This is a genomic window from Chryseobacterium sp., from assembly GCF_008831505.1.
Taxonomy (GTDB): domain Bacteria; phylum Bacteroidota; class Bacteroidia; order Flavobacteriales; family Weeksellaceae; genus Marnyiella.
The window spans coordinates 2,535,292-2,592,962 of the sequence record NZ_CP044507.1; the positions used below are offsets into that span (position 1 = coordinate 2,535,292).

Sequence of the window (57,671 nt, forward strand, 5' to 3'; positions counted from 1 at the left end):
CATGCAGCAGAATTACCCCCAGAAAAGTGATATTTCCTATATATTAAAACAGGCCTTTTTTTACTGGAGCAAGACCCTTGGTTACCAGATCATGTACAGTTTGATTTACCTCTCCGTACTCATTACTGTTTGGTTTCTTTTTGCAGAGCATTACGGCATTCTTAATGATTACTTAAAAACCGTCGAAATGGTAAATTCCGGATCTACCTATGCGCAGGCTCAGGAAGTGCTGGTTTCAAATCCAAATTATATCACTTTTTCATGGATTACCATCGGTACGTTCATTTTCCTGTACCCCCTTAATTTGGGCCTGCTGAAAATGTACAGAAAAACAGACCTGGGAGAGAAGATAAATGTTCACGACCTCTTTGCCGGTTATATGGGAGTTAATTTCTTCATTTACATCAGCTATTATGTATTCTGGTTCATGGTTTTCCTATACATGGCGCCCACCGTTATCCTAGCCGGCTTGTGGATTGCGTTAACAGTTTTCACTGCGCCACTGATGTTTTTTATGAACAGGAAAATTTTCGAAACCTTCCGCTATAATATACGTGTCTGGCGAAACTTCTTTCCTGCTATGCTGGTAGGTCTTCTGGTGGCGGCTGTTTTTAAATATGCAGGCATGCTTACGATAATCGGACTGCCGTTCACAATGGCTTTCCCAACGGCAATGATTTACGCCCTTTATTCGTCTCTGTTTAAAGAGCATGAAGAAGTGCAGTAAGAATGAGAAAAAAATGATATTTTAGATTTTTAAAAAAAACTATGGAAAATTTCAGCGAATTTGATTTAAAGGGAACTGCTCCCCAGCGCAATTTCAGCGACATTATCGGTCACGCATTCAATAATTATATGAAAATTATTGGGTGGAGTATTTTGGTTACATTACTGACTTTTGTAGTAAGCATCCTGATATCAAGCCTTACAGGACCGTTGGTGGGATATAACGCACTGGAATCACAGGCCGAGATGGAAGAACTGATGAAAGACGGCTCTTTTGCTGACGGCAGCATCGTTACGCGTATGTTTCAGATTCCGGGATACCTGGAAAGCATGCTTCTTTCCGGAGTCCTTGGTTTGCTTATGTACCCGGTATATGCCGGATACGTGTATGCCATGCACCGTGCGAATACAGGCCAAACGGTTTCTTTGTCTGATTTTTTCATAGGATTCCGCCAGAACGCCTTACAGTATATTGTCTATGGGCTGATAATGGGAATCGCTGTTATGATAGGTTTTATGCTGTGTGTGCTGCCGGTATTTTTTATTATCCCCTTTTTTTTCCTGGGGATTCCCTTCATCCTCTTTGAAAATGCGAGCGGCATAGATGCGCTGAAGAAAAGTTTCAGTACTGGCGGCTCCAATTACGGTACCATGCTGGCAGTAAGTTTCATCTCAATAATCATCACAATAGCAGGTATTATTTTGTGCGGTATCGGAATTCTGCTTACGGCACCATTTTTCTATGCAGCCATGTATTCTGCATACTGTGCCTACATCGGGGTTCCGCGGGAAATCCAAAACCCCTCCCATTAAGCGCGACAACTAATAAAATTTATAACAAGGGCGGCAGTAAACAACACTGCCGCCTTTTAATACCCTTCCCCAAATGCCTAACAAAAAGCATCAGATCAGTGGAGTAAAGATCAAGCAGGTTTTCCTGATCCTTATCATTACCGCGTTACTTGCACTTATAGTAAGCAATCTCACTCTCTTTATACCGTCGCTGCTGGGTGCTGTTACACTTTATATTGTGTGCAGGAGATTAAACTTCTATCTGCAGGAAGAAAAAGAATGGAAACCGGTATGGTCTTCAATGCTGATCATCCTAATCTGCGTAGTTGTATTAGTGATACCGGTATACCTTATAGGTGACATGATCATTGAAAAACTTGGTGACTCCAAAGAGTACATGAAAAAATTTAATGTGTTTCTGGATAAAATTCACGATTACGTGTATTCCAGAACCAAATTTGATATTCTGAGCCGGGACAACCTCACTAAAGTGAAAGATTATGTGGGTCGGATTTCCACTTCGGCGGTTAGCAGCACTTTCAATACGCTATCCATAGTGCTTTCCATGTTTTTCATGCTGTATTTTATGCTGGAGAAACCAAGACTTTTTGAAAGACTGGTTGCTTCGGCAGCACCATTGAAGAAAGCCAACATTAATCTGATTGCCGAAAAGTTCAGGAAACTGGTTATAGCAAATGCAGTCGGAATTCCCGTAGTAGCTCTGGGACAGGGACTTGTAGCATTAATCGGGTACTATATATTTGATGCGCCCAGTCCTATGCTCTTATTTGCACTTACTGCCGTAACGTCGATGATCCCAATCGTGGGCGGTGCCATGGTATATGTTCCTGTAGGAATATTTATGGTGGCAGAAGGTGATACCACGGGTGGAATTGGTCTACTGATCTACTGTATGATCGTTGTAGGCTTAACTGATAATGTACTGCGTTTTACGCTCCTAAAGAGACTGGAGAACATCCACCCGCTGAATACCGTATTTGGTATCATTATGGGAATGAACCTTTTCGGGTTTATGGGTCTTATTTTCGGTCCTATTTTGGTTTCTATGACTGTTCTTCTTATTCAGGTGTACCGGGATGAATTCTCCGACGAAGACACTCCTGAACTGGAACTTCCGGAACCAAAGGAAATTGAGAAAAAAATTGACTTAACCATTTAATTTTAGAAAGATGTCACAGAAATTTCAGGAATTAATCCAGTCTGAACGGCCGGTGCTTATAGACTTCTTCGCCACATGGTGCGGCCCCTGTAAGGTTCAGTCTTCTGTTCTGACCACAGTAAAGGACAATATTGGCGAGGCGGCCAGAATCATAAAAATTGATGTAGACCAATATCCCGCCATCGCCGCACAGTATGGAGTCCGGGGCGTTCCCACACTTGCGGTCTTTAAAAAAGGCGAACTTTTATGGAAAGAAAGCGGTGTTCATGATGTAAACACCCTAACCCAACTGCTTACGGGGTTTGCCTCAGACAATTAATCTTCGATTGCAAAACGGTCCCCATCATCCAGAAAACGGAAATGACTGCGAAAGTCTTGCAGTTCGGTTAGATTAAATTCTGCCGAAATAATATTGCCGTCTTTTGTACTCAGTTCCGTTCCATCGGCGAAAAAGGCATGTGAGCTTTCGGTGTAAACGAGGTCATTACCATCCTTACCGATCCGGTTCAGACCAAAAACACCGGCCAGGTTTTCGATGGCACGGGCTTTCAGGAGGTGCTGCCAAGCGGCAACCCTTTTCTCCGGCCAGTTGGCAACATATAGAGCCAGGTCATAATCACCTTTATTCCGCGAAAACACAGGGAATCTGAGGTCGTAACAAACCTGCAGCAATATGCGGAAACCATTGTAGTTCACCACTACCCGCTCCTTCCCGGCTGTGTACACTTTATCCTCGCCTGAAAAAGAAAAGAGGTGTCGTTTGTCATACTTTTCCCAGGAACCGTCGGGTTTCACAAAATACATCCTGTTGTAGAATTTCCCGCTGTCCTCCACAGAGACGCTTCCGCACACCGCTGCGTCTTTATCGCGGGCAAATTCCTGCATCCACTTTAAGGTCTCCCCGTTCCTGTCGGCGATTTCAGCCGGCTGCATGCAGAAACCTGTGGCAAACATTTCCGGCAGAAGATAAATATCGGCCACAACATCACTGAATTGCTCCGTAATTTTTGAGAAATTCTCTTCTTTATTCTTCCAGCTGATGTCCAGATTCAAACCTGATATTTTCATAAATAATTCTTTTAGGAGATGAATTCTTCAGGCAAAAAAGCCTGATGGGTAAGATAGGGAGAATTTAAGCAATATCAAAAGTTTCGTTTTGGCATGCCTTTGATAATTAGTACCTTCGCAAATTAATAAAAATTTTTAATGGAATTAACGATTCAGATCTTTCAGTTTATCCTCAGTATATCCATTCTGGTGCTCCTTCATGAACTTGGGCATTTCCTGCCCGCCAGATGGTTCCGCACCCGCGCAGAGAAATTTTTCCTGTTTTTCGATCCTTATTTTTCACTTTTCTCCATGAAGAAAATCAACGGACAGTGGAAATTCAAATTTATTTCCCAAAACCTGCCGGATACCGAAACTGTCCTTATAAACGGAGAAAGAAAGGAAGTTCCCATTAATATAGAGGCACTGCCGGACAGCGACTGGCGCAAACATCCGGAGAGCACTAAGTACGGCATCGGCTGGCTGCCATTAGGCGGTTATGTGAAAATCGCGGGTATGGTGGACGAAAGTATGGATACGGAACAGCTGAAAAAGCCGGCTGAACCTTATGAATTCCGAAGCAAGCCGGCCTGGCAGCGTCTGATTATCATGTTAGGCGGAGTTACCGTTAATTTCTTTCTGGCCTGGTTAATCTATTCCTGCCTGAGTTTCTTCAACGGTGAAACCTACCGTGACCTTAATAAATTTGAGAACGGTATCGGCGTCATGGGTTCCGGACAGAAAATGGGCTTCCGCAACGGCGATAAGATCCTTAAAGTGGACGGTAAACCGGTCGACAGATATGAAACCGCATCGCTGAATATCCTATTCAGTAATGAAGTTACTGTAGAAAGGGACGGCAAGGAACATACTTTTACTGTAGATGAAGACGGTATTGCCGAGGTGATCCGTCAGCGCGAGGCCAAACTGTATCTTACACCAAGGTTTAAGACGGTTGTAGACTCACTGCTGCCCAACAGCGCCGCCATGAAAGCAGGACTTCAGAAGGGCGACCAGATCGTTTCCGTAAATGGTAAGAAGACTGAGTATTTTGATGAAATGTCACAAGAACTCAGCAACAATAAAGGTAAACCAGTAAGTCTGGGCATTGTAAGAGCCAATACTCCTACCCAGGTAACTGCCAACGTAACAAAAGACGGGAAATTAGGTTTCGCCTTTGATGCTAATGAGCTTCAGAAAGCCGATGAGCTTGTTAAGGTAACCCGGGAATACAGTTTCTTCGAAGCGATTCCCCGTGGTTTTACCAGAACCATAGACGCACTGACGACACAGGTGAAGCAGTTCAGAATTATCTTTAATTCCAAAATTCAGGGTTATAAAAGTGTGGGCGGACCAATTGCCATCGTAAAAATGATGCCTGTAGAAACTGATGCAGATGGTAGTTTCAGTATTAACTGGCCTGCATTCTGGAGTTTTACAGCTATGTTTTCTGTATGGCTGGCTTTCCTGAACCTGATCCCTATTCCGGGTCTGGATGGCGGACATGTAATGTTTACCCTATGGGAAATCATCACTGGGAAGCCTGTACCGCAGAAAGTGCTTGAAAATGCGCAGATGATAGGCGTGATTTTCCTGCTGGGACTGATGCTGCTCATCTTCGGCAACGACATCTTCAAAATTTTTACCGGTAAAATTTAATTTTTCGCCGAAAAAATTTGCGGCAAATAAAAATAGTGCTATATTTGCACACGCTTACAGCAAAGAGCAACACTCCTCTTTAGCTCAGTTGGTTAGAGCATCTGACTGTTAATCAGAGGGTCGCTGGTTCGAGCCCAGCAAGAGGAGCAAAACCATCAGAATTTTCTGATGGTTTTTTGTTTTTTCAGCCTATTTCCTTTCCATTTCTTTAGCATAGTTATTGCAAAGAGTTCCATGATTTACACAGACTTTAAAGTGAATAACACCTACTGGCCACGGCTCCTGACAACTGCACTGCTTCTCCTTTCATTGTTTTCTGCAGCGCAGACAGATGAAAGACAGATGGACGAAATCATCCTCAAAAAAGGCAAAAAGGTTTATAAGAATAAGAAAGAAAACCCTGCCTATGCCATTATGCAGGAAGTCTGGAAGCGCAAACGCAACAATGGCCTTGATAAATTTGACACCTACTCCTTCCGCGAATACGAAAAGATCCAGTTCGATATGGCCAACCTGGACAGTGCATTTATGAACCGCCGGATCTTCAGGAAACTCGATTTTATATTTGAGTATGCCGATTCTGCAGCCAACGGCAGACTGGCGCTCCCCCTCTTCCTTAATGAATCGGTATACACCAATTTAGGCCAGAACAATCCGTCCAAAAAAAAGAAACGGCTCCTGGTGGCCCAAAAGACTTCCGGCTTCGAGGATAACCAGATCGTTACCCTCACCGCGAAGAACCTTTACAGGGAGATCGACATTTATGACAATACGATCAATTACTTCGACATCGGTTTTCAAAGTCCTGTATCACGGGACGGGTTCAGCACCTATAATTACGAGCTTATGGATACCCTGACCATAAACGGGCAGGAGGTTTACCATATCCGTTACGAACCCCGCCGCTCTGATGTTCTCGCTTTTGAAGGACAACTTTACATTTCCACAGACCACTACGCCGTGACCCAGGCTACCCTGCGTTCCACCAAAAAGATGAGTGTAAATTTCGTGAATGGGATATTCACCGAACTTGAATATGATAATCCTGACGACAGCACTTTTATCCCCAAAAAATACCGGACTGTACTTGATCTTTCAGCCTTTTCCAAAAATAAAGATGCCAAAAGCCTTACCGCCACCCGAAGTGTAGACTATACGGACTATAAATTCAATCCGGCGCTTACAAATGCGGACTTTGAAACCAAAGAAGAGGAGTTAAGCGAGGATTTTGTCCGTAAAGATGAGCAATATTGGGAGGCAGCCCGTACAGACTCTTTAAACCAACAGGAAAAAGGAATTTATGAAATGCTGGAAAAACTGGAGGAAACACCACGCTTCCGTCGCATCACAAAAACCTATGAGACCTTTGCCTCCGGATATTATAATGTGGGAAATGCTGTTGATATAGGCGATCTGTATTCTGTTTACGGCAACAATGAAGTGGAAGGCCACCGGATCCGCCTGGGCGGCCGAACATACTTCTCACAAAATGACGACTGGCGCATCCAGGGTTATGGTGCCTACGGCTTCAAAGACCGAAAGTTCAAGTACGGTGCCGAGGCCAAATATATGTTCAATAAGGTAAACAGATTCACCCTGGGTGCAGGTACCCGCAGAGATGTGATGCAGCTGGGCGTACAGCTTACTACAGACGATGGAATTATGTCCCGGAGCTTTGCCTCGTCCTCTGTATTCGGAAGGGGTGAAAATGCCTCACTAAGCTCCGTAAACCAAACGAATGTATTTGCCGCTATTGATCCCTTAAAAAACTTAACAGTAAGGCTGGACGGCACGCTGCAAAGTATAAAATCGGCCAATGAAGCAGGATTCAACCTCTACTACCATGATAATGACGGAATGCTGCGTAAAACAGTTAACGATTCCCATGTTACACTGAGCCTGATCGCCAGACCAGGCGCAAAATTCTCACAAACCGGTGTAGACCGTTATGAGCACAGCACGCTGGCACCCACCATTGTCCTGAAATACACCCGCGGGCTGGAAAACCTCTTCAATGCTGACTACGGCTATAACAAACTACAGTTCATGTTTTTTAAACCCATGCTCATCGGCAGCTGGGGAAAATCCTTTATTAACCTGGAAGCCGGAAAGAATTTCGACCCTGTTCCGCTGGCGCTGCAGAATGTGATCCCCGGAAACCAGTCCTACAGTTTGGTGGCCAATACCTTTTCGCAGCTTAATTACTATGAATTTGTAGCTGATACTTATACCACGGGACATCTGGAACACCACTTCAACGGGAAGATCCTTTCCTTTATCCCTTTAATCAAAAAACTGAAACTTCGCGAAGTCGCATTTATCCGCGGGGCGTACGGTACACTGAGCGAAGCCTCAAAGAATATTAACCTGGAAGGATATAAGTATTCAGCTCCGGACCGGAATATCTATTATGAATACGGATTTGGGATTGAAAACATCGGCTGGGGCAACCTCCGGTTCCTGCGAGTAGATTTCAACTGGCGGGGCAATTACCTGACCAGGCCCGATGTACAAAAATTCGGAATCAAGGCGGGAATCCAGTTCTTTTACTAGCAGATTTTTCTATTTCAATTCATTATCAAACACTTAACTGTTACATTTACATAATTTCATTGTAGTTTTATAAGTCTGGCACGATTTTAAGTCCTAATTCAGTCAGAAGCCTATCAGGTCTTCACACACAGAAATGACTGCAACTACATATATGAAACAGATAGTAAGGATGATTCTTCTGGGAGCTGTAACTGTGCTCACGGGAGCGGGGATTATGTTCCGCGGAACAGAGGAGAGTGGGTTTATGTACAATACAATAATGGTATCAGGAATACTGATAATGGTTTATGCCCTTTACCTGCTGTACGGTTTCAGGCGTCGCAACTCTTAGCAGTTCATATTAACAAAGAATATATTCCGGCTCATAAATGGGCTGGATTTTTTATAACCATTCAAATGATCCCGGATATTGAGCAAGATCAATATGAACAGACAAAAAAAATCCCCGACTCATTAAGAATCAGGGATTTATATTTTATGCCGGTAAAACCGGAACGCTTTACTTATGCGTTAGGCTCAACAGATACAAAAGATCTGTTGTTTTGCTTCTTTCTGAAGACAACCTTTCCGTCTACAAGTGCATGGAGAGTGTGGTCCTTACCAATACCCACGTTTTCACCCGGGTGGTGCTGAGTACCTCTCTGTCTTACAATAATGTTTCCGGCAATCGCTGCCTGTCCTCCGAAAATCTTTACACCCAGTCTCTTGGAATGCGATTCTCTACCGTTTTTGGAACTACCAACTCCTTTTTTGTGTGCCATTTTATTCTAAGGTTTTTCGGTTTAAATTATTCAGCTGTTGCGCTGTCGTTTGTTGCTTTAGCTTCTTCAGTTGCTGCAGCTTCTTTTTTTGCTTTAGGCTCAGCTTTCTTCGTCTTTTTCTCAGCTTCGAAACCAGTGATACCGGTTACGATGATTTGAGTAAGCTGTTGTCTGTGACCGTTCTTTTTAGCATAACCTTTTCTTCTTTTCTTCTTGAAGATGATTACCTTGTCCGCCTGAACGTGGTCTAAAATTTCGATATCCACTGTGATACCGCTTACAGCCGGGGCGCCTACTGTTGTTGAACCGTTTACGGTAAGAAGAACCTTATCAAAAGATACCTTGTCTCCTTTTTCACCTTTCAAACGGTTTACAAACAACTTCTGGTCTTGCTCAACTTTGTATTGAAGCCCTGCTATTTCTACAATTGCAAACATTGTTTATAAATTTATTGGTTGTTAACTATATATTTGAGTGTGCAAAAGTAATAAAATTTTCTGAATAACAAGTCCTTGCACTGCAAATTCAGCCGGTTAAAAAGATAAACTGCAGAATTATTACTCTTTCGTTACTTACTGTTCAGATCCTGAGCAATCAACCAGGCCTCGCTCCAGCAAGCCTGGAAGTTAAATCCGCCCGTCACACCGTCAATATTCAGCACTTCACCGGCCAGATAAAAGTCGGGCAGAATCCGGGAGGACATATTCTTGAAATTAATCTCTTTCAGTTCTATACCGCCGGCCGTTACGAATTCATCTTTATAGGTAGATTTGCCTGTGACCTGCATCCTGTTTACGCAAAGGTTTCCGGTTATGCTTTCCATGTCCTTGGTGCTAAGGTTAGAGATACTCTTATTCAGATCCACTTTCGAAAGCCACAGAATGCGGTGCCAGAAACGGGTGGTTACATCAAAGATCCTGGAAGCGCCCAGCGTTTTCTTCGGATTCTCCTTACGGTAGGTCTGAAGAATATTCGCAGCATCTTCGGTGTCCATACCCAGGAAATTCACTACGATTTCGGTTTTATAGCCACATTCCGCCAGCTCGCGGGCTTTCCAGGCAGAAATCTTAAGAACCGCCGGTCCGGAAAGTCCCCAGTGCGTTATGAGCAGCGGCCCGGATTCATCGGACTTAAGCGATGGGATTGTAATAATGGCATTGGGAAAGCTGGTACCCATCAGATCTTTCAGGACTTCATTTTTTATGTTGAATGTAAAAAGCGAAGGCACAGCCGGAACCAGTTTGTGCCCCAACTGCTGAATCAGCTTCAGGGATTTCGGTGCACTGCCCGGCGCATATACGATATAGTCTGCAGAAAAACTTCCATTGGTAGTGGACACCTCATATCCATGCTCATTTTGCTGAATGCTCTGCACAACAGTTTTCGTTAGAATCTCAAAACCTTTTTGGTTAACGGTCTGCAGAAGTGCATCTATGATGGACTGCGATGAATTACTTTCGGGAAATATGCGGTTGTCGGCTTCAACCTTCAAGGCAACGCCCCGCTGTTCAAACCAATCCATGGTATCACCGGGCTGGAATTTGTGAAAGACGCTGATAAGCTCTTTGTTCCCACGCGGATAAAAACCTACAAGATCTTTTGGGTCGAAGCAAGCATGAGTCACATTGCAGCGGCCGCCACCGGAGATCTTAACCTTCTGCAGCACATCTGCATTCTGTTCAAGAATCTTTACCTTAAACTTTGTTTCGTCCAGATTGGCGGCACAAAAAAAACCCGCAGCACCGCCTCCAATAATAATGACTGATTTCTTATCCATAAAGCACGGCAAAATTACGATTTTTAGAACCCACCTTTTAATCGTAAATTTACGCCCCTAAATAAACATATAAAAATGTCCGTATATCACCATAAATTTGAAGTGCGCTGGAGCGATATTGATGCCAACCGTCACCTTGCAAATTCTACTTACGTAGAGTATTGCGCCCAAACCAGAATGTCCTTTATGTCTAAAAACAAAATGGGCCTGAAGGAGCTGAACCGCTGGGGAATCGGTCCCGTAATCCTGCATGAGAGATATTCCTTCTTCCGGGAAATCCTGATGGACCAGGAGGTTTATGTAACCCTGGAAATCGACGGTTTTTCTGAAGATGGAGCCATCTATCAGTTCCTGCATAAATTCTATCTGCCGGACGGCACCCATTGCGCTACCTCGGAAGCTTTTGGTGTATGGATTGACATGATGCTGAGAAAATCCACCACGCCGCCGGATGATATCCTGGAGGTACTGACCAAGTATAAATCCGACAATCATAAAATATTCACGCGCGAGGACATTAAAGCACTGCCTTTCCGTGCGGAAAACATTGATCCTGCGCTCTTAAATTCCATCTGATTCCCTAACCGATTCACCAAACCGAGATATTATGCTAGAAGATAAAAACCCACAGTTAACGCCTATTTCGCAGTATGGGGAATTCGGCCTGATAAAGCATCTGACCGAAAACTTTAGTTTCAAAAACGAATCTACGGAGATTTCCATTGGTGATGATGCTGCGGTGATCAATCCTCAGGGGCAGAAAGTTGTTGTCACCACCGATGTGCTGGCAGAAGGAGTACATTTCAATCTGGGATACGTCCCTCTGAAGCATTTGGGCTATAAAGCGGTGGTAGTAAACATCAGCGACCTGGCTGCCATGAATGCCACGCCTACACAGATACTGGTTTCACTGGCCGTATCCAACCGTTTTCCGGTAGAGGCGCTGGAAGAGATTTATGAAGGAATCGCGCTGGCTTGTGAACGGTATAAGGTAGATCTGGTGGGCGGCGATACTACAAGTTCCACATCTGGTCTGGTAATGAGCATTACCGCGATAGGTCTGGAGCATTCTGAAAACCTGGTAGGCCGTACGGGTGCCAAAGCCGGCGATTTACTTGTCGTAACCGGTGATTTGGGCGGTGCCTATATGGGTTTACAGATATTGGAGCGCGAACATTCCGTATATCTGGCCAATCCCAATATGCAGCCTGAGATGGAAGGCTACGATTATATCCTGCAAAGGCAGCTGAAGCCGGAAGCCCGCACGGACATTAAGAATACCCTTAAGGAACTGGGCGTAGAGCCAACTTCCATGATTGATGTTTCGGACGGACTTTCGTCTGAAATCCTGCATCTTTCTGATCAAAGCAAGGTAGGTTTCAGGCTTTATGAGTCCAAAATACCGATGGATCCTCTGACAATGACCACGGCAGATGAACTCAACCTTAATCCGGTGATGTGCGCGCTGAACGGAGGTGAGGATTTTGAGCTGCTGTTTACAATTCCGGCCGCTGATTATGACAAAATTAAAAATCACCCCGACTTTACCATCATTGGCCACGTAACGACTTTGGAAGAAGGCAATTACCTCGTTGCAGCGGGAAGCAATGAACTGATCGCACTGAATGCACAGGGCTGGGATGCATTTCTAAACAGATAATTATTTAAGGTTTTTGACCTTAGCATGGATTATAAATTGCCGCTAATACATGCTGAAAGTCAGGAGGGTTTTCGCAGCGGGGATTGGTGCAGTTGCTTATTATTTGGTATAAACTGATATACCTTTAACTAAATTTAATATTTAATAAAAATTCCAACAATAATGCCTAGCGGAACCAAAAAAAGACCAGCATAGCTGTTCTTGGCATCTTCCACTTGTGGATTAGTATTATAGGCTTCTCCTATTTTTTTTGAGTTAAGATTATAAATAAAAATCCATCTTATAAATGCGCCAAATGCGCCAAAAACAAATTCCACCATATCATTCGTTTTGATCCTAATTGATTTATCCCCGCTGCGCAAAGTCTCCTGACGTTGAGCCGTTCCAAATATCTTCTTGCTCGATAGAACATGAATGATTTAATCCTTTTAATAAAAAATTAAAAAATTGCTCTGTATTTAAGGGAACCAACTATTTCAAACAGGTTTTGTAAGAGCCGGCTTTGATCAAAGATAATGATTTATGGAATGTTAAGAAATGAAATTTGCTCAAAGTCAGGAGACTTTGCGCAGCGGGTGTTTTCATAATTATTTTTGTTTGTTAATAAGATTACCCAAGGCCCACAGATGATTTTCTACAAGCTTACAGGTACGATTTTCAGACTGTCTCTGATATTAGTTGTTGTTTGTTGTATTTCATGGAATAAGCCTTTCAGCTTGGGCGGAATATCTTTGACAGTACCCGTATAGCCTATTCTTTTTGTATATCCGTTATTGAAAACAAACTCTATATCCAACAGCCGATCCTTTACAATTAAATTTTTATCGACTGATTCAAATTCAGCTTCATCTTCAAGGTTATCCAATCTTTCTCGGTTATAAATATTTTTAATATTTTCTACATTCTTATTTGGTATAATAAATTTAAATTTCTCTTTAACAGGCGCATCTTTTATTTGTCTATAATATTCTCCTGTTCCATCAGTCAAATTATAACTAATTGCAGATGCCTTTACAGTAATTTTTTCGACTTTATGCTGTTTACAAGACATTAATACCATTGTAATCAGCAAAGAAAAATGTATTGTTTTCATCTTTTTAATCCCATATTAACAAATGATCGTAAATGGTACCAGTAATATTCATAACTGTCCTTGATACCTTAATTGATTATATTGCATCCTATAATAGCTAGCACAATTGTAGTCGCCCGCTGCGCAAGTCTCCTGACTTTGCGCCGTTCCAAATATCTTCTGGCTCGAAAGAACATGAATGATTTAATCCTTTTAATAGAAAATTAAAAAATTGCTCTGTATTTAAGGGAACCACCAACTATTTCAAACAGGTTTTGTAAGAGCCGGCTTTGATCAAAGATAATGATTTATGGAATGTTAAGAAATGAAATTTGCTCAAAGTCAGGAGACTTTGCGCAGCGGGAGACTTTGAGCAGCGGGGCTGGGATGCATTTCTGAACAGGTAATTTAGATCGGCTTTCAGCCTGCGGATGATCTATGACCGATTCCTTTCTCTTCAAAATGGTCTGTTTGTCCGCTTAAAATCAATTTAATTGCCTACCTTTGAATTACGCAGCACGGTAACTCAAAGAGAGGCAAAAAATTATTTTGATCGCTCCCACAGTCTCAGGAAATGAGACTTTGCAGAACCACGATTTATGATTTTATTTTTTCTGAATTTTTTCTGAATATTGCTTAGCACCGTCAGTGAATTTCAGGAAATACAAACCTTTGGTTAATCTTTGCATATCGATAGCGTAGGTAGGATACTGCTCTTCAATTGAAGTCTCGATTCTTCTGCCACTGGCATCAAAAAGTTGAAAAGAGGATAATCTGTTTCTGGATTGTATTTTCAAGAATTTTTCTACAGGATTTGGATACAGCAAAAACGGTTTTGCTGAGGATTCTTCTACACCCAATGCAAGAATCTCAATATTCTTTGTTGCAGTCGTATTTCTCCCACATGCATTTGTAGTAAAGGAGACGGTATAGTTTCCTGTGGCCGCGTAGGAGTGCTGGGGATTTTCCAATGTAGAGGTGGTTCCGTCACCGAAATCCCAAAAATAGGTTGTAGCAGAAGGTGAAGATTCATTTTGAAACTGGACCGTTTGCGAATTTACCATACTTGTGGAAAATCTTGAATTAACATCATGTGATAAAATATAGTACGTATTCATATTGTTAAAAACAACATTATGAACTGCCGTTCTTACGATTTGCGCTTCTGCCGCACTTATATTTCCGTTATAAGTCGCCAGCAAAGGATCTTTCTTGAAAATAGTGGTGTAGAAAGTATATGCGGCAACCATAGAACCTATTTCGCTGGGATGCGACTCATCAGTTTCATACAATTCCATATTTGGATAATTGGTGCGAAGCCATCTCCAAACCTTTCCTACGGGGGAAACCAAGGCTTCATTTTCTAATGCCATATGCATATACCTTTCACTGATTTTATCATCCATGCCGGTATAGGTACACATATAGGAGCCTGGTGAACAGTTGGACGCATCGCCATTTTTTCTTCCCCATGTCATATAAAATATAGCATTGCCACAAGGATTGCTGTTTCTAATACGGGTGACTAACTGTGCGCCATAGGGAAAAAGTTCTGCCTGCACATAAGGTAATGGAAATGCCGGTATCTGGCTTTGTTCCTGCAGTACTACATAGTCCCATGTTCCCAAATCAATTGTTGAAGTGACAGCAGGATTGGTGGCATGTTGCTTTAAAGTGTTTCCTCCAGGCGTATAAGCCTCATATACAAGGTTATCACCCGTACTTACTGCAATGTTCTGTACCAACTGCGGCAAATTGTTGAAGGCTGTATAGCTGTTTCCAACAAAAAAGACTTTTTTTACAGATTGAGCCAGTGAGAATGCAGAGAAAAAGCTAATAATAAAAAGTAGTTTTATTTTCATATAGATTTTTTTGCTAATATACCAAAATCCGGCACCACTAAAAAGACTACCACTACCCGCAAAGCAACGTCTGCCGATTTTGAGATGTAACCACATCGTTCATTATTATACTTCAAAGTTATCAACCTGTATTTAGCGCAGTTGTTAAATCTCCCAACTCCCCGCTGCCCAAAACACACTAATCTTATCTGCTTTTTCAATACGGGGTACAACTATTTATCTGTAGGAGATAATAAAAAACCCGAAGCGGCAATGCTCCGGGTTCAAATCAAATCGATATGCAAAGGTTGGATATCCTTAATAGTGCGGATGACAAAGTGCTGATCAGCTAAATCGCATCCGGGTCTTATGCAGGTTAAGAAAGCAGTTTCTTCACCATTTCTGAAATACTCTTACCGTCAGATTTGCCGGCAAGGGATTTAGAGGCCATTCCCATCACTTTTCCCAAATCCTTCATGGATTCAGCACCGGTTTCGGCAATGATACTGCGGATCTCCGTCTCCAGTTCTTCAGCAGTAAGCTGTTTTGGCAAAAATTTCTCAATGACTGCTGTCTGCGCGGTTTCAACGTCAGCAAGGTCCGTACGGCCCTGCGCCGAAAACTGTTCGAAAGAGTCTTTCCGCTGCTTAATCATACGCTGGAGGATAGCAATTTCCTGCTCCTCTGAAACCTCGGCACCTTTTGCCTCCGTTTTCACGAGTAAGATCTGTGCTTTCACCGCACGAAGTGCATCCAGGGCTGTTTTGTCCTTTTCGCGCATGGCGGTCTTTATGGCTTCTGTAATGTTGTGTTCTAAACTCATCTTAATTATATATTAAGTTAAACAGAAGGGCTTAATCTACGTCCTTGTTCAGGAACCTGTTCTCGCGAACCTGCATCTGCCCGCTGCTGTTTTCAGAAAGATAGGTATTGATCCGTTGTTGTGAAGCATCTGAAGTTTCAATCGAGATATTCTTTCTTTTGAAGGCAGGAACAGTTTCGAAATCATTTTCACTTTCGGAAACCTGATAACGGGAATTAAATTCCTTCAGTTTATTCCTTCTCTCGAAAACCTTTTCCTGATTAACGGTCTTGTTAATGAAAGTAAACTCTTCCTGCACCTCAACCGTTTTGGTTTCCGGTGTTTTAGCGGCTGGAACTTCCGCTTTCTCTTCTATCTTAATTTCTTCCTTCTGCTGAACCGGTTCCGGCTTAACTTCTTCCTTAGGCGTGCTGAAATCGGCTAAGGTTTCATTAATCGGTTCGTTTACGAAAAAACTGAACTCCATTGGCTTCTCCTCACTGAACGATTTGATCTCCGGAGTTTCCTGCGCAGAGGCTGAATTATCAGCCGGGTTCGGTCTGTCTTCTGTTTCAAACCTGAAAGACTGTGCCTGAAGGTCCGCCTGATCGGCAGCATCCTCATCAATAGTAAAAAGGTCATAATCTTCCTTACTCTCAGCTTCCGAACGGTAATCTTTTGCAGGAAGTTCGTCCTTTTCAATAATTCTGAATTCGTTACGCGGCGTTGGTAAAGTTTGAGATGCCGCCTGCATATTTATGCCGGAATTTTGGTCTTCATCTTCCTGATCCAGGCGGAAGAAGCCCTGTGAAGCCAAAGCTGCCGGTGCCTCGCTGTCCTGTCTTTCATTTTTCAAACGGAATGGAGACTGCTTTGGAACCGAAACTTCGCTTACATCTTCCAGCTTGATGCTGATTTTCTCGGCAGGGCCGGTGTTTTTCTTATTGTCATTGGCAAAACCGGTGGCGATTACAAGTACTTTGATTGCTGCACCCAGTTCCTCGTCTGTACCTACACCGAAGATGATGTTGGCGGTGTTGCCGGCTTCGCTCTGGATATAATCGTTAATAAGGCCTATTTCGTCCATTGTAGCCTCATTAGCCTCTTCCACACCACTTTGGATTAACAGCAGAACATCTTTCGCACCTGTAATTTTATTGTCATTCAGCAATGGAGAGTCCAGTGCTTTACGTACAGCTTCATCAGCGCGTTTTTCGCCGGTGGCGATGCCTGTGGACATCAGTGCAGTTCCGGAGTTCTGCAGTACAGATTTGGCATCACGGAAGTCAATATTAATGGTGAATGGTGCGGTAATAACCTCAGCCATACCTTTGGCAGCGTTGGTAAGCACCTCATCCGCTTTGGAGAAGCCCTGCTTGAAGCCCAGGTTGCCAAACTGCTGTCTCAGTTTATCGTTGTTGATTACAATAAGTGAATCTACGTTGTTTCTAAGTTTTTCCAGACCCAGATCTGCCTGATCCAGACGGCGGCGGCCTTCAAAACTGAAAGGTACAGTAACGATACCTACGGTTAGGATGCCCATTTCCTTGGCAATCTTGGCGATTACCGGCGCCGCACCGGTTCCGGTACCACCACCCATACCTGCAGTGATGAAAACCATCTTGGTATTCTGTCCCAAAGCAGCTTTAATATCGTCAATGCTTTCTATAGCGGCCTTCTCACCTACGTCAGGGTCGGCTCCTGCACCCAGGCCTTCCGTAATGGTAACCCCTAACTGAACTTTATTGGAAACGGGATTATTATCCAGAGTCTGTGCATCGGTGTTGCAGATGATGAAATCTACACCGTGAATCCCTTTCTCGTACATGTGCATCAAAGCATTGTTACCGCCGCCACCTACACCGATTACTTTTATTATGGAGGAATTCCCTTTCGGCAAATCAAATGAAAACCCCTCAGTGCTATAATTTTCCATAACTGTTTGTTTTTTATATTGAAGTTAATCGAAGATAAAAGTTGCTTACTCTACTTCTTCGAAGAATTTTTTTACTTTTTCCATCAGTGACTGGCCAAAGGTCAGACTTTTTCTTTTTTTCTGAACCGTTTCCTGCTCAGCTGCGGTCTGTACTGCCGCGTCCATCATTTCTGCCACAGGTTTTTCTTCCCGCATTTCCGGCTCCGCTGCTTTTTCCTCAATAACCTCTTCCGGCATCCCGGCTTTCTTATCGCGGATCTTCAGGCTTTCCATAAGCAAGCCGATGGATGTTGCATATTCCGGTCCTTTAAGATACTGATTCTTGTCGTTGGCTACGTATTCATTGGCAAACCCAATGCGGCTGTCGAAACCGGTAATAAAATTGGCCAGCTGGCGCAGGTTCTTTAGATTGGAACCGCCTCCGGTAAGAACTATTCCCGCTATCAGTTTTTTCTTCTGTTCGAAAGCTCCATAGGCTTTCAGTTCAATATTCACCATTTCCAGGATCTCTTCTACACGCGCGCCAATGATTTCGGCCAGCGTCCGCAGGGAAATTTCCTTATCGGGGCGACCGTGCAGTCCCGGAATGGTTACATAAGTACTTTCCTTTTCCATATCGGGAAGTGAGGAGCCAAACTTCACCTTAAGCTGCTCTGCATGCTTCTCGATGATGGAACAGCCCTCCTTGATATCATCCGTTATGATGCCGCCGCCATAAGGAATGACACAGGTGTGGCGGATAATGTTATCCTTAAATATAGCGATATCTGTGGTACCGCCACCTATATCAATAATTGCAACGCCTGCTTCTTTTTCTTCCTTGGTAAGCACAGCTTCGGAGGATGCAAGCGGTTCAAGTGTAAGCGCTTCCATTTCCAGGCCGGCCTCTTTCACACATCTTGCGATGTTGCGGATGCTGCCCATTTGGCCTACTACCACATGGAAGTTAGCTTCAAGACGTTTGCCGTGCATACCTATAGGTTCGTGAATTTCGCCCTCACTGTCTACCTTGTATTCCTGCGGAAGTACGTGAATGATTTCCTCGCCGGGAAGCATCACGAGTTTCTTCACCTGTTCTTTAAGTGCGTCAATATCATCTTCACCAATAAACTTGTCGGGGTTTTCCCTCATTATATAATCGGAATGCTGCAGCGACCGGATATGTTTTCCGGCAATGCCCACAGTTACCTTTTTAATTTCCACGCCCGAGCTTGCCTGGGCTTCTGCCACAGCTGCACGTATGGAGCTGATGGTTTGTGAAATATTGTTCACAATTCCCTTATGAACACCCAAACTTTTGGCCTTTCCTACTCCCAGAACTTCAATTTTTCCGTGAGTGTTGCGCCGGCCCACGATCGCAACAATCTTTGTTGTCCCGATATCGAGTCCTACTGAATACTCTTGATTTTCCATTATTTGCCGATTTGATTTTTTTTCTACTTTACCTAATTCATTCATACTGTTCCGCTCCTTACGGACGGCAGTTGCGTTTTCTCAGCCGCTTACCTTCTGCCAGCACTGCTTGAGGTGAGCTGCGCCCTCTCCGCGGCGAGTTTCACGAGTTCCTTACTGGAGGCACTGATGATACTGTCATTCTTTCCGTAACCCGGATTAAGGGTTGTCACAATCTGGTTATCATATTTCACCGAAACGCGGCTGTACTTCTCGGGTTCCTGGAAAACCAGAAATTTCTCTACAAAGGTCCGGAAGCCTTTTACCTTCAGGTCAATATTATCCAATGTACCTATTTCCACCCTGTAGTAACCGTCACTTGTAAGCAGGTTATAATCTGCACCCTCCTTGGCGATACCTATAAAATATTTCCTGCTGAAATCATCAGTCTCTATTTTCTTAACCAGTTCGGCCACCTGCAGATATTCACTTCGCTTTACATTGCCCTGAACCAGCATTGTGGGATGAGAATAAATTCTGGATAAAGGGAATTCATTCCCTTTTCTGTCCACATAGAAGTTCTCACCGCCCCTGTTCAGGCGGAAGGCCGGCACGCGCTGCATGATATCCACATTCAAAGCACCGTTCAGGTTCAGATATACGTTGGCACTGTCCACGGAGGGGAAATTACTGATTTCCTTTTCCAGTGCCGGAATATCAATGTCGCCGATTTTCCTTGATGGATTGGCCTTGCGTATGAAATCCATTACGTTTTTCTCGTCAATGAAGTATACCTTTTCCAACCCCTTTGGATAGACCATGTTAATGGATACATTTTCCATAGGCGCATTATTGAAGCGTTTCAGGGAAAAGCTGAGCAGCAAGCCGAAAATGATTACGGTTGCCAGAATCTTCAGAAGTCTCCATTTTTTTTTCATATCCTTTTTCCCTTCGGGAATAATTCTCCTATTTAACTATTTACGTGCTCACCTTGCGACAGCCAGGCTACAATGGGGTCATATAAGGTATCTATATTTCCTGCACCAACTGTAAGCAGGATGTCAAAATCCTTTTCTTTTATCTTTTCCAAAGCCGCGTCCAGACCGGCTACTTCTTTCATTTTTGCCTTAACTTTATCTGCCAGCCAGTCTGAGGTGATACCCGGAAAATTCTGCTGAATTTCACGTGCGGGGTAAATATCTAAGAGCATCAGTTCGTCCGAATTTTCAAGGCTTGCGGCGAAATCATCAGCAAAATCACGGGTCCGGCTGAAAAGATGTGGCTGGAACACTACCAAGAGTTTCTTCTCCGGATAAAAGGTCCTGATGGAGCCAATGACAGCATCCAGTTCGGTGGGATGGTGCGCGTAATCGTCAATATAAATTTTTCCACTCTCAAAAAAATGCTTGGTATAACGTCTTTTGATGCCTTTGAACGAAGCAATAGCTGCTTTTAAGGTATTGAAATCAACGCCTAGGTTATGCAGCAGTGCAATGGCGGCCGTTGCATTTTCCACGTTATGGATGCCGGGTATTTCCCAAACGAAATCCCGAACCACTTCAGCAGGTGTATGAAAGTCGAAATAAATGCGGTCCCTGTCCATACGCAGATTATCGGAATAATAATCTGCAGGCTCATTAACCGCATAAAACCTGCATGGCCTTCCAATATCTATACCTTTACGCACAAAAAGCTGATTATTTTCGGGAACCAGCGCACCGAATTCACGAAAACCCTGCTCAATAGTCTGCCTGTCACCGTAGATATCCAGATGATCCGCATCCGTTGATGTGATTACCGCCCAATCCGGCGACAGTTTCAGGAAACTGCGGTCGTACTCGTCAGCTTCCACAACAGAATATTCGCTGCCGTTAAACAGAAAATTGGATTTGAAATTCTCTGCGATACCACCTAGGAAACAGGAGAACGGTAAGTTCGCTTCTTTGCAGAGATGGGCGATGAGTGATGATGTTGTTGTTTTGCCATGAGTTCCGGCCACGGCCAGACAGTTGGTATTGCGGGTAATCAAACCAAGTACCTCGGCTCTTTTAAGTATGGTGAAACCATTTTCCTGAAAAAAGGAAAGTATAGACAGCTGTTTGATGGCCGGTGTATAAATAACCAGCGTGGAGTCTTTGTCCAGGCTCTCCAGGCCAGAATCAACGGTGTCCTCAAAGGCAATCTCAATACCCTCCATAAGCAGGGCGGTCGTCAGTTTGGTAGGCGTCCTGTCATATCCCAGGACTTTTTTACCTGAAGCCTGGAAATAACGGGCCAGGGCACTCATCCCAATGCCACCAATTCCTACGAAGTAGAAGTTTTGATACTGATCTACATTCATACTTTCAGTGTTTTAAAGATTTCATCAACTATCTGTACAGTCGCTTCAGGTTTGCTGAAAGCTGTCATATTCTTACTCATCCCGGCACGCAGTTCTGGCTTTTCACACAATTCGAGAAGCGCACTCCAAAAAAGATGTTTCATTTCGCTATCCTTAACCATTTTTGCCGCATTCATACTCACCAGGCTTTCGGCATTTTTTGTCTGGTGATCCTCGGCTGCAAAAGGAAAGGGTACGAGCAGCACGGGTTTTCCCGCAATTGCGAGTTCAGAAATAGCAATTGCACCCGCCCGGGAAACAATGACATCGGCAGCAGAATAAGCCAGGGCCATATCTGCGATAAATTCATGCATCTGAACCTGAGCAACAGAAAGCTTTCTTAGCTGTTCATCATTCTGCAGATCACGGTACCCGGATTTACCGGTTTGCCAAATCAACTGCAAATTCTTCTCTGCAAGCTTTCCAACATTCTCTTTCCAGGCGTCATTCAGTGTTGCAGATCCCAGAGAGCCGCCTACTGAAAGAATGGTAAGTTTGTTAGGGTCCAGACCCATCTTTTCTTTAGCCGTCCGGGTATCGGTTAGGCCAGCTACAATATTCTGCCGTACCGGATTTCCTGTAAAGACAGTCTTCTCCGGTGGGAATCCATTGACATTTGGGTAAGCGGTAAAAACTTTCTTTGCTTTGAAGCTGAGGATTTTGTTTGTTATCCCTGCATGGGAATTCTGTTCCTGTATAAAGACGGGTATCCCCAGCCGGGATGCTGTAAACAAAGCCGGTCCGCTGGCAAATCCGCCAGTTCCCACGGCGAAATCGGGCTTAAAATCCTTCAGTATCTTACGGGTTCTGAGTACGCTCTTCAGTAATTTGAAAGGTAATCCAAAGTTGGAGAGCATATTGCCGCGGTCTATTCCGGAAATATCGATTCCCTGAATCGCATAACCAGCCTGCGGAATTTTCTCCATTTCCATCTTGCCGTTTGCACCAATGAAGAGAAATTCGGCATCGGGAAAACGCCTGCGGATCTCATCAGCCACAGCAATGGCCGGAAAGATGTGTCCACCTGTTCCGCCGCCGCTTAATACTATTTTGAGCTGTCTGGTCATATAGACTTACGCAATGTCATTAATTTCTTCAATACTCTGTTTCTTGCCCATCCCTTCCTCATCAAAAACCTGTATCCTGGAGCTTACATTAAGTACCAACCCGAGCTGTATATAAGTTACCAGCATGGAAGTACCTCCATAACTGATGAGAGGCAACGGCTGTCCTGTTACCGGAATAATATTCACCGCTACGGCAATGTTTACAGCAAGCTGTACAAATATCATGATGCCCATGGCCAGCACAAGCAGAGAGCCGAAAAATGCGGGCATCTTACTTGCGATCATTACAATCCTGATGATGATGATCAGATACAGTGCAATGAGGAATGCGGCGCCAAAAAATCCATATTCTTCTACGATAATGGCAAAGATGAAATCTGAGGCCGACTGTGGAAGCATCTGCTTCAGTGCGCTTTTACCGGGACCCATCCCTGTGATGCCGCCGTGAACGATAGCTGCCTTGGCCTGCATGACCTGATAGTTTTTGGCCTTATCACTTTCATCTTCAACCTGGGCTCCCTGCTTAGAGTTAAGGAAAACCTCCACGCGGCTCATCCAGGTATGTACCCTGTTGCCACCAATAAGGTTTGTGTTAAGAGCCACCATGATGAAAAGTGTGATTGCAAGTATTGAGGTGCCGATGAATCCGGCGATGTACTTCCAGTTGAGCTGACCAATAATAAGAACGGCAACCGACACGATAAGTATCATCAGTGCCGTAGACCCGTTGTCTTTGCCCACCAGGAGCAGTACGAGAAGGATGGAGCCAAAAATGTAAAATATATTCTCTATGGGCAGCCTGTCCCGCTTAATCTTCTTTGTGAGATAACGGCACAGGTAGATGATCAGCATAAGATAAGCGAAAGAAGAAGGCTGGAAGGAAACCGGGGTACCAGGTATCTTGATCCACCGCGCGGCACTGGCTCCTTCTATGGTTTGCCCCGTAAACATCGTAAATACCAGCAGTCCAATGGTTACCAACAGAAACCCACTGCTTAACTTGCCTATGACTTCATACTTGATCATACCTACCATACGCATGATTACAAGACCAATGATCACAAAGAACATATGCTTTATGACGTGACCTGTAGTAGTCCCGTTGTTTACGATATATTCCAGGTTGGAACTGGCCGAATATACCGGGAAAATAGAAAAGACAGAAATCACAATGATGGCCATCCAAAGGACTTTATCGCCCTTCAGAAACTCCTTACTGCTTTCTGCTTTTAATTCGTTCATGACTTATCTTTTTTTTAATGCTGACTAAACAGCCAGTTTCTGCAATACCTCTTTCTTAAACTGATTGCCACGGTCTTCGTAGCTTTTAAAAAGATCAAAACTTGCACAGCACGGCGACAAAAGAACTGTGTCCCCTTTCTGCGCAACTGTCCTGCTTATTTTAATAGCCTCTTCCATACTGGACGTATCGTAAATTAGTTCCTTTTTGTCCCGGAAGAAGCTGATGATTTTTTCGTTATCAAGACCGAGGCAAATGATGGCTTTAACTTTTCTTTTCACAAGTTCTTCAATTTCGGTGTAGTCGTTACCTTTGTCCACTCCGCCCACAATCCATACTGTCGGTCCTTTCATACTTTCCAGGGCATAATATGCAGCATTTACATTAGTCGCTTTACTGTCGTTGATGTATTTTACACCTTCGGCTTCTGTAACCAGTTCAAGTCTGTGCTCTACCGCCTGAAAAGTCATCAGCGAGTTTCTGATGCTTTCGCTGGTGATATTCAATATCTTACCGGCCAGTGAGGCCGCCAGGCTGTTGGCGATATTGTGTTGACCGATAAGGGACAGTTCATCTACTTTCATGGAAAAGTGATCCTGCATCTTTACATAGATCTTATCTTCATCCGCATAAGCGCCCTCCTTTAGTTTTTCCTTAAGGGAAAAAGGCAGTTTCTTTGCTTTAATTTCAAGCCTCTCCAGCAGGTTCAGGCTCATTTCATCATCACGGTTATAGATGAAGAAGTTGTCATTTTCCTGATTTTCGGCAATCCGGAACTTTGCAAGCGCGTATTCTTCGTAGTTATAGTTATACTGGTCCAGGTGGTCCTGGCTCAGATTCAGCAGCAATGAGATATAAGGTCTGAAGTTCTGGATATCGTCCAGCTGGAAAGAGCTTACCTCCAGAACATAATATTCATGGTTTTCGTCGGCCACCTGTTTGGCGAAACTCTTACCGATATTACCACCCAAACCGACATTCATATTATCGTTTTTCAGTATATGGTAAATAAGCGACGTGGTAGTAGTTTTGCCGTTACTGCCTGTAACCGCGATAATCTTGGCACTGGTAAATTCTGCTGCGAATTCAATTTCTGAAGAGAGTCTGATGCCTTTCTCATTAATTTTGACAACCAGATCTGCTTTTTTAGGGATCCCGGGTGATTTTATAATCCAGTCAGCATTTAAGATCCTTTCTTCGTCATGATTTCCTTCTTCAAACTCAATATTGTTTTCTGTAAGTATGGCTTTATACTCATCCTTGATGACGCCTTTGTCCGACAGGAAAACATCCAGCCCCTTTTTCATGGCCAGATATGCTGCTCCTACGCCACTTTCGCCGCCGCCTAAAACAACTATTTTCATTTCTGCTTTATTAATCATGTTATAGTGTAACCGGACCAGCCGGTATTATTATCTTACTTTGAGCGTAATCAGGCAGATAATCGCCAGCATTACCCCAATAATGATCATTCTGTTTACAATTTTGCTTTCGTGATAACCGCTTTTCTGATAATGATGGTGCAGCGGTGACATCTTGAAAAACCTGTTATTCTGGGCATACTCCAGTCCGAATTTCCGTTTTCTGTATTTAAATACAGCTACCTGAAGCACCACGGAAATATTTTCGACCAGGAAAATGCCGCAAAGAACCGGGATAAGTAGTTCCTTACGTAAAATAATCGCCAGAACGGCAATTACACCGCCCAGCATCAAACTGCCTGTATCACCCATAAAAACCTGCGCCGGATAAGTATTGTACCAAAAGAAACCGATAACCGCACCTACGAGTGCCACAGTGAAGATGGTGGTTTCTCCCATATTGGGCAGGAACATAATGTTGAGATAATCGGCGAAAATAATATTTCCTGACACATAGGCCAGAAAGGCGAGAGTAAGGAGTATAACCACACTGGTACCCGCCGCCAGACCGTCTATTCCGTCTGTGATATTGGCTCCGTTGGAAACCGCCGTAACGATAAAGATGACTAAAGGGATAAATACAGCCCAGGCCCATTCCTGCTGACCTTGCTCATCCATCCAGAAAAGTATTTTGCTGTAATCAAACTCATTGTTCTTAAAGAAAGGCACGGTAGAGACTGTCGATTTTTCAGTGGGCATAAAATTACTTTCCACATTATTGCGGTTCACCACCGTGGCATCAGCATACTTTCGCTTTACCGTAACATCCGAATGGAAGTACATGGTTACACCTACGATTAAACCTAAACCAACCTGACCGATCACCTTGAAGCGGCCCGAAAGCCCGTCTTTATTCTTCTTGATTTTCTTCAGATAGTCATCTATAAATCCGATGGCGCCCATCCATACCACAGATACGATAAGCAAAGCGATATATACATTCAGAATCTTTGTGAAGAGCAGCACGGGAATCAGGGTCGCAATTATTATTATCAGCCCACCCATGGTCGGCGTACCTTCTTTCTGCTTCTGACCTTCCAGCCCAAGATCGCGTACCAGTTCGCCCATCTGCCTGCTGCGCAGGTAATTGATGATCCTTTTACCATATACCAGTGCAATAAGCAGTGAAAAAAGTACTGCCAGCGCTGCCCTGAAGGAAATATAGCGGAACAGGTTAAGTCCCGGAATGTGGATTCCTTTCGCAGTGAAATATTCGTACAGGTAGTATAGCATTTTAACTTGTTAAATTAGTAGGTATCATCTTCTATTTGGACATCTGCTTCCACAGTTGGTCTATAACTTCGCGGTCGTCAAAGTGGTGCCGTACACCATTGATTTCCTGGTAAGTTTCGTGGCCTTTGCCGGCAATGAGAACAATATCTTTCGGCTCTGCAAATTTTATAGCCATTTTGATGGCTTCCTTTCTGTCGGCGATCACGGTATATTTACCATAATACTGAGGCTCAATTCCGGCTTCAATTTCCCTGATGATCGCTTCCGGATTCTCCGTACGCGGATTATCGGAGGTAAGTATAGCCAATGTGGATTTACGTGCTGCCAGCTTACCCATCAACGGTCTCTTTTCACGGTCGCGGTCTCCGCCGCAGCCAAAAACGGTAATCAGTCTTTCATTTTTTGTCCGGATTTCGTTAATGCTGTCCAGCAGATTCTCCAGTGCGTCAGGGGTGTGCGCATAATCTACAACAAAGAAAATCCCACCGCCGGACTTTAATATCTCAAAGCGGCCGTTTACCCGGTTCAGTTGAGACATAGCTGTCAGCACCTCATCTTCAGTACATCCCAACTCTACTGCAACAGCAAATGCCAGCAGCAGATTATAGACGTTGAACCTACCGGTAAGTGTAGTCCAAAATTCTTTGCCGTTAAAGTGAAGCATCATACCGTTAAAATCTGCTTCCAGCATGCGGCCGTGATAGTCGGCTATTGTCTTTACAGCGTAGGTTTTCTGCTTGGCGGACGTATTCTGCATCATCACCCTTCCATTCCTGTCGTCCAGGTTTGTAATTGCTGTGGCATCCGGACTCAGGTTGTCAAAGAAACTTTTCTTTGTGCGCAGGTATTCATCAAAAGTATTGTGATAATCCAGATGATCATGTGTGATATTCGTAAATCCGGCAACACTGAAGCTTAAACCATCTGTGCGGCGCTGATGTATACCATGTGAACTCACCTCCATGAAAGCAAATTCACAACCTTCCTCTACAGCTTCTGCCAGAATTCTGTTAACCGTCAGTACATCGGGTGTGGTATGTGTAGAAGGCATCACGCGGTCCGTTATCCTGTATTCTACAGTAGAAATCAACGCGCACTTGTTATCCAGTTTTGTAAAGAGGTCAAATAATAGCGTACAGACCGATGTTTTGCCGTTGGTTCCTGTAATTCCCACAAGTTTCAGCTTTTCTGAAGGATTCCCATACCAGTTTGAAGCAATCGCTCCCAACGCCACAGCCGTATCTTTAACACGGACATAGGTGACCTGCGGATCAGTGTGTTCCGGGAATTCCTGACAAACAATAACTGCTGCACCGTTGTCTATAGCCGCACCAATAAACAGATGCCCATCTGCAGAAACACCTTTCAGTGCCACATAGAGGGATCCCTCCGTGGCCAGGCGGCTGTCCGAAAACACTCCGGAAACTTCACGGTTTATTTCACCGGAAATTTCAAGTGTTGGGATTCTGTTTATTAATAACTTTAAATTCATGAGCTATATGCCTGCCTAGGGCTCTATTTATATTCTTATTTTATTGCAGAGTGAGGTACACTTTCTGATTTTTGCCGATAATGGCACCCACTTCCGGGAACTGTTCCCTAACTTTTCCCACACCTTTATAATCAACCCTGTATCCGGCATTTTCAAGCTGTGGAATAACATTCTTGCCTATTAAACCTACAAGGGCAGGCATCCTGCCGTCTGTAAAATTCACCTTGACATTCCTGGCAGTCATTTTGGAAAGATCAACCTTTCGGTCCACCAGCATGGCCTGTTCAATATTCTGAGGTGTTTTGAGAAAAGTCTTCCCGGCAATTTCTTTAAATACGGGAGCCGAAACCACTCCGCCGTAGAACCCTTTGGAATTATCAGGTTGGTCTACCATCACATAGCAGGTATACTTAGGATTGTCGGCAGGGTAAAAACCTGCAAAAGAGGCTCTGTATTTCATAGGTCCGGGCAACCAGTATTCAAATCTGGCTGTTCCGGTTTTTCCGGCCATTTTAAGATTTGGCGTAAAGATGCTTCTGGCTGTACCTTTTTCAACAGCCTTAGTAAGCGCACTGGTCATCATTGAGATCGCTTCCGGAGAGGCCATTTTTTTTACCATAACCTCCGGTTTTGCTTCGTATACCACTTTTCCGTCCTTCATTATTCTGTCGATGAAAAGGGGCTTCAGCATGGTTCCTTTATTGGCAATGCCATTATAAAAAGTAGAAAGCTGCAGCAGGTTGAAGTTCGTGGAATATCCATAAGATATAGAAGCCAGTGTGGCTGCATTCCACCTTTTATGTTCAGGGGTTACTATGGATGGTTTGGTAACGCCCGGCAGTTCAATATCCATTTTATCAAACATCTTCCACCTCTTCAGATGATTCAGGAAGATCTGGGGATTGTCTGCGTAATGTTGTGTAATGAGTTTTGCTGTTCCTACGTTGCTGGATTTTGCCAGAACATCACTTATTTCGTAGGTACCACCACCATGCCCGTCGGAAATACGCTGTCCGGCATAGGTCCAAACCCCACTGCCCACGTTCACTGTGGATTTTTCGGTAATGAAACCATCGTCCATTGCGGCCAGCAGAGATACGGTCTTGAAAGTAGAGCCGGGCTCAATTCCGTCTTTCAGAATATAATTATAGGAATCTACATAAATACCCGGTTCCGTACGTGTGAGGTTCACCATAGCACGCACCTTACCTGTAGCCACTTCCATTACGAGAACACTGCCGTGATGAGCGTCAAACTTAATAAGCTGCTTCTCCAACGCTGAATGCGCTATATCCTGAATGCGGAGATCAAGCGTGGTAAAGACATCGTGCCCGTCTACAGGTTCAATGGCTTTCCAGAAATCAATAGGCTTCCACTGACTGGAGTTGACGCGCTGTTCCAGCCTGGTGCCGTCGGTACCGGACAGATATTTGGAAAAAGCGGCCTCCAGTCCCGATTTGTATTGCCCGTTATCCATTCCAATCGTTCCGGCACCAATTTCGGTGGTAGCCAGCTCACGTTTGAATTTCCGGTCTACAATAAATCCGCCTCGGTTTTTGCCACGGTTAAATATCGGAAACTTACGGATACGGTCGTATTCATCGAAATCAAGACCTTTTACAAGGGCATAATATTGGTTTTTTTTCCGCCGCTGCTCATCAAAACGCTGACGGTAAATATTTCGGGGCTTGCCGAACATTACATTAAGAGAGTCTGTAAGCGCACCTATATTATTGCTGTAGACGCTGTCGCGGATAACCTTAAAGTCAATGTAGATATCGTATCGCATTACGGTGGTGGCAAGTATGGAACCGTCTGCAGCGTACAGGTTGCCGCGCGCAGCTTTCAGTTTGGCCTCTCTGTAATTTTTACTGATGTAATCTTCCTTAATAGCCTCTACATTTGTATTCTGCAAAATCAGGATGCGTATCAGGAAAAGGACAAAAACAAGAAATGCCACCAATGCAAAAAGGTAGCCCCATCGTAACGTTTTACGTCTTTTTCTGTCAAAATCACTCTGCTTTTGCATAGCTACTGTCCAGTTTTATCAATAATTTGTGAGGGTGGCTTTCCAGCGGCAAAAGTGAATCCTGGATCATTTCTTTACCCAGCTGGGATTCCATTTTCACTTTTATCAGCCGGCTTTGGGCATAGGCATTCCTCGATTTATATTCCTCCGTCTGCTCCTTCAGTTCATTTACAATTTCAATTTTCTGGTTCACAAGGTGATTACTGTAAATCATTATCATCATCAGCACAAACAACAAAAGGAAATACCGGTAATGAATCTTGATTTCATCACGGTTCAGGAAGTTTCCCTTTATCAGGTCAATAAAGGTCAGTTTCTTCTGAGGCTTATATGCTGTTTTCTTTGCCAATACTATTTATACCTGAGTTTGATTCAAAGCTTAATTCCGGTTCTCATCTTTGCACTTCTCGCACGCGAGTTCGTTTCTATTTCCGCACCGTCGGGAACGGTGGCTTTGCTTTTCAGCAATTCAAAAGTTTTACTGTAATTGCCGTAAATATCGCGGGCAGGCTCACCTTCAAACATCCCGTTTTTCAGAAAACGCTTTACCAGCCGGTCTTCCAGAGAATGATATGAGATTACAACCAAACGTCCACCTGGTTTCAATACCGAATAGGCCTGCTGCAGCATATCTTTCAGCACTTCCAGCTCCTGGTTAACCTCAATCCGCACTGCCTGAAACAGCTGGGCAAAAAATTTATTCTGCTTAAACTGAGGGATATAACTGAAGATCTTTTTCAGATCTTCGGTAGTTTCAATTCTTTTTATTTTCCTGTTATGAACGATCTCGCGGGCCAACCGGCGGGCCTCCCGCAGTTCACCATAATGATAAAAAATATCGGCAAGATGCTCTTCCTCGTAATCGTTTATCACCGCACGGGCATCCAGCTGCTGCAGGACATTCATTCTCATGTCCAAAGGTGCATCACTTCGTGTGGAAAACCCCCTCTCGGCGGCATCAAACTGATGAGACGAGACTCCCAAATCTGCCAGCACGCCATCCACCTGCGTTATTCCGTAAAGCAGCAGAGAATTTTCCAGATATCGGAAATTCTGATTAACCATGGTAAAGCGGTCGTCCTCAATACTATTCTTCAGCGCATCCAGATCCTGGTCAAAGCTGAAAAGCCTGCCCTGAGGCGAAAGCCTGCTCAGGATTTCCCTGGAGTGGCCGCCACCACCGAAAGTACAGTCAACATAAATGCCGTCTGGACTGGTGACCAGATCATCTACGCTCTGCTTAAGAAGGACGGGATTATGATACATTGATTAAAATTCTGTTGTTAAATTTCATCGTCGAAACTGATATCGCCCATCACATCTTCCGCAAGTGTTGCGAAATCAGCTTCTGTGGTGACAATCACTTTCTCGTAGGCCTCCTTGTCCCATATTTCGAACAGTTCGCCGGCACTTGTAATCACTACGTCTTTGGTAAGACCGGCAAAAAGAGTAAGATCTCTTGAAATCTGCAGTCTGCCTGCAGTATCGGGTTCCACCGTCTTTAATCCGGCCGTAAAACTCCGGATAAAATCAGCGTTTTTTTTCTGAAAACGGTTCAGACGGTTTATCTTCACCATCAGTTTCTCCCAGGCCTTCATAGGATACACTTCCAGGCATGGCTGGAACACGGAACGCTTCACCACAAAAGCATCTCCTCCAAAGTCCTCCATCTGCTTCGCGAGCGATGCAGGTAACTTCAGACGGCCTTTGTCGTCAATTTTACATTCGTATGTTCCGATGAAACTCTTCATTTGGGACAAAATTATATATTTATTTCCAAAAATTCCCACTTTCTACCACTTTTTACCTTATTGTTTATAACTTTTGAAAGTGCTGTAGTGTAAACGGAAGTATCTGTAATAAAAGCAGTTGGAAAATCCTTGCGAATTACCTTTAAAATTCAGGGACCTAAGCTGCCGATTTCAGAATAAAAGATTATTTTTATAAAATGTTATGAACTATTCGGCACCACCGTTGTATTTCGTAATTTTGCAGATACTGAACAAAATCTATGATTTTTAAAACGAAAAAGAAGAAAAAATTTACCTTTATTCAGGAGGGCGAGGGCAAGCCTATAGTGCTCCTGCAGGGACTGATGGGTGGCCTGAGCAATTTTACGCTGCTTATTGATTTTTTCTCAAAACGTGGTTACAGGGTTTATTTTCCTAACTTACCTATATACGATTTGCCAATTTTAAACACCAACCTTTCCAGTCTGGCCAAATACGTCGCCAAATTTATCGAAGAGGAAGTGGGCGAACCGGCAATTGTCATAGGTAATTCCATGGGAGGCCATGTAGGCCTAATCCTTACCCTCGCCCGTCCGGATCTTGTGCGCTATTTAGTGCTGACCGGAAGTTCGGGTTTGTATGAACGCTCCTTTGGAGACAGTTTTCCGCGTAAAAATGACCGCGACTATATCCGAAAAAAAGCTGAAGAAGTCTTTTATGATCCTTCAGTAGCTACTGAAGATTTAGTGGATGAGGTATTTTCCGTAGTGAACGACCGCAGCAAAGGCATTAAGACCGTGATGCTTGCCCGCAGCGCCATCAAACACAATATGGAACCGGAACTGCACAAAATTACGAGACCTACCTGCATTATCTGGGGCAAACAGGACAACGTAACGCCGCCGGAAGTGGCCATAGAAATGGACAGGCTGATACCCGACTCCGACCTTTTCTGGATTGATAAATGTGGCCATGCCGCAATGATGGAGAAACCGGAATCCTTTAATGAAATCCTTTATGACTGGCTGAAGAGCAGGGAGTAAGGAAAAATATATGGAAGTGATCAACTTCCATTTTTTTTTAAATTATAAATATGATTATTAAAACCGTTGAGTTTGTTAAGAGCTCACAAAAATGGCAGGACTGCCCCGAACCCACTTTGCCCGAGTATGCCTTCATAGGACGCTCCAATGTGGGAAAGTCGTCACTGATAAATGCGCTGATGAATCATAAGGACCTGGCCAAGACTTCGCAAACGCCCGGGAAAACGCAGCTGATTAACCATTTTATAGTGAACGAAGAATGGTTCCTGACCGACCTGCCCGGCTACGGTTACGCCCGCGTTTCCAAAGTGATGCGTAAGGATTTTGAAAAACTCAATACCAATTATATCCTGAACCGCAAAAACCTCGTGAACCTATATTTGCTTGTAGATGTTCGCCATACGCCTCAGCAGATCGACCTGGAATTTATGGAATGGTGCGGCGAAAGTGGTGTGCCTTTTTCAATTGTCTTTACAAAAGCTGACAAACTCCGGCCTAATGCAGTACTGAAAAACGTGGAGGATTACAAGGCCAAACTGCTTGAGTCCTGGGAGGAACTTCCGCCCATCTTCATCACTTCGGCAGAGAAAAAAGAAGGTTGTGCAGAACTGCTGAAAAACATTTCAAAGACCAACGACTATCTTAAGAAAAATAAAATCAGGTTTGATGGATGATATCATCTGGACTGTAAAATCATTTGATGAACTGACAGCCTCCGAACTTTATTCAATTATCAAAGCACGGGTAGACGTGTTTGTTGTGGAACAGGAATGCCCCTATCCTGACCTGGATGGCTACGACCAGCAGGCTCTACATCTTTGGGCAGTGAAGAAGGGCGAAATTGCTGCCTACTGCCGGATCTTTGCACCGGCGGTCAAATATCCAGATGCTTCCATTGGAAGGGTTCTTACCACACAGAAGCACCGAAGGATGGAACTGGGCAAGGTTCTGATGAAATTTGCCATCAGCACAATTGAGGCTCGCTACCGAACATCTGCCATCCGGATTTCAGCTCAGGATTATCTCCTGAAGTTTTATGGCGACCTTGGTTTCGAAGATACCGGCAGGAAATACCTGGAAGATGATATTCCGCACACCGAAATGGTAAAACGGTAAAATGGTCCAAAAAAAATGGCGAAGAAATTAACTTCGCCATTTTTTTATTATTGAGCCTCCGCTTCCAGCCAACCTTTTTCTCCAAAATACTTTTTGAATTTCTGGATCTTGGGTCCCACAACTGCTGAGCAGTAGGGCTGATTAGGATTCTGATTGTAATAGCCCTGGTGGTAACTCTCGGCGGTCCAGAATTTCTCCAGCGGTGCAAGTTCGGTCACATATTTACCATTCCATTTTCCTGAACTTTCCGAAAGTTTGATGGCAGCCTGAGCTTTGGCTTTTTCCGCCTCATCCTTATAGAAGATTACCGAGCGGTACTGTGTGCCTACGTCATTTCCCTGACGGTTAAGCTGAGTGGGATCGTGAAGGAAAAAAAACACTTCCATGAGCTGTTCGTATGAAATAACTGTAGGATCGTAATTGATCTGTACCACTTCTGCATGCCCGGTTTCGCCGGTAGAGACTTCTTCATAAGTCGGATGGTCCTTATGACCGCCGGCATATCCGGAAATTGCAGATTCTACACCATTCAGCATATTAAAGCAGCTTTCTACACACCAGAAACATCCGCCTCCAAAAACAAGTTGCTCCATTTTTCTGTTACTATCCATTTTCTTGGTTTTATTATTAACGGTTTTATCTTCCTGCCCGCTGCAGGAAATTACGATTAAACTGATTACAAAGAGCAGTAATTTTTTCATGACTGTAAATTATCCTTTAGTCCACACTAATGCACTGGCTCCAAGTATAGCAGCATCTGCTTCGCTAAGTTCACTGAGTACAAGTTTCACCTTATTACGGAACACGGGTAGAAGATTCTGTTCCATATGTTCTTTTGCAGGCTTCAGTATAAAATCGCCGGCTTTAATAACGCCACCGAACAAAAGTATGGCCTCGGGAGATGAAAACATTACAAAATTTGCAAATGCTTCGCCCAGCTTCTGACCTGTGTAGCGGAACACTTCTATGGCAGTAGCATCGCCTTTTAAGGCACAATCATAGACCGTTTTAGCATTAATATCTTCTTCTGAGTATTCATTCAGCAATGAAGTCTGAAATTCGGCACGCATTTTTTTTGCGGTGATGGTGATTCCGGTTGCTGAAGCATATGCCTCCAGACTGCCATCCAAACCTGTACTCCAGTGGCGCCGGCCGCCCGGCTTTACTATGGTGTGGCCTAACTCACCGGCAAATCCATCGTGACCGTAAACCAACTTTCCGCCAGAGATTATACCGCCGCCTACACCGGTTCCCAGAGTGATCATGATAAAGTCTCTCATTCCGCGAGCTGCTCCGTACATCATCTCGCCAAGCGCCGCCGCATTAGCGTCATTTGTCATGGTGCACGGCTTTCCAAATTTACGGCTCATAAGTTCAGCAAAAGGAATGATACCTTTCCAATTCAGGTTAGGCGGTTGCTCTATTGTACCTTTATAGTAATTGGCGTTAGGAGCCCCTACACCAATTCCCTCAACCATTATCATTCCGCCGTTTTGCTGAATCAGCGGTTCCAGGTGATGGTAAAGTTCATCAATAAAGCTTTCAACCTCGGCATGGACGTCAGTTTTCATACTACCTTTTGCCAATATTTCACCACGGTGATTTATCAGTCCAAATTTGGTATTAGTCCCTCCGATATCTATTCCTATGGCCATACGCCCTGACAAGTCTGTTAATGCCATATGTTTGAATTGGAATCTAAAATTAGTAAAAATTAAAGCAAACATCGGGCAAATAAAAAGCGGCGGAAAATTTTTCCGCCGCCATATATCAGATTTCTGTACTCTTACTGAGGAATTTCACCTTTAAACAGGAAGGAAATTGTTTCCCTGTTTACCCTGTCTACCATTTCGCTGAAAAGGTAGAAGGATTCCTGTTTGTAAATTACAAGCGGGTCTTTCTGCTCATAGACAGCTCCCTGTGAGGAACGGCGCAAGTCGTCCATTTCACGAAGGTGCAGTTTCCAGTTCTCGTCGATAAGAGAAAGAGTAATGTTTTTCTCAAAATCATCTACCAAACTCTGACATTTGGTATCGTAAGCTTTCTGAAGGTCGGTCACGATTGTCATCGTCTTAATTCCGTCGGAGAACGGCACCTGTATCATCTTAAACATACTGCCTTGATTAACGTACACATTTTCGATAATCGGGAAAGACTTCTCCTTCATGAGTTCCAGTCTTTTTGAATAATCTTCCTCAGCGGCACGGTATACTGCTTCAGTAAGGTCGGCCACGGACTTGTTTTTGAAATCATTCTCAGATATAGGAGACTCCATTGTAAAGTTTTTGATCATCTCAAATTCAAAAACCTTGTAATCTCCGTCAGCTTTTGTTTTTGAAACAATGGAATGGGACACGTCGTAGATCATATTGGAGATGTCATACTTCAGGTGATCTCCAAACAGCGCATTCTTTCTTCTTTTATAAATGACATCGCGCTGCTTGTTCATAACGTCGTCATATTCCAGAAGTCTTTTACGGATACCGAAGTTGTTTTCCTCCACCTTTTTCTGAGCTCTCTCAATAGACTTGGTGATCATGGAATGCTGGATGACCTCGCCTTCCTTATGACCCATACGGTCCATCATCTTGGCAATTTTCTCTGAACCGAAAAGACGCATGAGATTATCTTCCAGGGACACATAGAACTGTGAGCTACCCGGGTCTCCCTGACGTCCGGCACGACCGCGAAGCTGTCTGTCCACCCTTCTGGAATCGTGTCTTTCTGTACCAATAATGGCCAGACCACCAGCCTCCTTCACGCCTTCACGCAGTTTAATGTCGGTACCCCTACCTGCCATGTTGGTGGCAATGGTCACCTGACCCGGACGGCCTGCCTCCGAAACAATCTCGGCTTCTTTCTTGTGAAGTTTGGCATTAAGTACCTGGTGCTGTATTTTTCTAAGCTGAAGTGCTTTTGAAAGCAATTGTGAAATCTCAACGGAAGTGGTACCCACCAGTACAGGACGTCCGGCGGCAGTCAGCCTTTCAATCTCCTCAATTACAGCATTGTATTTTTCGCGGTTGGTTTTGAAAACCAGATCCTGTCTGTCGTCTCTGATTATAGGTCTGTTGGTAGGAATTACCACTACATCCAGTTTATAGATCTGCCAAAGTTCACCAGCTTCCGTTTCAGCTGTACCGGTCATACCCGCAAGCTTGTTGTACATACGGAAGTAGTTCTGAAGCGTGATGGTGGCAAAAGTTTGTGTAGCGGCTTCGATTTTTACGTTTTCCTTAGCTTCAATAGCCTGGTGAAGACCATCGGAGTATCTTCGGCCATCCATAATACGGCCTGTCTGCTCATCCACGATCTTTACTTCACCGTCGATAACTACATATTCATCGTCTTTTTCAAAAAGAGTGTAAGCCTTAAGCAACTGGTTCATCGTATGAACGCGCTCTGACTTTACGGCAAAATCGCGGAAAAGTTCTTCTCTGGCTGCAAACTCCTCGTCTTTAGACAGGTTTTTCGCTTCCAGTTCAGCAATTTCTGTGGCAATGTCCTGAAGTACGAAAAAGTCTTTATCGTCGTTACCCTGGGACATGTATTCCACGCCTTTGTCGGTAAGGTCTATTTGGTTATTCTTTTCATCAATTACGAAATACAGGTCCTTATCCACGATGGGCATGTCGCGGTTGTTATCCTGCATATACTGGCCCTCCACCTTTTGAAGAAGGGCTCTGTTACCACTTTCGGAAAGAAACTTAATTAACTGACGGTTCTTTGGAAGACCACGGTAGGCCTGCAGCAGTTTGAATCCTCCTTCTTTGGTATTTCCGGCTGCGATGAGCTTCTTGGCTTCGTTGAAGATCTGTGAAACAGTTTGCTTCTGCACAGCCACGATCCTGTCCACGGAAGGTTTCAAAACGTCATATTCCTGACGGTCACCCTGAGGAACCGGTCCGGAAATGATAAGCGGGGTTCTGGCATCATCAACAAGAACTGAATCCACCTCATCTACAATCGCGAAATTAAGTTCACCTTGAACAAGTTCGTCCGGGGATGTTACCATATTATCTCTCAGGTAGTCGAAACCGAACTCATTGTTAGTACCGTAGGTGATATTGGAGTTGTACGCTTTCCGGCGACCTTCCGAATTTGGCTGGTGATTGTCTATACAGTCTATTGAAAGCTGATGGAATTGGTAAAGTGGTCCCATCCACGCGGAGTCACGCTTCGCAAGATAGTCGTTTACGGTAACTACATGCACCCCACGTCCGGGAAGTGCGTTCAGATAGATTGGCAGGGTACCCACGAGGGTCTTACCTTCACCTGTAGCCATCTCGGCAATTTTACCGCTGTGCAGCACAACACCACCAATGAACTGGGTATCATAATGCACCATATCCCAAACCACCTCGGTACCATGTGCATTCCAGCTTTTTTTCCATACTGCCTCCTCACCCTGGATTTCAACAAAATCCTTGGTTGCAGCCAATTGTCTGTCCCAATCGGTAGCGGTTACACGGATTTCGCCATTCTGTGCCCAGCGGCGGGCCGTTTCTTTGATGAGTGCGAATGCTTCGGGAAGGATTTCATCCAAAACCTTTTCTTCAGCAGCATACGCCTCTTTATTTAATGTATCTACCTTTGTAAAAAGGGCTTCTTTTTCATCAATATTAGAACTGTTTTTTATCTGTTCCCGGGTGGCCTCTATCTGAGAAGTGATGTGAGCTGCGGCAGCCTTAATTTTTTCTCTGAACTCGGCAGTCTTATTACGTAAGCCGTCGTCGCTTAGCTGCTGAATATCACCTTCCGCTGCTTTTATTTTTCCTACTACTTTTTTAACTTCCTTAAGATCGGTAACATTTTTGTCTCCCAGAAAGCCTTTAAGAACTTTGTTTAAAAAACTCATATTGATTGATTTCTGCCCATCCAATGGATCGAGCCACTAATAATAATTAATTTAACACAAATCCAAAAATAAAACGGATGCACCGTAATGCATCCGATTAACGGATTTTTAGTATTCGTCTTCGTTCCAAAGGAAGTCGTCATCTGTTGGATAGTCGCTCCAGACTTCTTCAATGGATTCATAAATTTCACCTTCGTCTTCAATGGCCTGAAGATTTTCCACAACTTCCATGGGAGCTCCGGTCCTGATGGCATAATCAATTAATTCCGCCTTCGTCATAGGCCAGGGAGCATCACTTAAGAAAGAAGCTAATTCTAGTGTCCAGTACATATCTTTTGTTGTATATTAAATTTTTGCAAAAGTAAAAAAATAGATGTGAAAAATAATCTTTTCCTATCTGATTTCCAATTAATTTGATTTTTATTTGGCAGCAGTTAAACAACCGTGCTTAATTGCTCAACTGGCGCACTCCCGCAGGCAACCGCACTCATTTTCTCAAAAACCATTCCACAAACTTTTTTATGCCATTGCGGAAATCTGTAGCCGGTTTGTATCCCAGCATCTCTTTTGCTTTTGTTATATCTGCATAAGTTTGGGGAACATCGCCCGGCTGATGGGGAAGCTCCTTTTTAAGGGCTTTTTTATCCAGAAAATCTTCTACCGTACCCAGCATTTCATTCAGATTGATGACTTGGCTTTCACCAAGGTTAACAATTTCGTAAACACCTTGATGCTTCTGAAGAAATTCGGCAGCTTTCAGAATTCCTGACACAATGTCGTCTATATAAGTATAATCCCGGGCAGTGCTGCCATCGCCATAAAAGGGAACCTCCCTACCCTCTGAAATAAGCCTGGTAAACTTATGTATGGCCAAATCAGGTCGCTGCCGCGGACCATAGACGGTGAAAAATCGCAGCTGGATCATGTCTATTTTATAGAGATGATGGTAAACATGTCCCAGTATTTCGCCGCATCTTTTTGTCGCGGCATAAGGCGACACAGGCCGGTCCACAGGGTCGTTTTCGGAAAAAGGAACCTTCTCATTACTGCCGTAAACACTGGAAGACGAAGCGCAGACAAACTTACGTACATCAAACTCGCGGCAAAGCTCCCAAATATTCATAGTGCCGCGGATATTTACTTCTTCATAATCCAACGGCCGTTCTATGGAAGGTCTTACGCCGGCCAGTGCGGCCAGGTGTATGACAAAATCCGGTTTTTGCGTACGGAAAACTTCAGCCAAAGCTTCTTTATTGCGAATATCCAAATACCAAAGGCTGTATCTGTCTGAAGACGTATACTTTATTGCGCGCGCAATATCCTTTTCTCTGCTTTCAAAGGTAAATGGCAATTTTTTACCGGTGCTGGTAAATGTGTTGCTGATTTTAATTCTGTAATCATAGAAATCATCAAAGTTGTCAATATTTATGACAGAATGTCCCAAATTTAAAAGCTGCTCTATAAGGTGTGATCCTATAAAGCCGCTGCCGCCCGTTACGAGGTATTTCATCTGCTGCTGTTTACTTTCACAAAGCTATTAATTTTAGACGGTCAAATCTTTATTCCGTAATTTTACATCAAATATTAAAAAATGCAGTTCTCCGGACAGATTTTAAAGATGTGCACTCAAAACGGTAAGCCCATTCAGTATTACATGACTTTGGGTTCAGATCTTATTATGATGAACCAGCTGATTGGTAAGAAACTTTCAATCCGGCACACAGGCTATCAGTGTGTCTGCTGTGACCGCGATGAGAAGCTTTACCGGATGGGATACTGCAAAAAATGTTTTTTCGAAAGCCCGTACGCGAGTGACACGATTATACGCCCGGAACTTTCAACCGCACATCTGGGAATTGGCGAGCGGGATCTGGAGGTGGAAAAATCGATACAGCTGCGTCCGCATATCGTATATCTGGCCTATACGGGCTATGTGAAAGTGGGTGTAACGCGAGAAAGTCAGATTCCGACAAGATGGATTGACCAGGGTGCCACTTTCGCCCTACCCATTGCAAGGACAGACAACCGATACGAGGCGGGTATGATAGAGGTGGCCCTTAAAGAACATCTGTCTGATAAGACGAACTGGCGAAAAATGCTGGAAGATGATTTTGAAGACGACCTGGACCTGAAAGATTTCCGGGACAAAATACGCGGATACTTCCCTGAAGATTTTCAGAATTTTTACTCGATGGAGCATGAGATGGAAAGACTGGACTATCCGTATGAAGCTCCGGAGAAGATCACCTCTGTTACGCTGGAGAAAAATCCCGAGTTCAGAGGTACGCTGACCGGCATCAAGGGTCAGTATCTCTCTTTTGAGGGCGGATTTTTCATTAATGTTCGTGCGCATGAAGGCTATGTGATCAACCTGGAGGTAAGTCACTTATAAAGGCGCATAAATAATGTAAGATAAAAGGCGCAGGGTATAAGGCAGCGCGGATGTCATAAGCTAATTTTGCCTCACAACGCAAAAACTTTGTGAGAAAAATTACCATCCGCAAATTCCTCACCGTATTCGGAATATTGGCCGGCATTCTTGTGCTGGCTCACATTGGCATTAATCTGTGGCTCAAGTATAAACTGCCGGATTATATAAAGAATAATTCGGAGTATAAAATTTCCTATAAGTCTCTGGAGGTCGCAGTCGTGACGGGCAATATAACAGCCACTGGAATATCTGTAAACACGAAAAATCCTCAAAACCTGAATGTCATAGGATTGACTGGTACCATGGACAGGCTTGAAGTAAGCAGATTGGGGATTTATGATGCACTGTTTAACAAACAGATTAATACCTCCGACCTGCTGATGGTTAATCCTGACCTGAATGTCGTGCTTGCAAAACCTGTTGATGACAGAACAGGAAAAAAACGCAGCCCTTTTGTCTTTAACAATATAAAAATTCAAAATGGCAATATCAGGCTTTTCAGGCACACAAAACAGAAGTTTGTAGAGGTGCAGGACCTGAAACTCAGTGTGGAGAACCTTCAGATGACAGAAGAATCGGTAGAATCCAGACTGCCGGTAGTTTTTGACAGTTACGACATCAGCGGAAAAAATTTCTATTTCCGGCCGGATGACGTATACGGATTGACAGCTGATCAAATAACCACGGAAAATGGTTTGATGAATATCCGCAACTTTAAAGTGACACTACTTATGGCTCCTGCGGAAGCTTTTCAGAAATACTCTGCCAAAAGCGCCCTCTTTGATTTTAAAGCGCGCGAAATGGACTTTAAAGATGTCCTTTTGGTAAAGAACAAAATTTCACTTTCCAATTTTTCCATATCCAATCCGGAGCTTAAGGTGTATACCACTACTGCACCAGCGAAAAGCAAAAAGAAGTTTAACTACGAATTGAATCTTGAAGATATTTCCCTCAATAATGCACGGGTAGAAATTCTTAAAGCAGACGGCAGCAAAATTTTCAATGCCCAAAATATGAACATCAACATCCATAAGTTTCTGATGGATGCGGAAACATCAAAAGGCAACATCCCGTTTTCCTATGAGAAATTTAACGTGGTGGGAAAAAATATAGGTTACACAGCAGGCACGCATCAAATCGCCGCCTCTCATGTTTCCATTTTGCCGGAAAAAGCGGAGTTACGAAATATTAAAGTTAGGTCCGGGGGCACAAACGGAAACACACAGGCCAACCTCAGCATAGGGCATATTGCGGTAGCAATGGATTACTGGGAATATCAAAACAGCAAACTTAAGCTGAATGCTGAAAGTGCACTGATCCATGATTTACGCGGAAACCTGGTAACCAATCCGGCGAAAGCTGGCAAAAAAGCGGATTACGAGTGGATCTCATTTCCGCTGACGCTGAAAAAACTGCAGGTGCGAAGCCCGGGACTTGAAGTAACCACGGAGGGCAAAAAGACCTCTTACACCAACCTTAACCTGAAAGCGCAAAACGTAGTAATGAATGCTGAAACAGCTAAGGAAGCAGTTCCTTTTAAAGCAGGGAATTACAGTTTGACCGTAAGCAGTTTTTCGCGCCGGCTGAACGATTTCTATAGCCTCAGTACGGGGCTGCTGAAAATTAATCCTAAAAGTTTGTCCGTGAAAAATTTTGCCATGAATCCACTTGTTACCCGGGCTCAGTTTATCAGGATGATACCGACGGAGAAGGACCTTTACGATCTGACTGCTCAGCAGATTACGGCTACTGGTAACTGGAGCCTCACCACTGCCAACAAACATCTGTTTGCGGATAACGTAACCATCAACAGGGCAAACGCCAATATCTTCCGCAGCAAAATCCCCAATGATGACCCAAGCAGGAAACCTATGTACACAGAGCTTCTGCGCAGGATAAAATTTCCATTGGTGGTAAAAAATCTCGATGTCACAAATTCGGTCCTGGAATATGAGGAAGACACAAAAAAAAGCGAAGGACCCGGCAAACTCACCTTCGCTAACTTTAATGCTAATGTGCGCAATCTGAACTCAGCAAAGCTGAAAGGAAAGTCCACAAAAATTCCGATCACCGTAAAATGCAGTTTTATGAATGCATCGCCAATGAATGTTCGCTGGAATATGGATACAGCAGCACCCAATGATGCTTTCAGCATTTCGGGAAATATTTCGGACTTACCTGCCGCAAGAATCAATGCGTTCATTGAACCTTACCTGAAGGCCCGTGCGACCGGGACCATCCAGGATCTCAGTTTCAACTTCCGCGGTAATGCTTCAGGACTTAACGGTACTTTGAATATGAAGCATCAGAAACTGCAGGTGGCTCTTTTGAAGGAAACCGGTGAAAAGAAGAAACTGCTGTCGGCGGTGGTCAATGTATTTGTAAAATCAAACTCGGGAGCCTTTCCTGCCTCGGTTGTGGTAGACAATGTGAAGCGCGACCCCTCCAAATCGTTCTTCAACCTGTTTTGGCAGGGAATTCAGGAAGGCCTCAAAAAGACGCTGATTGGGGCAAATGTGGAAAATACTGAAAAAACGGTGCGCAATACGATAAAAGATACTAAAGTTACCGCGGAACAAACAAAAACCTCGGTTAAAACCAAGGTTGAAAATGTAAAGGAAAAAATAAAGGACAACGAGGAAAAACCAGCCAAAAAAGAAGGTCTTCTGAACAGGATCTTTAAAAAGAGAGAGCCCGGCAATTAGATTCAGGAATCAGTACGGTCTGCTTCAAAATCATATTCATCCTGCTCCTCAATGGGGATATCGCGGATAAAACTGTCGAACCTGTCGCCCGGATAATTGCTGTCCGCCCCGTAAGAATCAATGATCATCCCGCGATGACCGTCTGAATCTTCAGCTACATAAAGTACTTCATTATCCTCAGGATTACTGAAGCCCTCAAAACGGTAAGATTTCAGGATCTTTAGGTCACTGGGCTCATAGACTTTCTCCGAACTGCTGAGTTTCATTTCACCGGCTTCATTCATGCGGAATTCCTGTGTTACTCCTTTCTGCATCAGTTTGTGCATCACTTGGCTCATGGTGAGCATAGGTCTTGGGGTTTCCATAATTTATTTGTATTTAATCTACTCAAAAATACGAAACTGTGGTAGCCCGGTGTTATAGAATTTGGCCAATATTTTAAACACCGGCCCTGAGTGCGGCTATCTCATCGCGTAGTTTGGCCGCTTTAATAAAATCCAGGTTCCGGGCTGCAGTCTCCATCGCTTTCTGTTTTTCACCTATCAGTATTTCAACATTTTCAGAACCGTATGCCAGGCGCTCCTCGGCAACCTGCTTCATAATTGTTTTCTGCGTGTATTTTTCGTCGGGGAAATCTTTGGCGCGACCCACAAGAGCCTCCGATATTTTCTTATTGATCTGTACCGGCACGAGATTATTAGCGGCATTATATGCCATCTGTTTTTCGCGGCGGTAGTTGGTTTCGTCTATAGCTGCCTGCATACTTTTGGTAATCTTGTCCGCATACATAATGGCCTTACCATTGATATTACGGGCAGCCCGCCCAATGGTTTGGATCATGGACCTTCTCGATCTCAGCATACCCTCTTTATCCGCATCCAGTATAGCCACCAGTGAAACTTCCGGTAAATCGAGTCCTTCCCGCAGCAGGTTCACACCAATCAGCACATCGAAGAGGCCCGTTCGCAAATCCTGCATAATCTGAATACGCTCCAGCGTTTCCACATCAGAGTGGATATAGCGGCAGCGAATACCGAATTTGGTAAAATACTTCGTAAGTTCCTCCGCCATCTTCTTGGTCAGTGTGGTTACCAATACGCGTTCATCAATTTCAGCCCTCATCTGGATCTCTTCAATCAAATCGTCAATCTGGTTTATGGTGGGCCGGATATCAATTACCGGATCCAGAAGACCAGTGGGACGTATAATCTGCTCCACATACTGGCCGCCGGTTTTCTCAAGCTCATAGTCCGCGGGTGTCGCAGAAACGTAAATGACCTGATTCTGCATCGCCTCAAATTCCTCAAATTTCAGCGGACGGTTGTCCATCGCTGCGGGCAAACGGAACCCATAATCTACAAGCGCTTCCTTACGGCTTCTGTCACCACCGTACATCGCATGCACCTGCGGTATGGTTACGTGACTTTCATCAATTACCATCACAAAATCTTTGGGAAAATAATCCAGCAAACAGAAGGGCCGGGAACCGGGCAGTCTTCCGTCCAGATATCTGGAGTAGTTCTCTATTCCGGAACAGTAACCCAATTCCTTTATCATCTCCAGATCGAGCTCGGTCCTTTCCTGTAGACGTTTGGCCTCGAGCGGCTTCTCAATGCTTTCGAAGAAATCCACCTGTTTCACAAGATCGTCCTGGATGGCACGTACGGCACCTACCATTGTTTCCTTACTGGTTACAAACATGTTAGCCGGGTAAATGTTGATTTCATCAAATACAGAAATAGTGTTTCCCGAAACAGGATCAAATGAAACAATTTTCTCTATCTGGTCTCCAAAAAACTCAATCCTGATGGCGTTATCCGCATAAGCCGGATAAACATCTACCACATCACCTTTCACACGGAATGTTCCACGCTGAAATTCGTTCAGTGTCCTGGAATACAGGGCGCTCACCAGCGAATGCAGGAGACCTGTACGCGTCATTTTTTCACCCATTTTAAGGGAAACAAGCGACTTATGGAATTCCGAAGGATTACCTATACCGTAAATACACGACACAGAGGCCACAATCAGCACATCTCTCCTGCCGGAAAGCAAACTCGCTGTAGCAGAAAGCCGCAGTTTCTCCACTTCTTCGTTAATGGAAAGATCTTTTTCGATATAAGTATTTGATGACGCAATGAAGGCTTCAGGCTGATAATAATCGTAATAAGAAACAAAATATTCTACAGCATTATCAGGGAAAAATTCCTTGAATTCCATGAATAGCTGGGCAGCCAGGGTTTTGTTGTGCGCCAGTACCAGCGTGGGACGCTGTACATTGTTTACAAGGTTGGCAATCGTAAAGGTTTTACCCGAACCTGTAACTCCCAGGAGGGTCTGATATTTTTCACCGGCAACAACTCCCTGTGTCAGCTGTGCTATTGCATCAGGCTGATCACCAGACGGTTGAAACTCGGACTGAAGTTTAAATTTCATAAGTCAAAAGTACAAAAAACATGAGTGGTATTTCAGGAAATTAATTTTGATACATCGGCCTTAAATCATATAAACCTAAATTGTGCAGTAAGCGTATTTTTGTAAAAATAACATTATGCGGACAACCTTCATCCTTATTACTGTTGCAGCGTCATGCTTAGCACTTTCCTGCCAAAACGGTACCAAAAGCCAGACCAGTACCGGTTCTGAAACAACAGCATCACCTGATACCAGGAACCCTGAACGCGGTTCCCGAAACACCGATATCGCTCCGGCCTTCAGCGGGCAGACCCGCGTAGCCGGAGTCAGCACCTCTACACCCTTCAGCGTTGATGTCATTGCCAAAGGCTTGGGAAAACCGTGGGGAATTATAAATTATCCCGGCGGCAGGTTCCTCGTAACGGACAAATCCGGATATATGAGCATCATTTCAGCTGATGGCAGCACTGTTTCCAAAATAACAGGATTTCCGAAGGTAGACACTGACGGGCAGGGCGGCCTGTTGGATGTAGCTCTGGATCCTGATTTCGCGAATAACCGTATGCTGTACTGGACTTATTCTGAGCCGGTAAGCGGGGGAAATCATACGGCTGTTGCCAAAGGAAAACTTTCAGCGGATGAAAAAACAATCGAAAATGTATCAGTAATTTTCCGCGCGACACCCACATATGATGGCGACAAGCATTTTGGCAGCCGCCTGGTTTTTGCCAAAGACGGCAACCTCTTCCTAAGTACGGGTGAGCGTTCAGATATGGAAACAAGACCGTTGGCACAGGACCAACAGGCTTACTACGGTAAAATCATTAAAATCAACAAAGACGGTAAGGCTGATGCTGCCAACCCAAAAATAAGCGGCTGGAAACCGGAAATTTACAGTACCGGTCACCGTAATCCGCAAGGCATAGCATTACATCCTCTAACGGGTGAACTTTGGGTGGCCGAAATGGGACCTAAAGGGGGTGATGAAGTAAACAGGATTACCCCTGGTAAAAATTACGGCTGGCCCACCATTACTTATGGCGAAGAGTACAGCGGTATGACTATTGGTGAGGGGATAGGACAAAAAGAAGGTCTGGAGCAGCCTGTGTATTTCTGGGATCCTTCGGTGTCTCCAAGTGGTATTGACTTTTACACAGGTACAATACCGGAATGGAAAAACAATATGATGGTAGGCTGCCTGAGCGGTAAAAAAATTATCCGTTTGGTAATTGAGAACAATAAGGTAACAGGAGAAGAATGGCTACTGGGAGACCAGAATGAACGTTTCCGGGATGTACTTAATGGTGCGGACGGAAATCTTTATGCCGTAACGGACAGTGGCAAACTGTATAGAGTAGCCAAAAAATAATAAAAGGTATCTTTGCCGAAGAAAAAATAAATTATGAAAAAGTTGATATTAACAGTGGCAGTAGCAGCTTTCGGGTTTGCAGGTGCACAAAGTGACAATGATGCTTTCCGCGGTCCGGGTGACCTGCGTGTAAATGTAGGCGCCAATTTCCAGGCAGGCGGTACTGGAATAGCTGCCATGCTGGATTATGGTTTAGGCGAAAGTTTTTCCGTGGGCGCACAGGCCGGCTACCTGCTGGGTGTTGAAGAAAATCTGCTGGACGGAGACGTGAAGGCAGAACACCGTTTTGATGCCAAAGCCAGAGTTAGCGCACACCTTGGCGATGTATTGGGCTTGCCACAAAATTTTGACATTTATCCCGGTCTGAATTTGGGACTTAAGAATTTCGGAGGTCATGCCGGAGTCAGATACTTCTTCGACAAAGGATTCGGTGTATTTGCGGAAACACAGTTCCCGATTGCAAAATACAATACCGAAGGAACCGGATACAGAAGACTTAACAACCAGTTTGCCTTCCTGATCGGAGCCTCTTTCGACCTTGGCAGAAGTGCAAGACCAGTTGGTGAATAACAAAACTTTATAAAAGACAAAACCGGAAAATATAATTTTCCGGTTTTTTTGTTTCAGTGCTGAACCTGCAAATCTACTTTGCCTCTTCCAGCTTTACAGTGAAGTGTCTGAGGATGGGGGGCTCCCAGGTGATGTTATATCCTTTGCTTATGTCTTCCCTGCGGTCAAAAACATTTTTCAGGCCCGCAGCTATATAATCCATATGGTTATTGGTGTAGGTCCGGCGCGGAATTGCCAAACGCAGAAGTTCCAGCTTAGGGTATCTGTTTTCGCGGGTTTCAGGATCACGGTCGGCCAAGAGCGTTCCAATCTCCACACCGCGGATTCCGGCTTCCTTATAAAGTTCAAGTCCAAGAGTTTGGGCAGGATATTCTGAACGCGGAACATTCGGCAGAAACTTAAGCGCATCTACAAAAACCGCGTGTCCGCCAATAGGCTTCTGCACAGGAATTCCGTACTCAATAAGTTTGTTTCCCAGATATTCCACCTGCGAAATACGGCTGTGCAGGTAATCAAATTCCGTTGCTTCATCAAGCCCCACTGCAAGCGCGTTCATATCCCGACCCGCCAATCCGCCGTAGGTAATGAATCCTTCATATATAATAGTAAAGTTAGAAGCTTTCTGGAAAACCTCTTCGTTACGAAGCGCTATAAAACCACCAATATTAACCAAACCGTCCTTTTTGGAACTCATGGTCATACCTTCTCCGTAAGAAAAGATTTCCGCGCAAATTTCCTTAATTGTCCTGTCGGCCTGGCCGGCTTCACGGGTCTTAATGAAATAAGCATTTTCAGCATACCGTGCACTGTCGAAATAGATCGGTATACCATAACGGTCAGAGAGTGACTTCACCGCTTTAATATTTTCCAGTGAAACCGGCTGACCTCCGGAAGTATTACATGTGATGGTAATCAAACAGAAAGGTATCTGCTCCTTTGGGTACTTTTTGTATACCGCTTCCAGTTTTTCAAGATCAATATTGCCTTTAAAAGGATGATCATTTTCAATATCAAATGCTTCATCAATCGTACAGTCTACCGCGTGGGCTTTACGGAATTCAATGTGTCCCTTGGTAGTGTCAAAATGTGAATTTCCGGGAATTACATCACCATCCTTTACGAGAACAGAGAAAAGCACATTCTCCGCTGCACGTCCCTGGTGGGTAGGCAGTAGATAGGGAAAGCCAGTGATTTTATTTACCGTATCAAAAAGCGCCTGAAAAGACCGTGAGCCGGCGTAACTTTCATCTCCTGTCATCATGGCGCCCCACTGGGAATCGCTCATGGCGCCGGTACCCGAATCCGTAAGCAGGTCAATATATACCTGTGAGGATTTTAAATTGAAAAGATTAAAGTTGGCCTCTTTCAACCAGGTCTCTCTTTCTTCGCGGGAGGACTGGCGGATTTCTTCAATCATTTTTATTCTGTAGGGTTCTGCGTAAGGTAATTTCATTATTATATTTAAAGTTGGATTAATGTTAAATGGAAAACCGATGCGGAACTCGCATCACGAACTGTTACAGGTACACCCGGTTTATTCCGGAGCTTTAAAGACAGTCTTATCACTGTGGAAACCGGCCACACCACCACTTACGGCAAATTTCATTGCCGCGGCGGCACTCATGCCCTGAACCTCCTTTACATTTTTTTCTTCCGTAATAATTACCCAGCCAGAAATGGCATAGGAATGCGGCAGATAGACTGCAACATAATGGTCCTTATCCACGTCAGTCATGTCTTCCTGTGTAAGGAAGCCTATCCGCCATACCACAGGGTTCTCGGAAGTCTTAACCCATACGGGTTTCGTAAATTTCTTTTTGTCCCCAACGAAGGATGACATCACATCTTTTGTAGGGGTATAAATATGTTTAATTCCCGGCGTTTTCTCCAGCAGAAGGTCCATGCGGTCCAGCAGCAGGCGCCCTACCAGGAATTTATTTCCTAAAAAGCCAAGCAGAGTAATCGTACAGATAATGGAAATAAACACCACTCCGGGCCATTTAGCTGAGATAGCCGGATAAAGATTGTCTACACTGGAAACAATATACCAAATAAAGAAAACGGTAAGTCCAAACGGACCGACAATCATCAGGCCCTGAAAAAAAGATTTCAGGAGCATATTTAATACCTGTTGAACCTGCTCTTTTGTCATGCAACCTGTGTGAATTTAACCATGAATGGTTTCTCTTTTTCCGTAGCTGCTGATCACCTGAGCCTCATACTCAAGCCACTGTTCCCAGCGCCTGTTCACCTTTTCTTCCTTTCCGAGCTGTCTCGCAAATCCTATAAAGGTGGTATAATGTCCTGCTTCAGAAATCATCAGTTCGCGGTAGAACACTTTCAGCTCTTCATCTTTTATATTCTCTGTTAAAACCTTAAAGCGTTCGCAGCTTCGGGCTTCAATCATTGCTGCAAAGAGCATTTTATCAATAATCAGGTCTTCGCGGCTGCCCTGTATTATAAATTTTGCCAGGTCGTTCACATAATCATCTTTCCGCGGGCGTCCCAGATCATAGCCCCGGGCTTTGATGATTTCGTGCACCTGATTAAAGTGATCCAGTTCTTCCTGTGCAATTTTCAGAAGTTCCGATACAATTTCAGGATATTCAGGCAGTAAGGTGATCAGCGTAATGGAATTGGTTGCGGCTTTCTGTTCGCACCATGCGTGATCGGTAAGAATTTCACTAAGATTTCCCTCGGCAATATTTGCCCATCTGGGATCAGTAGGGAGTTTCAGCTTAAACATGAACTTGATAATTTCTGTAAAGTTACTATTATTCTAAATATCCGAGCGTGGATTTGCGTCTTTCAGAATTTCAGCGATTGCTTACATCATTAGTATTATGAGCCCCACAGTGAGGTTTCGTGGCATTCAAATTGGAAATATCAACTCAACATTAAAAAAAATAAATTATGAAAACGACTAACATCATCAAAAGAAGATCCGAGAAACTTTTCCTCCTTACCATTATGTTTTTCTCCAGTATAATCGCATTTGCGCAGGATGCAGCCGATGTAGATATTACGACCTCTGAAACTACCACTACCACTACTACCGAAGAGTGGTTTACTAACCCACTGTACTGGGTAGTAGGTGCCCTGGTACTGATTGTAATTATTGCCCTTGTAGCAAGAGGCAACAGAGCCAACGACTAAATCACTTCATATATATTGTCACGAAACCGTCTCAGATTAATCTGAGGCGGTTTTTTTGCGGAGAAAATGCAGGGTTTTCCAGCCGAATGCGTCCAATTTTTTCAGTGCTTCCGCAATTATTACTGCTAAAACAATATTCATAATGTAAATCAGGATCATAAGTATCCACCAGGGCATTTGCTCTTTCAGCGGGACCACTGCAAAGTAGACAAGCGACGAGCTTATGCCCTGTGCGAAATAGAAAAAGATGGCATTGCGGCCAATATAGGTAACAAAACTCTCCTTTTTGACCTTCAGACGGTTGTAAAGCGCAAACAGAGTTATCAGTGAAAAGGATGACCAAAGAATATAAAGTGCCTTTGGCGGAAATTTGGCCTTATTCATTTTCAGGATGTACTCTTTTCCCTCGTTCCAGTAAATTACCGCCAAAATGATAAGCATAAGGCTCAAAAGTGACAAAACCCAGGGCATAGGAATCTTCTTCCCTTTCAATCGGTTTGCCAGAAGGAAAATCCCCAGGTATAATGTAACATATCCCACCTGACCGCTGGGATAATATTGCGGCATAAGATTAAACAGTGCGGTGAGTCCGAAACACAGAGCGATGAACCAATTAAGATGCTTAGGAAAAAAGCGGATAATGAGCACGCCAAGAACGGTGAGAATAAAATAGACCTTCAGATACCAGAAACTCCCCATTACCACGGGAAATGTATCGGCATTTGTATACTGATGCAGGTACCAGTTACCCAGGTTTTGCCACTGTGGCATGCTTGAGATATTCTGAGGAACATACTTGGCACCAAAAGTCGAATAGAATTCCTGCATCCAGGCAAGACCAAAAAGGTTGAGGCCGAAGACCTTGAACAGGTAATCAAGAAAAAAGAGAAAGGTCACAAAAATCATAAAGGTTATCTGCAGTTTCAACAGCCTGTATAAAGTTTTTTCCACATTTCCTCCCGAGGTCAGACCGGAAAGTGCATAGAAAAGCGGCACGTCAATCAGCAGTGAAAGTACCCTGAGTTCGGTAGGGATATAAAACTGTCCGGACCAAAAAACTGTGTGAATAAAAATAATGGAAAGCGTGGCAAAGCCCTTCGCAAAGTCAATGTAGAGGTCTCTTTTCATAGTTTCTGTTATGCCTCAAAGTTATTCTTTTTCAGCACACCTTAAAATTTACTTTTGCAGAAAAGGACAAGCGGAATAACCAACGCAATTTTGTGAAGGACTACTTCCCAATCATCTTCTTAATTGCATTTAATTTCATTAAGGCTTCAATTGGCGTCAGTGTGTTGATATCGATCTTATGGAGTTCTTCCCTGATGTTCTCCAACACCGGGTCATCCAGCTGAAAAAAGGACAGCTGCAGATTTTCCTCGGTCAGTTTTTTAACAGACTCACGCCCATCGCCGGCATTTCGGCTCTGTTCCAGGGTTTTCAGTATTTCAGCGGCGCGGTGAACAACTTTTGCCGGCATCCCGGCCAACTTAGCCACATGGATACCGAAACTGTGTTCACTTCCGCCCGGCAAAAGCTTGCGCAGGAAGATAACAGACCCTTTGTTCTCCTGAATGGAAACATGAAAATTTCTGATCCTGGTAAAGTTCAGGGTCATTTCGTTCAGTTCATGGTAGTGCGTCGCGAAAAGCGTTTTGGCCTGTGTAGGATGCTGATGCAGATATTCGGCAATGGCCCACGCAATTGAGACACCGTCGTAGGTTGAGGTGCCCCTGCCAAGTTCATCAAGCAGGATGAGACTGCGGTTGGTTATATTGTTAAGGATGCTGGCAGCCTCATTCATCTCTACCATAAAAGTAGATTCGCCTGCGGAGATATTATCGGTGGCTCCAACACGGGTAAATATCCTGTCTAACAGCCCAATTTCCGCGTATTTTGCAGGTACAAAACTGCCAATCTGAGCCAGCAGACAAATGAGGGCGGTCTGCCGAAGTATCGCCGATTTACCTGCCATATTGGGACCGGTAACCATAATGATCTGCTGCGTATCGCGATCCAGGAAGACATCGTTCGGGATGTATTTCTCCCCAAGGGGCAGAGCACTCTCAATTATCGGATGCCGGCCTTCACGGATATCAATGGCGAAACCTTCATTTAAGACTGGCCGGGTGTAACTTTCGGACACCGCCAGTTCGGAAAAGCCTACGGCTACATCCAGCTGTGCTATAAGTCCGGAATTGCGCTGGATTTCTGCCATAAACGACATTACATGATTACATATGCCGCGGTATAGCCTGTACTCTATCACCGAAATCTTCTCCTCTGCCCCCAGGATCTGGGTTTCATATTCTTTAAGTTCTTCGGTGATGTACCGTTCTGCATTAACCAGCGTCTGCTTTCGGATCCACTCTGCAGGGACTTTGTCCTTATGGGTATTACGCACTTCTATATAATAGCCGAATACATTGTTAAAATCTATCTTAAGCGATGCAATACCCGTTCTTTCCACTTCACGCTGGCACATTTCGTCAAGAAAAGACTTACCCTTCTGCTGCAGACCACGTAAATAATCCAGTTCTTCGGAAACGCCGCTCTTGATTACATTTCCTTTTGAGAGCATAACAGGCAGTTCAGCGTTAAGGTGCATATCCAGATAATGTATAAGTTCCGCATGATCTGTGAGTATCTCCAGCGAATTCCCGATTTCGGGATAGGCAAGGATTTTACTCCGGATTTCCGCAATGCTTCGCAAACTGTGACGCAAAAACCCCAATTCCTTGGGCGAGATTTTCTCTGATGCAAGTTTACCCATGAGCCTTTCCAGGTCTGAAATGGATTTCAGCAGAATCTGGATATCGTATTTGAGCATATCCTGACCGTTAAAAAATTCTATCAGCGAAAGCCGGGACTGTATTTCAACTATATTTTTCAGCGGAAGGATAATTCTCCTTCTCAGAAGTCTGCCTCCCATAGGTGTAGAGGTTCTGTCAATGATATCCAGCAAACTCCGCCCTTCCCTGTGGGCCGGCAAAACCACCTCCAGATTTCGGAGGGTAAAGGGATCCATCATAAGATAATCCTCCTGCGGGATTTTCTGAATGCGCGTAATATGGGTGAGCAGATCGTGGTGGGTATCCTCTACCAAATAAGCAAATATGGCACCCGCGGCAGTGATGGCAAGTTTAAGTTCGCTTACACCGAACCCGCGCAGCGACGAAGTCTTGAAGTGAGCTGTAAGTTTCTCTACCGCATAATTATACTGGAATGCCCAGTCCTCCAGCCGGAAAAAACTGCGGTTTTTCAGCTGTGGAGGAACGTCTTTGGTACGCTGGAACAGGATTTCGCTGGGATCAAAGGTGTTTACAATGTGCAGCAGCTTTTCCAGATTACCTTCGGAAACAAGAAACTCACCTGTAGATACATCTACCAGTGCCAGTCCGTACATTTCTTTCTCTTTATGAACAGCCAGCAGGAAATTGTTTTTCTTTGAATTCAGTACCTGGTCATTGAAGGTAACTCCTGGTGTAACAAGTTCTGTAACACCCCGTTTTACAATGCCTTTTACGGCTTTGGGATCCTCCAGCTGATCACAGATGGCTACACGCAGTCCTGCGCGAACCAATTTCGGCAAATATGAGTCAACTGAATGATGCGGAAATCCTGCGAGTTCAATATGACCCTCTCCATTTGCCCTTTTCGTCAGCACGATACCGAGGATTTGCGAAGCACGGATGGCATCCTGACCAAAAGTCTCATAAAAGTCCCCCACCCTGAAAAGCAGCAATGCATCCGGGTACTTAGCCTTAATAGTATTATACTGCAACATTAAGGGGGTTTCTTTTTTCGCTTTGGCCATCGTTAAAATTAAAATTGAGGGTAAAAATACAAATAATCTCAGGAAGCCTTTAGGGGAGCCACACACAAACAGGAAGTAAGAACAGATTTTCATTCCCCCCACCATAAGTACCGATAAAGTATCTTTGCAGCACAGAAAAATTATGGCAAAGAAATTAAAACTTGAAGATTTAGGGCGTGTGGACAGGGAAACCTTTAAACAGATCACGAAAATCCCGGTTACTGTGGTATTGGATAACGTGCGGAGCATGCACAATGTAGGTGCCGTTTTCCGGACTGCGGACGCATTTATTGTAGAAAGAGTCATTCTCTGCGGGATTACGCCTGTACCTCCACACCGCGAAATCCATAAAGCGGCTCTGGGCGCAACCGAAACTGTGGAATGGATTTATGTAAAGGATATTTCCGAGGCTTTGCAAAACCTTAAAGATCAGGGATGCACGGTTGTCGGTCTGGAACAAACCACAGCCAGTGTAAATATCGACAGTTACATAGTCAAGCGCGGGGAAAAGTACGCTCTTGTACTTGGAAATGAAGTGGACGGCCTTTCTGACAATGCCCTCGCACTGTACGACACTTTTCTGGAAATTCCGCAGTTAGGCACCAAACACTCACTGAATGTTTCTGTATGTGCGGGGATTGCGATGTGGCACTTCTTTAAAGATTTGAAATAAAAAACTGCAAAGCCCTGAAAGGCAGTGCAGTTTGAAATAAATCTAATAAAAAGTAAAAATGAAAGGCGACAAAGATATTACAATTGAGCCTTATCTTCCAAACTATTTAACGGTTTAAGCGAAATAGTACACAAAAAATGCGCTAGTCTTCAAATTTTATTATTTTAGCGTATGTTTATTAAAGATTATATTTCCAAGGACTATCCTGCGTTTAACTGGAGCGATTCTGTAGAGGCTGCTTCGGAATTTGCCAAGGAGTTTGGATATTCGCATGTCTTCATAAAAAAGAAAGGAATCTATGCAGGTGCCCTAAGCCAGATCTTTCTGGAGGAAAGTCCCGAAGGCCCGCTGGGCAGTCTGGAACTGCATTTTGAGAAATTTGCTATTCAGGCAGACGGAAGTATTCTGGACACCGTAAAGCTATTTCACACTTTCAATTCCAATGTCGTACCCGTGATCGGCGCTACCGAAAAATATCTGGGCTACATTTCCTGCGACGATATTTTCAGTGAATTTTCTAAATACCCTCTTTTTTCCGAACCGGGCGCCATACTCACCATACAGACCAACTCCAAACACTATTCATTTACAGAAATCTCCCAGATTGTAGAAACCAATAATGCCAAGATTTACGGTTGCTATGTAAGTGCAATCAACGAAGATAATTTCTGGCTTACGATGAAGATCAGCAGTGAGAACCTAACCTCCATTGACGAGACTTTCGAAAGATATGGCTATAATGTGGTGCATAAACATTACAGCGATGAGAAAGAGGATTTACTGAAGGACCGTTTTGGTTTTTTTCAGAAATTCCTGGAATTTTAACAAACCTATATCAATGAAAGTTGCCATATATTCCCAGAAAAAAGACCTGGATACTTTTCTGTACCTCAGCAGGTTCATATCTGAGCTCGCGGGCCGCGGAATAGAATCCGTACTGCACAGCGACACTGCGAACGACCTGCAGTTCTCAAAGGATTTTGAAACTTTCAGTTCAAGAGCCGAACTCCAGACCCACGGTGTGGATTTCTTTTTCAGTTTTGGAGGAGACGGAACCATTCTGAATGCACTTATTTATATTCAGGACCTTGAGATTCCGGTCATAGGCGTAAATACCGGCAGGCTGGGCTTCCTGGCGAGTTTCAGCAAAGAAGACATATTCAATAATATAGACAGTATAGTGAAAGGCGACCTGGTACTGAGTAAACGGTCGGTCATTGAAGTCTTTACCGAAAAAAACAGCATCGCATTCCCTTACGCGCTCAATGATGTTTCCATCAGCCGTAAACAAACCACGGCAATGATCACGGTTGACACCTATATCAACGATGATTTCCTGACGGTTTTCTGGGCAGACGGTCTCATCGTGTCCACCCCTACAGGCTCAACAGCGTATTCACTGAGTTGTGGCGGTCCCATCATATCGCCCACCAACGATAATTTTGTACTGACACCCATTGCGCCCCATAACCTGAATGTTCGGCCCATTGTAGTGCAGGACGATGTAGAAATTCATCTTAAGGTCACCAGCCGTGTCCCCCAATATTCACTGTCACTGGACTCCCGTCTTTATGAACTTGATATTGAGGAAGAAGTACGGCTAAAGAAAGCACCTTTTGAACTGAATCTGCTCCTGCCCAGGGATATTAATTTCTTTGACAAACTCCGGGAAAGATTACTTTGGGGAAAAGACAGACGCAACTGAAGTCATTCGCAAAAAAACCTTAACTT

General features: G+C 44.1%; 53 protein-coding genes and 1 tRNA gene. 21 read left to right on the forward strand and 33 right to left on the reverse strand.

Annotated features, from left to right (window positions below; translation table 11 throughout):
* Position 1: 1 nt before the first annotated feature.
* From F7R58_RS11910 to F7R58_RS11925, 4 genes are all read left to right on the forward strand, one after another.
* Entirely contained in the window at positions 2–727 is a 726-nt protein-coding gene (locus F7R58_RS11910) for a hypothetical protein (RefSeq protein WP_158065128.1), read from the forward strand.
* A 41-nt stretch (positions 728–768) separates the two neighbouring features.
* Entirely contained in the window at positions 769–1,539 is a 771-nt protein-coding gene (locus F7R58_RS11915) for a beta-carotene 15,15'-monooxygenase (RefSeq protein WP_158065129.1), read from the forward strand.
* 73 nt (positions 1,540–1,612) lie between these two features.
* A complete protein-coding gene (locus F7R58_RS11920; protein WP_158065130.1) occupies positions 1,613–2,698 on the forward strand; it encodes an AI-2E family transporter in 1,086 nt (361 codons plus the stop codon).
* Between the two features lie 10 nt (positions 2,699–2,708).
* The gene (locus F7R58_RS11925; RefSeq protein ID WP_158065131.1) at positions 2,709–3,017 is read left to right on the forward strand and encodes a thioredoxin family protein; all 309 of its coding nucleotides are present in this window, start codon (positions 2,709–2,711) and stop codon (positions 3,015–3,017) included.
* On the opposite strand, the gene F7R58_RS11930 is transcribed toward F7R58_RS11925, so the two are convergent.
* Positions 3,014–3,766 carry a nitrilase-related carbon-nitrogen hydrolase gene (locus tag F7R58_RS11930; RefSeq protein WP_158065132.1) on the reverse strand — a complete coding sequence of 251 codons (753 nt, stop codon included), beginning with the start codon at positions 3,764–3,766 and terminating at the stop codon, positions 3,014–3,016. The two genes, F7R58_RS11925 and F7R58_RS11930, sit on opposite strands and share 4 nt — an antisense overlap.
* A gap of 138 nt (positions 3,767–3,904) precedes the next feature.
* Here F7R58_RS11930 and rseP point away from each other — a divergent pair, with 138 nt between their 5' ends.
* The 4 genes from rseP (at position 3,905) to F7R58_RS11950 (ending at position 8,288) form a co-directional block, all read left to right on the forward strand.
* Positions 3,905–5,404 carry an RIP metalloprotease RseP gene (gene rseP / locus F7R58_RS11935; protein WP_158065133.1) on the forward strand — a complete coding sequence of 500 codons (1,500 nt, stop codon included), beginning with the start codon at positions 3,905–3,907 and terminating at the stop codon, positions 5,402–5,404.
* 73 nt (positions 5,405–5,477) lie between these two features.
* A tRNA-Asn gene (locus tag F7R58_RS11940) sits at positions 5,478–5,551 on the forward strand.
* 87 nt (positions 5,552–5,638) lie between these two features.
* On the forward strand, positions 5,639–7,957 hold the full coding sequence (locus F7R58_RS11945) for a DUF5686 family protein (RefSeq protein ID WP_187695237.1): 2,319 nt from the start codon (positions 5,639–5,641) through the stop codon (positions 7,955–7,957).
* Between the two features lie 151 nt (positions 7,958–8,108).
* The gene (locus F7R58_RS11950; RefSeq protein ID WP_158065134.1) at positions 8,109–8,288 is read left to right on the forward strand and encodes a hypothetical protein; all 180 of its coding nucleotides are present in this window, start codon (positions 8,109–8,111) and stop codon (positions 8,286–8,288) included.
* Between the two features lie 172 nt (positions 8,289–8,460).
* On the opposite strand, the gene rpmA is transcribed toward F7R58_RS11950, so the two are convergent.
* The 3 genes from rpmA to F7R58_RS11965 all read right to left on the reverse strand — a co-directional run bounded on the left by rpmA (position 8,461) and on the right by F7R58_RS11965 (position 10,495).
* Entirely contained in the window at positions 8,461–8,718 is a 258-nt protein-coding gene (gene rpmA, locus F7R58_RS11955; RefSeq protein ID WP_158065135.1) for a 50S ribosomal protein L27, read from the reverse strand.
* Between the two features lie 26 nt (positions 8,719–8,744).
* Positions 8,745–9,155, reverse strand: coding sequence for a 50S ribosomal protein L21 (gene rplU / locus F7R58_RS11960; protein WP_158065136.1), 411 nt, complete (start codon positions 9,153–9,155; stop codon positions 8,745–8,747).
* Between the two features lie 131 nt (positions 9,156–9,286).
* Positions 9,287–10,495, reverse strand: coding sequence for an NAD(P)/FAD-dependent oxidoreductase (locus F7R58_RS11965; RefSeq protein ID WP_158065137.1), 1,209 nt, complete (start codon positions 10,493–10,495; stop codon positions 9,287–9,289).
* Positions 10,496–10,570: 75 nt separating this feature from the next.
* On the opposite strand from F7R58_RS11965, the gene F7R58_RS11970 reads away from it, so the two are divergent.
* Both F7R58_RS11970 and thiL read left to right on the forward strand, forming a co-directional pair.
* Positions 10,571–11,071 (forward strand): acyl-CoA thioesterase, encoded by a 501-nt coding sequence (locus F7R58_RS11970; protein ID WP_158065138.1) that lies wholly within the window; start codon positions 10,571–10,573, stop codon positions 11,069–11,071.
* Positions 11,072–11,102: 31 nt separating this feature from the next.
* A complete protein-coding gene (gene thiL, locus F7R58_RS11975; RefSeq protein WP_158065139.1) occupies positions 11,103–12,155 on the forward strand; it encodes a thiamine-phosphate kinase in 1,053 nt (350 codons plus the stop codon).
* A 134-nt stretch (positions 12,156–12,289) separates the two neighbouring features.
* Here thiL and F7R58_RS11980 read toward each other — a convergent pair whose 3' ends face one another.
* From F7R58_RS11980 to mraZ, 17 genes are all read right to left on the reverse strand, one after another.
* Complete coding sequence (locus tag F7R58_RS11980) at positions 12,290–12,475, reverse strand: hypothetical protein (RefSeq protein ID WP_158065140.1); 186 nt, start codon at positions 12,473–12,475, stop codon at positions 12,290–12,292.
* Between the two features lie 314 nt (positions 12,476–12,789).
* Positions 12,790–13,248, reverse strand: a complete 459-nt coding sequence (locus F7R58_RS11985) for a hypothetical protein (protein ID WP_158065141.1) — start codon at positions 13,246–13,248, stop codon at positions 12,790–12,792.
* 584 nt (positions 13,249–13,832) lie between these two features.
* Positions 13,833–15,089 (reverse strand): PKD domain-containing protein, encoded by a 1,257-nt coding sequence (locus tag F7R58_RS11990; RefSeq protein ID WP_187695238.1) that lies wholly within the window; start codon positions 15,087–15,089, stop codon positions 13,833–13,835.
* Between the two features lie 355 nt (positions 15,090–15,444).
* Positions 15,445–15,891, reverse strand: coding sequence for a GatB/YqeY domain-containing protein (locus tag F7R58_RS11995; protein WP_158065143.1), 447 nt, complete (start codon positions 15,889–15,891; stop codon positions 15,445–15,447).
* Between the two features lie 31 nt (positions 15,892–15,922).
* A complete protein-coding gene (gene ftsZ, locus F7R58_RS12000; RefSeq protein ID WP_158065144.1) occupies positions 15,923–17,806 on the reverse strand; it encodes a cell division protein FtsZ in 1,884 nt (627 codons plus the stop codon).
* A gap of 45 nt (positions 17,807–17,851) precedes the next feature.
* Positions 17,852–19,219, reverse strand: coding sequence for a cell division protein FtsA (gene ftsA, locus F7R58_RS12005; protein WP_158065145.1), 1,368 nt, complete (start codon positions 19,217–19,219; stop codon positions 17,852–17,854).
* An 89-nt stretch (positions 19,220–19,308) separates the two neighbouring features.
* On the reverse strand, positions 19,309–20,136 hold the full coding sequence (locus tag F7R58_RS12010; protein WP_229723816.1) for a cell division protein FtsQ/DivIB: 828 nt from the start codon (positions 20,134–20,136) through the stop codon (positions 19,309–19,311).
* A gap of 32 nt (positions 20,137–20,168) precedes the next feature.
* Positions 20,169–21,539: a UDP-N-acetylmuramate--L-alanine ligase gene (gene murC, locus F7R58_RS12015; RefSeq protein ID WP_158065146.1), complete on the reverse strand. Its 1,371-nt coding sequence runs from the start codon at positions 21,537–21,539 to the stop codon at positions 20,169–20,171.
* A complete protein-coding gene (murG, locus tag F7R58_RS12020) occupies positions 21,536–22,645 on the reverse strand; it encodes an undecaprenyldiphospho-muramoylpentapeptide beta-N-acetylglucosaminyltransferase (RefSeq protein ID WP_158065147.1) in 1,110 nt (369 codons plus the stop codon). Before murG ends, murC begins: the two co-directional genes overlap by 4 nt.
* A 6-nt stretch (positions 22,646–22,651) precedes the next feature.
* Positions 22,652–23,887: an FtsW/RodA/SpoVE family cell cycle protein gene (locus tag F7R58_RS12025; protein WP_158065148.1), complete on the reverse strand. Its 1,236-nt coding sequence runs from the start codon at positions 23,885–23,887 to the stop codon at positions 22,652–22,654.
* Between the two features lie 24 nt (positions 23,888–23,911).
* Positions 23,912–25,249 carry a UDP-N-acetylmuramoyl-L-alanine--D-glutamate ligase gene (gene murD / locus F7R58_RS12030; protein ID WP_158065149.1) on the reverse strand — a complete coding sequence of 446 codons (1,338 nt, stop codon included), beginning with the start codon at positions 25,247–25,249 and terminating at the stop codon, positions 23,912–23,914.
* Positions 25,250–25,297: 48 nt separating this feature from the next.
* Positions 25,298–26,539 (reverse strand): phospho-N-acetylmuramoyl-pentapeptide-transferase, encoded by a 1,242-nt coding sequence (gene mraY / locus F7R58_RS12035; RefSeq protein ID WP_158065150.1) that lies wholly within the window; start codon positions 26,537–26,539, stop codon positions 25,298–25,300.
* Between the two features lie 31 nt (positions 26,540–26,570).
* Positions 26,571–28,031 (reverse strand): UDP-N-acetylmuramoyl-L-alanyl-D-glutamate--2,6-diaminopimelate ligase, encoded by a 1,461-nt coding sequence (locus tag F7R58_RS12040; RefSeq protein ID WP_158065151.1) that lies wholly within the window; start codon positions 28,029–28,031, stop codon positions 26,571–26,573.
* Between the two features lie 40 nt (positions 28,032–28,071).
* Positions 28,072–30,060, reverse strand: a complete 1,989-nt coding sequence (locus F7R58_RS12045) for a penicillin-binding transpeptidase domain-containing protein (RefSeq protein ID WP_158065152.1) — start codon at positions 30,058–30,060, stop codon at positions 28,072–28,074.
* Complete coding sequence (locus tag F7R58_RS12050; RefSeq protein ID WP_158065153.1) at positions 30,044–30,409, reverse strand: FtsL-like putative cell division protein; 366 nt, start codon at positions 30,407–30,409, stop codon at positions 30,044–30,046. The genes F7R58_RS12045 and F7R58_RS12050 overlap by 17 nt, the downstream gene beginning before the upstream one ends.
* 23 nt (positions 30,410–30,432) lie before the next feature.
* On the reverse strand, positions 30,433–31,326 hold the full coding sequence (gene rsmH, locus F7R58_RS12055) for a 16S rRNA (cytosine(1402)-N(4))-methyltransferase RsmH (protein WP_158065154.1): 894 nt from the start codon (positions 31,324–31,326) through the stop codon (positions 30,433–30,435).
* Between the two features lie 17 nt (positions 31,327–31,343).
* Complete coding sequence (gene mraZ / locus F7R58_RS12060) at positions 31,344–31,811, reverse strand: division/cell wall cluster transcriptional repressor MraZ (RefSeq protein WP_158065155.1); 468 nt, start codon at positions 31,809–31,811, stop codon at positions 31,344–31,346.
* Between the two features lie 260 nt (positions 31,812–32,071).
* On the opposite strand from mraZ, the gene F7R58_RS12065 reads away from it, so the two are divergent.
* The 3 genes from F7R58_RS12065 to F7R58_RS12075 are packed head-to-tail and all read left to right on the forward strand — an operon-like array spanning position 32,072 to position 33,949.
* Entirely contained in the window at positions 32,072–32,833 is a 762-nt protein-coding gene (locus F7R58_RS12065) for an alpha/beta fold hydrolase (RefSeq protein ID WP_158065156.1), read from the forward strand.
* 50 nt (positions 32,834–32,883) lie between these two features.
* A complete protein-coding gene (gene yihA, locus F7R58_RS12070; protein WP_158065157.1) occupies positions 32,884–33,507 on the forward strand; it encodes a ribosome biogenesis GTP-binding protein YihA/YsxC in 624 nt (207 codons plus the stop codon).
* Entirely contained in the window at positions 33,500–33,949 is a 450-nt protein-coding gene (locus tag F7R58_RS12075) for a GNAT family N-acetyltransferase (RefSeq protein WP_158065158.1), read from the forward strand. Before yihA ends, F7R58_RS12075 begins: the two co-directional genes overlap by 8 nt.
* Positions 33,950–33,996: 47 nt before the next feature.
* Here F7R58_RS12075 and msrA read toward each other — a convergent pair whose 3' ends face one another.
* From msrA to F7R58_RS12100, 5 genes are all read right to left on the reverse strand, one after another.
* Positions 33,997–34,650, reverse strand: a complete 654-nt coding sequence (gene msrA, locus F7R58_RS12080; protein ID WP_158065159.1) for a peptide-methionine (S)-S-oxide reductase MsrA — start codon at positions 34,648–34,650, stop codon at positions 33,997–33,999.
* Between the two features lie 9 nt (positions 34,651–34,659).
* A complete protein-coding gene (locus tag F7R58_RS12085) occupies positions 34,660–35,631 on the reverse strand; it encodes an ROK family protein (RefSeq protein ID WP_158065160.1) in 972 nt (323 codons plus the stop codon).
* 104 nt (positions 35,632–35,735) lie between these two features.
* The gene (secA, locus tag F7R58_RS12090; protein ID WP_158065161.1) at positions 35,736–38,807 is read right to left on the reverse strand and encodes a preprotein translocase subunit SecA; all 3,072 of its coding nucleotides are present in this window, start codon (positions 38,805–38,807) and stop codon (positions 35,736–35,738) included.
* Between the two features lie 108 nt (positions 38,808–38,915).
* Positions 38,916–39,137, reverse strand: coding sequence for a DUF2795 domain-containing protein (locus F7R58_RS12095; RefSeq protein ID WP_158065162.1), 222 nt, complete (start codon positions 39,135–39,137; stop codon positions 38,916–38,918).
* 157 nt (positions 39,138–39,294) lie between these two features.
* Positions 39,295–40,317, reverse strand: coding sequence for a GDP-mannose 4,6-dehydratase (locus F7R58_RS12100; RefSeq protein ID WP_158065163.1), 1,023 nt, complete (start codon positions 40,315–40,317; stop codon positions 39,295–39,297).
* A gap of 81 nt (positions 40,318–40,398) precedes the next feature.
* Between F7R58_RS12100 and F7R58_RS12105 the strand changes: the two genes are divergently transcribed.
* On the forward strand, positions 40,399–41,199 hold the full coding sequence (locus F7R58_RS12105; RefSeq protein WP_158065164.1) for a DUF2797 domain-containing protein: 801 nt from the start codon (positions 40,399–40,401) through the stop codon (positions 41,197–41,199).
* Positions 41,200–41,288: 89 nt separating this feature from the next.
* Positions 41,289–43,943 carry a hypothetical protein gene (locus F7R58_RS12110; protein ID WP_229723817.1) on the forward strand — a complete coding sequence of 885 codons (2,655 nt, stop codon included), beginning with the start codon at positions 41,289–41,291 and terminating at the stop codon, positions 43,941–43,943.
* A gap of 2 nt (positions 43,944–43,945) precedes the next feature.
* On the opposite strand, the gene F7R58_RS12115 is transcribed toward F7R58_RS12110, so the two are convergent.
* Both F7R58_RS12115 and uvrB read right to left on the reverse strand, forming a co-directional pair.
* A complete protein-coding gene (locus tag F7R58_RS12115) occupies positions 43,946–44,308 on the reverse strand; it encodes a hypothetical protein (RefSeq protein WP_158065165.1) in 363 nt (120 codons plus the stop codon).
* A gap of 73 nt (positions 44,309–44,381) precedes the next feature.
* Entirely contained in the window at positions 44,382–46,379 is a 1,998-nt protein-coding gene (uvrB, locus tag F7R58_RS12120; protein WP_158065166.1) for an excinuclease ABC subunit UvrB, read from the reverse strand.
* Positions 46,380–46,494: 115 nt separating this feature from the next.
* Between uvrB and F7R58_RS12125 the strand changes: the two genes are divergently transcribed.
* Complete coding sequence (locus F7R58_RS12125) at positions 46,495–47,727, forward strand: PQQ-dependent sugar dehydrogenase (RefSeq protein WP_158065167.1); 1,233 nt, start codon at positions 46,495–46,497, stop codon at positions 47,725–47,727.
* Between the two features lie 33 nt (positions 47,728–47,760).
* Positions 47,761–48,297 carry a DUF6646 family protein gene (locus F7R58_RS12130; protein WP_158065168.1) on the forward strand — a complete coding sequence of 179 codons (537 nt, stop codon included), beginning with the start codon at positions 47,761–47,763 and terminating at the stop codon, positions 48,295–48,297.
* A 73-nt stretch (positions 48,298–48,370) separates the two neighbouring features.
* Here the strand turns inward: F7R58_RS12130 and F7R58_RS12135 are convergent, their stop codons facing one another.
* From F7R58_RS12135 to F7R58_RS12145, 3 genes are all read right to left on the reverse strand, one after another.
* A complete protein-coding gene (locus F7R58_RS12135; RefSeq protein ID WP_158065169.1) occupies positions 48,371–49,750 on the reverse strand; it encodes a tryptophanase in 1,380 nt (459 codons plus the stop codon).
* A gap of 81 nt (positions 49,751–49,831) precedes the next feature.
* Positions 49,832–50,449, reverse strand: a complete 618-nt coding sequence (locus F7R58_RS12140; RefSeq protein ID WP_158065170.1) for a DUF502 domain-containing protein — start codon at positions 50,447–50,449, stop codon at positions 49,832–49,834.
* Positions 50,450–50,464: 15 nt separating this feature from the next.
* On the reverse strand, positions 50,465–51,043 hold the full coding sequence (locus tag F7R58_RS12145; protein ID WP_158065171.1) for a tRNA-(ms[2]io[6]A)-hydroxylase: 579 nt from the start codon (positions 51,041–51,043) through the stop codon (positions 50,465–50,467).
* A 167-nt stretch (positions 51,044–51,210) separates the two neighbouring features.
* On the opposite strand from F7R58_RS12145, the gene F7R58_RS12150 reads away from it, so the two are divergent.
* Positions 51,211–51,453: a hypothetical protein gene (locus tag F7R58_RS12150; RefSeq protein WP_158065172.1), complete on the forward strand. Its 243-nt coding sequence runs from the start codon at positions 51,211–51,213 to the stop codon at positions 51,451–51,453.
* A 36-nt stretch (positions 51,454–51,489) separates the two neighbouring features.
* Here the strand turns inward: F7R58_RS12150 and F7R58_RS12155 are convergent, their stop codons facing one another.
* Together F7R58_RS12155 and mutS are read right to left on the reverse strand one after the other, a co-directional pair.
* The gene (locus F7R58_RS12155; RefSeq protein WP_158065173.1) at positions 51,490–52,581 is read right to left on the reverse strand and encodes an acyltransferase family protein; all 1,092 of its coding nucleotides are present in this window, start codon (positions 52,579–52,581) and stop codon (positions 51,490–51,492) included.
* 100 nt (positions 52,582–52,681) lie between these two features.
* The gene (mutS, locus tag F7R58_RS12160) at positions 52,682–55,267 is read right to left on the reverse strand and encodes a DNA mismatch repair protein MutS (RefSeq protein ID WP_158065174.1); all 2,586 of its coding nucleotides are present in this window, start codon (positions 55,265–55,267) and stop codon (positions 52,682–52,684) included.
* A 142-nt stretch (positions 55,268–55,409) separates the two neighbouring features.
* On the opposite strand from mutS, the gene F7R58_RS12165 reads away from it, so the two are divergent.
* The 3 genes from F7R58_RS12165 to F7R58_RS12175 all read left to right on the forward strand — a co-directional run bounded on the left by F7R58_RS12165 (position 55,410) and on the right by F7R58_RS12175 (position 57,645).
* Positions 55,410–55,940 (forward strand): RNA methyltransferase, encoded by a 531-nt coding sequence (locus tag F7R58_RS12165; protein WP_158065175.1) that lies wholly within the window; start codon positions 55,410–55,412, stop codon positions 55,938–55,940.
* A 171-nt stretch (positions 55,941–56,111) separates the two neighbouring features.
* Positions 56,112–56,765 carry a CBS domain-containing protein gene (locus tag F7R58_RS12170; protein WP_158065176.1) on the forward strand — a complete coding sequence of 218 codons (654 nt, stop codon included), beginning with the start codon at positions 56,112–56,114 and terminating at the stop codon, positions 56,763–56,765.
* 13 nt (positions 56,766–56,778) lie between these two features.
* Positions 56,779–57,645, forward strand: a complete 867-nt coding sequence (locus F7R58_RS12175) for an NAD kinase (RefSeq protein WP_158065177.1) — start codon at positions 56,779–56,781, stop codon at positions 57,643–57,645.
* The last annotated feature ends 26 nt before the right edge of the window (positions 57,646–57,671 follow it).

Bases quoted from the DNA above. Each gene is read 5' to 3' on its own strand.
- F7R58_RS11910 (WP_158065128.1), top strand. From the start codon at position 2: ATGCAGCAGAATTACCCCCAGAAAAGTGATATTTCCTATATATTAAAA.
- F7R58_RS11915 (WP_158065129.1), top strand. From the start codon at position 769: ATGGAAAATTTCAGCGAATTTGATTTAAAGGGAACTGCTCCCCAGCGC.
- F7R58_RS11920 (WP_158065130.1), top strand. From the start codon at position 1,613: ATGCCTAACAAAAAGCATCAGATCAGTGGAGTAAAGATCAAGCAGGTT.
- F7R58_RS11925 (WP_158065131.1), top strand. From the start codon at position 2,709: ATGTCACAGAAATTTCAGGAATTAATCCAGTCTGAACGGCCGGTGCTT.
- F7R58_RS11930 (WP_158065132.1), bottom strand. From the start codon at position 3,766: ATGAAAATATCAGGTTTGAATCTGGACATCAGCTGGAAGAATAAAGAA.
- rseP (WP_158065133.1), top strand. From the start codon at position 3,905: ATGGAATTAACGATTCAGATCTTTCAGTTTATCCTCAGTATATCCATT.
- F7R58_RS11945 (WP_187695237.1), top strand. From the start codon at position 5,639: ATGATTTACACAGACTTTAAAGTGAATAACACCTACTGGCCACGGCTC.
- F7R58_RS11950 (WP_158065134.1), top strand. From the start codon at position 8,109: ATGAAACAGATAGTAAGGATGATTCTTCTGGGAGCTGTAACTGTGCTC.
- rpmA (WP_158065135.1), bottom strand. From the start codon at position 8,718: ATGGCACACAAAAAAGGAGTTGGTAGTTCCAAAAACGGTAGAGAATCG.
- rplU (WP_158065136.1), bottom strand. From the start codon at position 9,155: ATGTTTGCAATTGTAGAAATAGCAGGGCTTCAATACAAAGTTGAGCAA.
- F7R58_RS11965 (WP_158065137.1), bottom strand. From the start codon at position 10,495: ATGGATAAGAAATCAGTCATTATTATTGGAGGCGGTGCTGCGGGTTTT.
- F7R58_RS11970 (WP_158065138.1), top strand. From the start codon at position 10,571: ATGTCCGTATATCACCATAAATTTGAAGTGCGCTGGAGCGATATTGAT.
- thiL (WP_158065139.1), top strand. From the start codon at position 11,103: ATGCTAGAAGATAAAAACCCACAGTTAACGCCTATTTCGCAGTATGGG.
- F7R58_RS11980 (WP_158065140.1), bottom strand. From the start codon at position 12,475: ATGGTGGAATTTGTTTTTGGCGCATTTGGCGCATTTATAAGATGGATT.
- F7R58_RS11985 (WP_158065141.1), bottom strand. From the start codon at position 13,248: ATGAAAACAATACATTTTTCTTTGCTGATTACAATGGTATTAATGTCT.
- F7R58_RS11990 (WP_187695238.1), bottom strand. From the start codon at position 15,089: ATGAAAATAAAACTACTTTTTATTATTAGCTTTTTCTCTGCATTCTCA.
- F7R58_RS11995 (WP_158065143.1), bottom strand. From the start codon at position 15,891: ATGAGTTTAGAACACAACATTACAGAAGCCATAAAGACCGCCATGCGC.
- ftsZ (WP_158065144.1), bottom strand. From the start codon at position 17,806: ATGGAAAATTATAGCACTGAGGGGTTTTCATTTGATTTGCCGAAAGGG.
- ftsA (WP_158065145.1), bottom strand. From the start codon at position 19,219: ATGGAAAATCAAGAGTATTCAGTAGGACTCGATATCGGGACAACAAAG.
- F7R58_RS12010 (WP_229723816.1), bottom strand. From the start codon at position 20,136: ATGAAAAAAAAATGGAGACTTCTGAAGATTCTGGCAACCGTAATCATT.
- murC (WP_158065146.1), bottom strand. From the start codon at position 21,539: ATGAATGTAGATCAGTATCAAAACTTCTACTTCGTAGGAATTGGTGGC.
- murG (WP_158065147.1), bottom strand. From the start codon at position 22,645: ATGACCAGACAGCTCAAAATAGTATTAAGCGGCGGCGGAACAGGTGGA.
- F7R58_RS12025 (WP_158065148.1), bottom strand. From the start codon at position 23,887: ATGAACGAATTAAAAGCAGAAAGCAGTAAGGAGTTTCTGAAGGGCGAT.
- murD (WP_158065149.1), bottom strand. From the start codon at position 25,249: ATGAAAATAGTTGTTTTAGGCGGCGGCGAAAGTGGCGTAGGAGCAGCA.
- mraY (WP_158065150.1), bottom strand. From the start codon at position 26,539: ATGCTATACTACCTGTACGAATATTTCACTGCGAAAGGAATCCACATT.
- F7R58_RS12040 (WP_158065151.1), bottom strand. From the start codon at position 28,031: ATGAATTTAAAGTTATTAATAAACAGAATCCCAACACTTGAAATTTCC.
- F7R58_RS12045 (WP_158065152.1), bottom strand. From the start codon at position 30,060: ATGCAAAAGCAGAGTGATTTTGACAGAAAAAGACGTAAAACGTTACGA.
- rsmH (WP_158065154.1), bottom strand. From the start codon at position 31,326: ATGTATCATAATCCCGTCCTTCTTAAGCAGAGCGTAGATGATCTGGTC.
- mraZ (WP_158065155.1), bottom strand. From the start codon at position 31,811: ATGAAGAGTTTCATCGGAACATACGAATGTAAAATTGACGACAAAGGC.
- F7R58_RS12065 (WP_158065156.1), top strand. From the start codon at position 32,072: ATGATTTTTAAAACGAAAAAGAAGAAAAAATTTACCTTTATTCAGGAG.
- yihA (WP_158065157.1), top strand. From the start codon at position 32,884: ATGATTATTAAAACCGTTGAGTTTGTTAAGAGCTCACAAAAATGGCAG.
- F7R58_RS12075 (WP_158065158.1), top strand. From the start codon at position 33,500: ATGGATGATATCATCTGGACTGTAAAATCATTTGATGAACTGACAGCC.
- msrA (WP_158065159.1), bottom strand. From the start codon at position 34,650: ATGAAAAAATTACTGCTCTTTGTAATCAGTTTAATCGTAATTTCCTGC.
- F7R58_RS12085 (WP_158065160.1), bottom strand. From the start codon at position 35,631: ATGGCATTAACAGACTTGTCAGGGCGTATGGCCATAGGAATAGATATC.
- secA (WP_158065161.1), bottom strand. From the start codon at position 38,807: ATGAGTTTTTTAAACAAAGTTCTTAAAGGCTTTCTGGGAGACAAAAAT.
- F7R58_RS12095 (WP_158065162.1), bottom strand. From the start codon at position 39,137: ATGTACTGGACACTAGAATTAGCTTCTTTCTTAAGTGATGCTCCCTGG.
- F7R58_RS12100 (WP_158065163.1), bottom strand. From the start codon at position 40,317: ATGAAATACCTCGTAACGGGCGGCAGCGGCTTTATAGGATCACACCTT.
- F7R58_RS12105 (WP_158065164.1), top strand. From the start codon at position 40,399: ATGCAGTTCTCCGGACAGATTTTAAAGATGTGCACTCAAAACGGTAAG.
- F7R58_RS12115 (WP_158065165.1), bottom strand. From the start codon at position 44,308: ATGGAAACCCCAAGACCTATGCTCACCATGAGCCAAGTGATGCACAAA.
- uvrB (WP_158065166.1), bottom strand. From the start codon at position 46,379: ATGAAATTTAAACTTCAGTCCGAGTTTCAACCGTCTGGTGATCAGCCT.
- F7R58_RS12125 (WP_158065167.1), top strand. From the start codon at position 46,495: ATGCGGACAACCTTCATCCTTATTACTGTTGCAGCGTCATGCTTAGCA.
- F7R58_RS12130 (WP_158065168.1), top strand. From the start codon at position 47,761: ATGAAAAAGTTGATATTAACAGTGGCAGTAGCAGCTTTCGGGTTTGCA.
- F7R58_RS12135 (WP_158065169.1), bottom strand. From the start codon at position 49,750: ATGAAATTACCTTACGCAGAACCCTACAGAATAAAAATGATTGAAGAA.
- F7R58_RS12140 (WP_158065170.1), bottom strand. From the start codon at position 50,449: ATGACAAAAGAGCAGGTTCAACAGGTATTAAATATGCTCCTGAAATCT.
- F7R58_RS12145 (WP_158065171.1), bottom strand. From the start codon at position 51,043: ATGTTTAAGCTGAAACTCCCTACTGATCCCAGATGGGCAAATATTGCC.
- F7R58_RS12150 (WP_158065172.1), top strand. From the start codon at position 51,211: ATGAAAACGACTAACATCATCAAAAGAAGATCCGAGAAACTTTTCCTC.
- F7R58_RS12155 (WP_158065173.1), bottom strand. From the start codon at position 52,581: ATGAAAAGAGACCTCTACATTGACTTTGCGAAGGGCTTTGCCACGCTT.
- mutS (WP_158065174.1), bottom strand. From the start codon at position 55,267: ATGGCCAAAGCGAAAAAAGAAACCCCCTTAATGTTGCAGTATAATACT.
- F7R58_RS12165 (WP_158065175.1), top strand. From the start codon at position 55,410: ATGGCAAAGAAATTAAAACTTGAAGATTTAGGGCGTGTGGACAGGGAA.
- F7R58_RS12170 (WP_158065176.1), top strand. From the start codon at position 56,112: ATGTTTATTAAAGATTATATTTCCAAGGACTATCCTGCGTTTAACTGG.
- F7R58_RS12175 (WP_158065177.1), top strand. From the start codon at position 56,779: ATGAAAGTTGCCATATATTCCCAGAAAAAAGACCTGGATACTTTTCTG.